The sequence below is a fragment of the Rhodococcus sp. IEGM 1370 genome (assembly GCF_033142325.1).
Lineage (GTDB): Bacteria > Actinomycetota > Actinomycetes > Mycobacteriales > Mycobacteriaceae > Rhodococcoides.
Map to the genome: position 1 here is coordinate 1 of NZ_JAWLRY010000013.1, position 54,839 is coordinate 54,839.

General features: G+C 65.3%; 61 protein-coding genes and 1 pseudogene (1 of these 62 running past the window's edge). 40 read left to right on the forward strand and 22 right to left on the reverse strand.

What is annotated here, in order from left to right:
* The first annotated feature begins 151 nt into the window (after positions 1-151).
* A complete protein-coding gene (locus R4P47_RS16245; protein ID WP_317785196.1) occupies positions 152-769 on the forward strand; it encodes a LysE family translocator in 618 nt (205 codons plus the stop codon).
* Positions 770-782: 13 nt separating this feature from the next.
* Here R4P47_RS16245 and R4P47_RS16250 read toward each other — a convergent pair whose 3' ends face one another.
* On the reverse strand, positions 783-1,208 hold the full coding sequence (locus tag R4P47_RS16250; RefSeq protein WP_149407913.1) for a hypothetical protein: 426 nt from the start codon (positions 1,206-1,208) through the stop codon (positions 783-785).
* Positions 1,209-1,210: 2 nt separating this feature from the next.
* Here R4P47_RS16250 and R4P47_RS16255 point away from each other — a divergent pair, with 2 nt between their 5' ends.
* The 6 genes from R4P47_RS16255 (at position 1,211) to R4P47_RS16280 (ending at position 6,949) form a co-directional block, all read left to right on the forward strand.
* Positions 1,211-2,626 (forward strand): acyl-CoA synthetase, encoded by a 1,416-nt coding sequence (locus tag R4P47_RS16255; protein ID WP_317548487.1) that lies wholly within the window; start codon positions 1,211-1,213, stop codon positions 2,624-2,626.
* Between the two features lie 45 nt (positions 2,627-2,671).
* Positions 2,672-3,730: an ABC transporter substrate-binding protein gene (locus R4P47_RS16260; protein ID WP_300518143.1), complete on the forward strand. Its 1,059-nt coding sequence runs from the start codon at positions 2,672-2,674 to the stop codon at positions 3,728-3,730.
* Between the two features lie 71 nt (positions 3,731-3,801).
* Entirely contained in the window at positions 3,802-4,461 is a 660-nt protein-coding gene (locus tag R4P47_RS16265; RefSeq protein WP_094641253.1) for an SDR family NAD(P)-dependent oxidoreductase, read from the forward strand.
* 190 nt (positions 4,462-4,651) lie between these two features.
* Positions 4,652-5,164: an OsmC family protein gene (locus R4P47_RS16270; RefSeq protein ID WP_317785197.1), complete on the forward strand. Its 513-nt coding sequence runs from the start codon at positions 4,652-4,654 to the stop codon at positions 5,162-5,164.
* 4 nt (positions 5,165-5,168) lie between these two features.
* Positions 5,169-6,467, forward strand: coding sequence for an O-acetylhomoserine aminocarboxypropyltransferase/cysteine synthase family protein (locus R4P47_RS16275; RefSeq protein ID WP_149407916.1), 1,299 nt, complete (start codon positions 5,169-5,171; stop codon positions 6,465-6,467).
* Positions 6,464-6,949 carry a CoA-binding protein gene (locus R4P47_RS16280; RefSeq protein WP_317785198.1) on the forward strand — a complete coding sequence of 162 codons (486 nt, stop codon included), beginning with the start codon at positions 6,464-6,466 and terminating at the stop codon, positions 6,947-6,949. The genes R4P47_RS16275 and R4P47_RS16280 overlap by 4 nt, the downstream gene beginning before the upstream one ends.
* A 4-nt stretch (positions 6,950-6,953) precedes the next feature.
* Here the strand turns inward: R4P47_RS16280 and R4P47_RS16285 are convergent, their stop codons facing one another.
* Complete coding sequence (locus tag R4P47_RS16285) at positions 6,954-7,715, reverse strand: SDR family NAD(P)-dependent oxidoreductase (protein WP_262498613.1); 762 nt, start codon at positions 7,713-7,715, stop codon at positions 6,954-6,956.
* A 61-nt stretch (positions 7,716-7,776) separates the two neighbouring features.
* On the opposite strand from R4P47_RS16285, the gene R4P47_RS16290 reads away from it, so the two are divergent.
* The 4 genes and pseudogenes from R4P47_RS16290 to R4P47_RS16305 all read left to right on the forward strand — a co-directional run.
* Complete coding sequence (locus R4P47_RS16290; protein ID WP_094641261.1) at positions 7,777-8,361, forward strand: TetR/AcrR family transcriptional regulator; 585 nt, start codon at positions 7,777-7,779, stop codon at positions 8,359-8,361.
* Positions 8,362-8,371: 10 nt separating this feature from the next.
* Positions 8,372-8,803, forward strand: coding sequence for a DUF1810 domain-containing protein (locus tag R4P47_RS16295; RefSeq protein ID WP_317785199.1), 432 nt, complete (start codon positions 8,372-8,374; stop codon positions 8,801-8,803).
* Positions 8,804-8,813: 10 nt separating this feature from the next.
* On the forward strand, positions 8,814-9,269 hold the full coding sequence (locus R4P47_RS16300; protein ID WP_317785200.1) for a 6,7-dimethyl-8-ribityllumazine synthase: 456 nt from the start codon (positions 8,814-8,816) through the stop codon (positions 9,267-9,269).
* A gap of 401 nt (positions 9,270-9,670) precedes the next feature.
* A pseudogene (locus R4P47_RS16305) lies at positions 9,671-10,480 on the forward strand (DUF222 domain-containing protein); the annotation flags it as partial.
* Positions 10,481-10,565: 85 nt separating this feature from the next.
* Here the strand turns inward: R4P47_RS16305 and dapD are convergent.
* Complete coding sequence (dapD, locus tag R4P47_RS16310) at positions 10,566-11,519, reverse strand: 2,3,4,5-tetrahydropyridine-2,6-dicarboxylate N-succinyltransferase (RefSeq protein WP_149407923.1); 954 nt, start codon at positions 11,517-11,519, stop codon at positions 10,566-10,568.
* 211 nt (positions 11,520-11,730) lie between these two features.
* On the opposite strand from dapD, the gene R4P47_RS16315 reads away from it, so the two are divergent.
* The 12 genes from R4P47_RS16315 to R4P47_RS16370 all read left to right on the forward strand — a co-directional run bounded on the left by R4P47_RS16315 (position 11,731) and on the right by R4P47_RS16370 (position 21,214).
* The gene (locus R4P47_RS16315; protein ID WP_156516329.1) at positions 11,731-11,874 is read left to right on the forward strand and encodes a hypothetical protein; all 144 of its coding nucleotides are present in this window, start codon (positions 11,731-11,733) and stop codon (positions 11,872-11,874) included.
* Between the two features lie 46 nt (positions 11,875-11,920).
* Positions 11,921-12,865, forward strand: coding sequence for a hypothetical protein (locus R4P47_RS16320; RefSeq protein WP_317785201.1), 945 nt, complete (start codon positions 11,921-11,923; stop codon positions 12,863-12,865).
* 11 nt (positions 12,866-12,876) lie between these two features.
* Complete coding sequence (gene dapE, locus R4P47_RS16325; protein WP_317785202.1) at positions 12,877-13,962, forward strand: succinyl-diaminopimelate desuccinylase; 1,086 nt, start codon at positions 12,877-12,879, stop codon at positions 13,960-13,962.
* 10 nt (positions 13,963-13,972) lie between these two features.
* Complete coding sequence (locus R4P47_RS16330) at positions 13,973-14,779, forward strand: TIGR00730 family Rossman fold protein (RefSeq protein WP_149407926.1); 807 nt, start codon at positions 13,973-13,975, stop codon at positions 14,777-14,779.
* Positions 14,776-15,339 (forward strand): TIGR00730 family Rossman fold protein, encoded by a 564-nt coding sequence (locus R4P47_RS16335; RefSeq protein ID WP_094641277.1) that lies wholly within the window; start codon positions 14,776-14,778, stop codon positions 15,337-15,339. Before R4P47_RS16330 ends, R4P47_RS16335 begins: the two co-directional genes overlap by 4 nt.
* Before the next feature lie 92 nt (positions 15,340-15,431).
* A complete protein-coding gene (locus R4P47_RS16340; RefSeq protein WP_068053074.1) occupies positions 15,432-17,207 on the forward strand; it encodes a long-chain-acyl-CoA synthetase in 1,776 nt (591 codons plus the stop codon).
* Positions 17,208-17,243: 36 nt separating this feature from the next.
* Positions 17,244-18,104: a dihydropteroate synthase gene (gene folP, locus R4P47_RS16345; RefSeq protein WP_094641281.1), complete on the forward strand. Its 861-nt coding sequence runs from the start codon at positions 17,244-17,246 to the stop codon at positions 18,102-18,104.
* Positions 18,101-19,030, forward strand: coding sequence for a glucosyl-3-phosphoglycerate synthase (locus R4P47_RS16350; RefSeq protein WP_068053080.1), 930 nt, complete (start codon positions 18,101-18,103; stop codon positions 19,028-19,030). Before folP ends, R4P47_RS16350 begins: the two co-directional genes overlap by 4 nt.
* A gap of 31 nt (positions 19,031-19,061) precedes the next feature.
* Positions 19,062-19,388: a DivIVA domain-containing protein gene (locus R4P47_RS16355; protein ID WP_317785203.1), complete on the forward strand. Its 327-nt coding sequence runs from the start codon at positions 19,062-19,064 to the stop codon at positions 19,386-19,388.
* A complete protein-coding gene (locus tag R4P47_RS16360; protein WP_317785204.1) occupies positions 19,385-19,993 on the forward strand; it encodes a DNA-3-methyladenine glycosylase I in 609 nt (202 codons plus the stop codon). Before R4P47_RS16355 ends, R4P47_RS16360 begins: the two co-directional genes overlap by 4 nt.
* Before the next feature lie 95 nt (positions 19,994-20,088).
* Complete coding sequence (locus R4P47_RS16365) at positions 20,089-20,256, forward strand: DUF3117 domain-containing protein (protein WP_008714277.1); 168 nt, start codon at positions 20,089-20,091, stop codon at positions 20,254-20,256.
* 103 nt (positions 20,257-20,359) lie between these two features.
* The gene (locus R4P47_RS16370) at positions 20,360-21,214 is read left to right on the forward strand and encodes a methyltransferase domain-containing protein (protein ID WP_317785205.1); all 855 of its coding nucleotides are present in this window, start codon (positions 20,360-20,362) and stop codon (positions 21,212-21,214) included.
* A 10-nt stretch (positions 21,215-21,224) separates the two neighbouring features.
* Here the strand turns inward: R4P47_RS16370 and glgA are convergent, their stop codons facing one another.
* Positions 21,225-22,388 carry a glycogen synthase gene (gene glgA / locus R4P47_RS16375; RefSeq protein ID WP_317785206.1) on the reverse strand — a complete coding sequence of 388 codons (1,164 nt, stop codon included), beginning with the start codon at positions 22,386-22,388 and terminating at the stop codon, positions 21,225-21,227.
* A gap of 76 nt (positions 22,389-22,464) precedes the next feature.
* On the opposite strand from glgA, the gene glgC reads away from it, so the two are divergent.
* Positions 22,465-23,679, forward strand: coding sequence for a glucose-1-phosphate adenylyltransferase (gene glgC / locus R4P47_RS16380; RefSeq protein ID WP_037191552.1), 1,215 nt, complete (start codon positions 22,465-22,467; stop codon positions 23,677-23,679).
* Positions 23,680-23,779: 100 nt separating this feature from the next.
* Here glgC and R4P47_RS16385 read toward each other — a convergent pair whose 3' ends face one another.
* Complete coding sequence (locus tag R4P47_RS16385) at positions 23,780-24,391, reverse strand: O-methyltransferase (RefSeq protein ID WP_068053115.1); 612 nt, start codon at positions 24,389-24,391, stop codon at positions 23,780-23,782.
* Positions 24,392-24,630: 239 nt separating this feature from the next.
* Here R4P47_RS16385 and sigE point away from each other — a divergent pair, with 239 nt between their 5' ends.
* The 4 genes from sigE (at position 24,631) to tatB (ending at position 27,674) form a co-directional block, all read left to right on the forward strand.
* Positions 24,631-25,257 carry an RNA polymerase sigma factor SigE gene (sigE, locus tag R4P47_RS16390; protein WP_052047749.1) on the forward strand — a complete coding sequence of 209 codons (627 nt, stop codon included), beginning with the start codon at positions 24,631-24,633 and terminating at the stop codon, positions 25,255-25,257.
* A gap of 16 nt (positions 25,258-25,273) precedes the next feature.
* On the forward strand, positions 25,274-25,600 hold the full coding sequence (locus R4P47_RS16395) for an anti-sigma factor family protein (RefSeq protein ID WP_068053118.1): 327 nt from the start codon (positions 25,274-25,276) through the stop codon (positions 25,598-25,600).
* Between the two features lie 73 nt (positions 25,601-25,673).
* On the forward strand, positions 25,674-27,206 hold the full coding sequence (locus tag R4P47_RS16400; protein WP_411567344.1) for a S1C family serine protease: 1,533 nt from the start codon (positions 25,674-25,676) through the stop codon (positions 27,204-27,206).
* 18 nt (positions 27,207-27,224) lie between these two features.
* Positions 27,225-27,674: a Sec-independent protein translocase protein TatB gene (gene tatB, locus R4P47_RS16405; protein ID WP_300518834.1), complete on the forward strand. Its 450-nt coding sequence runs from the start codon at positions 27,225-27,227 to the stop codon at positions 27,672-27,674.
* A 190-nt stretch (positions 27,675-27,864) separates the two neighbouring features.
* Here the strand turns inward: tatB and R4P47_RS16410 are convergent, their stop codons facing one another.
* The 4 genes from R4P47_RS16410 to R4P47_RS16425 form a co-directional block, all read right to left on the reverse strand.
* The gene (locus R4P47_RS16410) at positions 27,865-29,001 is read right to left on the reverse strand and encodes an Mrp/NBP35 family ATP-binding protein (RefSeq protein ID WP_068053099.1); all 1,137 of its coding nucleotides are present in this window, start codon (positions 28,999-29,001) and stop codon (positions 27,865-27,867) included.
* A gap of 61 nt (positions 29,002-29,062) precedes the next feature.
* Complete coding sequence (locus R4P47_RS16415) at positions 29,063-29,935, reverse strand: lytic transglycosylase domain-containing protein (RefSeq protein ID WP_188078850.1); 873 nt, start codon at positions 29,933-29,935, stop codon at positions 29,063-29,065.
* 113 nt (positions 29,936-30,048) lie between these two features.
* Positions 30,049-30,588, reverse strand: a complete 540-nt coding sequence (locus tag R4P47_RS16420; protein WP_300518879.1) for a DUF1003 domain-containing protein — start codon at positions 30,586-30,588, stop codon at positions 30,049-30,051.
* A 20-nt stretch (positions 30,589-30,608) separates the two neighbouring features.
* Positions 30,609-31,883 (reverse strand): magnesium transporter MgtE N-terminal domain-containing protein, encoded by a 1,275-nt coding sequence (locus R4P47_RS16425; protein ID WP_068053108.1) that lies wholly within the window; start codon positions 31,881-31,883, stop codon positions 30,609-30,611.
* Positions 31,884-31,942: 59 nt separating this feature from the next.
* Between R4P47_RS16425 and R4P47_RS16430 the strand changes: the two genes are divergently transcribed.
* The 6 genes from R4P47_RS16430 to R4P47_RS16455 all read left to right on the forward strand — a co-directional run bounded on the left by R4P47_RS16430 (position 31,943) and on the right by R4P47_RS16455 (position 37,931).
* Positions 31,943-32,899 carry an HpcH/HpaI aldolase/citrate lyase family protein gene (locus R4P47_RS16430; protein WP_300518839.1) on the forward strand — a complete coding sequence of 319 codons (957 nt, stop codon included), beginning with the start codon at positions 31,943-31,945 and terminating at the stop codon, positions 32,897-32,899.
* Positions 32,900-32,969: 70 nt separating this feature from the next.
* Positions 32,970-33,458: a general stress protein gene (locus tag R4P47_RS16435; RefSeq protein WP_057475533.1), complete on the forward strand. Its 489-nt coding sequence runs from the start codon at positions 32,970-32,972 to the stop codon at positions 33,456-33,458.
* Between the two features lie 195 nt (positions 33,459-33,653).
* Positions 33,654-34,976: an ABC transporter substrate-binding protein gene (locus tag R4P47_RS16440; protein ID WP_094688034.1), complete on the forward strand. Its 1,323-nt coding sequence runs from the start codon at positions 33,654-33,656 to the stop codon at positions 34,974-34,976.
* Complete coding sequence (locus tag R4P47_RS16445) at positions 34,973-35,923, forward strand: carbohydrate ABC transporter permease (protein WP_094670643.1); 951 nt, start codon at positions 34,973-34,975, stop codon at positions 35,921-35,923. Before R4P47_RS16440 ends, R4P47_RS16445 begins: the two co-directional genes overlap by 4 nt.
* A complete protein-coding gene (locus tag R4P47_RS16450) occupies positions 35,923-36,756 on the forward strand; it encodes a carbohydrate ABC transporter permease (RefSeq protein ID WP_032375916.1) in 834 nt (277 codons plus the stop codon). Before R4P47_RS16445 ends, R4P47_RS16450 begins: the two co-directional genes overlap by 1 nt.
* Before the next feature lie 5 nt (positions 36,757-36,761).
* On the forward strand, positions 36,762-37,931 hold the full coding sequence (locus R4P47_RS16455; RefSeq protein ID WP_094641297.1) for an ABC transporter ATP-binding protein: 1,170 nt from the start codon (positions 36,762-36,764) through the stop codon (positions 37,929-37,931).
* A 63-nt stretch (positions 37,932-37,994) separates the two neighbouring features.
* Here R4P47_RS16455 and R4P47_RS16460 read toward each other — a convergent pair whose 3' ends face one another.
* The 4 genes from R4P47_RS16460 to R4P47_RS16475 all read right to left on the reverse strand — a co-directional run bounded on the left by R4P47_RS16460 (position 37,995) and on the right by R4P47_RS16475 (position 41,587).
* Positions 37,995-38,279, reverse strand: coding sequence for a hypothetical protein (locus tag R4P47_RS16460; RefSeq protein WP_149407936.1), 285 nt, complete (start codon positions 38,277-38,279; stop codon positions 37,995-37,997).
* A 159-nt stretch (positions 38,280-38,438) separates the two neighbouring features.
* Positions 38,439-39,893 (reverse strand): MFS transporter, encoded by a 1,455-nt coding sequence (locus tag R4P47_RS16465; RefSeq protein WP_317785208.1) that lies wholly within the window; start codon positions 39,891-39,893, stop codon positions 38,439-38,441.
* Between the two features lie 124 nt (positions 39,894-40,017).
* A complete protein-coding gene (locus R4P47_RS16470) occupies positions 40,018-40,881 on the reverse strand; it encodes a chromosome partitioning protein ParB (RefSeq protein WP_094641301.1) in 864 nt (287 codons plus the stop codon).
* Positions 40,871-41,587 carry a metallophosphoesterase gene (locus R4P47_RS16475; RefSeq protein ID WP_149407938.1) on the reverse strand — a complete coding sequence of 239 codons (717 nt, stop codon included), beginning with the start codon at positions 41,585-41,587 and terminating at the stop codon, positions 40,871-40,873. The genes R4P47_RS16470 and R4P47_RS16475 overlap by 11 nt, the downstream gene beginning before the upstream one ends.
* Positions 41,588-41,657: 70 nt before the next feature.
* On the opposite strand from R4P47_RS16475, the gene R4P47_RS16480 reads away from it, so the two are divergent.
* Positions 41,658-42,251: a suppressor of fused domain protein gene (locus R4P47_RS16480; protein ID WP_094641303.1), complete on the forward strand. Its 594-nt coding sequence runs from the start codon at positions 41,658-41,660 to the stop codon at positions 42,249-42,251.
* A 7-nt stretch (positions 42,252-42,258) separates the two neighbouring features.
* On the opposite strand, the gene R4P47_RS16485 is transcribed toward R4P47_RS16480, so the two are convergent.
* Both R4P47_RS16485 and R4P47_RS16490 read right to left on the reverse strand, forming a co-directional pair.
* A complete protein-coding gene (locus R4P47_RS16485; protein ID WP_317785209.1) occupies positions 42,259-43,215 on the reverse strand; it encodes a lipase in 957 nt (318 codons plus the stop codon).
* A gap of 139 nt (positions 43,216-43,354) precedes the next feature.
* Entirely contained in the window at positions 43,355-44,443 is a 1,089-nt protein-coding gene (locus tag R4P47_RS16490) for a magnesium and cobalt transport protein CorA (RefSeq protein ID WP_317785210.1), read from the reverse strand.
* Positions 44,444-44,500: 57 nt separating this feature from the next.
* Here R4P47_RS16490 and R4P47_RS16495 point away from each other — a divergent pair, with 57 nt between their 5' ends.
* The 4 genes from R4P47_RS16495 to R4P47_RS16510 all read left to right on the forward strand — a co-directional run bounded on the left by R4P47_RS16495 (position 44,501) and on the right by R4P47_RS16510 (position 47,709).
* Positions 44,501-45,337 (forward strand): PHP domain-containing protein, encoded by an 837-nt coding sequence (locus R4P47_RS16495; RefSeq protein WP_317534033.1) that lies wholly within the window; start codon positions 44,501-44,503, stop codon positions 45,335-45,337.
* A complete protein-coding gene (locus R4P47_RS16500) occupies positions 45,334-45,948 on the forward strand; it encodes a MarC family protein (protein WP_149407942.1) in 615 nt (204 codons plus the stop codon). The genes R4P47_RS16495 and R4P47_RS16500 overlap by 4 nt, the downstream gene beginning before the upstream one ends.
* Complete coding sequence (locus R4P47_RS16505) at positions 45,945-46,232, forward strand: hypothetical protein (RefSeq protein ID WP_149407943.1); 288 nt, start codon at positions 45,945-45,947, stop codon at positions 46,230-46,232. Before R4P47_RS16500 ends, R4P47_RS16505 begins: the two co-directional genes overlap by 4 nt.
* 271 nt (positions 46,233-46,503) lie before the next feature.
* Positions 46,504-47,709 carry an NADP-dependent malic enzyme gene (locus R4P47_RS16510; RefSeq protein WP_317785211.1) on the forward strand — a complete coding sequence of 402 codons (1,206 nt, stop codon included), beginning with the start codon at positions 46,504-46,506 and terminating at the stop codon, positions 47,707-47,709.
* A 79-nt stretch (positions 47,710-47,788) separates the two neighbouring features.
* Here R4P47_RS16510 and R4P47_RS16515 read toward each other — a convergent pair whose 3' ends face one another.
* Genes R4P47_RS16515 through R4P47_RS16530 form a run of 4 tightly spaced genes read right to left on the reverse strand, consistent with a single transcriptional unit; the run spans position 47,789 to position 51,265 of the window.
* Positions 47,789-48,481, reverse strand: a complete 693-nt coding sequence (locus tag R4P47_RS16515) for an ABC transporter permease (RefSeq protein WP_149407944.1) — start codon at positions 48,479-48,481, stop codon at positions 47,789-47,791.
* Positions 48,478-49,143 (reverse strand): ABC transporter permease, encoded by a 666-nt coding sequence (locus R4P47_RS16520; RefSeq protein WP_317785212.1) that lies wholly within the window; start codon positions 49,141-49,143, stop codon positions 48,478-48,480. Before R4P47_RS16520 ends, R4P47_RS16515 begins: the two co-directional genes overlap by 4 nt.
* Complete coding sequence (locus R4P47_RS16525; protein ID WP_317785213.1) at positions 49,140-50,291, reverse strand: ABC transporter ATP-binding protein; 1,152 nt, start codon at positions 50,289-50,291, stop codon at positions 49,140-49,142. The genes R4P47_RS16520 and R4P47_RS16525 overlap by 4 nt, the downstream gene beginning before the upstream one ends.
* Entirely contained in the window at positions 50,291-51,265 is a 975-nt protein-coding gene (locus tag R4P47_RS16530) for an ABC transporter substrate-binding protein (RefSeq protein ID WP_149407946.1), read from the reverse strand. Before R4P47_RS16530 ends, R4P47_RS16525 begins: the two co-directional genes overlap by 1 nt.
* Before the next feature lie 207 nt (positions 51,266-51,472).
* Between R4P47_RS16530 and R4P47_RS16535 the strand changes: the two genes are divergently transcribed.
* Positions 51,473-52,363, forward strand: coding sequence for a glycine betaine ABC transporter substrate-binding protein (locus R4P47_RS16535; protein ID WP_317785214.1), 891 nt, complete (start codon positions 51,473-51,475; stop codon positions 52,361-52,363).
* Here the strand turns inward: R4P47_RS16535 and R4P47_RS16540 are convergent.
* The 3 genes in view from R4P47_RS16540 to R4P47_RS16550 are tightly spaced (at most 8 nt apart) and all read right to left on the reverse strand, a layout consistent with a single transcriptional unit that may run on beyond the window.
* Complete coding sequence (locus R4P47_RS16540) at positions 52,319-53,275, reverse strand: alpha/beta hydrolase (protein WP_317785215.1); 957 nt, start codon at positions 53,273-53,275, stop codon at positions 52,319-52,321. The genes R4P47_RS16535 and R4P47_RS16540 overlap by 45 nt on opposite strands.
* A gap of 8 nt (positions 53,276-53,283) precedes the next feature.
* Entirely contained in the window at positions 53,284-54,117 is an 834-nt protein-coding gene (locus tag R4P47_RS16545) for an SDR family NAD(P)-dependent oxidoreductase (protein ID WP_068053168.1), read from the reverse strand.
* Positions 54,114-54,839: the 3' end of an NAD(P)/FAD-dependent oxidoreductase gene (locus R4P47_RS16550; protein WP_317785216.1), read on the reverse strand. The gene runs 846 nt beyond the window's last position; only the last 726 of its 1,572 coding nucleotides appear in the window; the start codon falls outside the window, past its right edge; its stop codon occupies positions 54,114-54,116. The genes R4P47_RS16545 and R4P47_RS16550 overlap by 4 nt, the downstream gene beginning before the upstream one ends.

Below are 54,839 nucleotides of genomic sequence, written 5' to 3' on the forward strand. Positions count from 1 at the left end.
ATTCTCCCAGCCGACCACACCCCACTACAGACCAACACGCAGCAACATCAACCAGGCCCAATTCGCAACAGCCCGGATTCCGTCGCTTGACGTGAATTGTGGACACTCACGTCAGTTGGACCCAACTCGAGCCGGGTGTTCTCATGTACCCATGACCCTCAGCCTGCTGCTCAGCTTCGCCGGTGTGTGCTTTCTGCTGGCGATTCTGCCCGGGCCCGATTCGTTTCTGGTGCTGCGCTACAGCATCGGGGGACTGCGACCGGGGATCGCGGCGGCGATGGGCGTCGCGATCGGTGGACTGTTCTGGGCCGTGCTGGTGGCCGTCGGGCTGGCGGCGATCGTCGAGCAATCCGCGACGGCGTATCGCGTCGTCAAGATCCTCGGTGGGCTGTATCTGCTGTACCTGGGCGTGAAGGCCTTCCGGGCGCGACGCAAGAACAAGGTGGCCGGTGAGCCGCTGGTGCCTGTCGCTGCGTCTGCGTGGTCGGCGTTCGGTGCGGGTGTTCTTTCGTGCGCTCTCAATCCCAAGGTCGGACTGTTCTACCTTGCGGTGGTGCCGCAGTTCCTGACCGTGGTCACCTTCGCCGGTGCCATGACGCTCGGGCTGGTCGAGGTGGTTGTCGCCGCGCTGGTGATGGGAGTGTTCTCCGTTCTCGCCTCACGTGCGGTGGCCCTGCTGAGCAGGCCCGCGGTGACCGACTGGCTGGACCGAATCAGCGCCGGATTCCTGGTTGCCCTCGGCATCGGAACTGTCGGGTCCGCCGCCTAGCAGAGCGCGCCGATCACGGCTCGAGTACCGGCTCGATCCCATCCCAGCCGCCGCGTCGGATGCGGAGGATGTAGACCAGTTCGTTGCTGCCGAACGCCTCGACGGTGGTGAAGCGTTTGGGCTCCGTGTTGACCTCGGGATTGCGTGCGTGCGCTTCCTCGTAGAGCTGAGTGGCTCGAAGATCGGCCAACTCCACCCGGGTCCAGAAGTCGTCGGACTGCACCGAGTAGACCAGCCTGGGTGCGCCGTCGGTGACGTGCGCGATGTCGATGTCGTCATCGTCGGAATCGGAGTCCTCGAGGTCCAGGTCGAGGTCGTCCTCGGAATCGGTGTCCTGCTCGGCGTCGGTTCCGATCAGATAGACACCCGCCTGCAGGTCACCGGCGGCGACCGTCATGTACTCGGCGTAGTCGCCGGTGTCGATTCCGTCCACGTCCATGTATGTACGGTAGCCATGTGCTGCTTCGTTCACTGAACCCACTCGCCGTTGCGCGGGGAGACGATATTCCCGACGCCATCACGATCGACGGAGTCTCGCTCTCTCGTGCCGACATCCTGGGCGCGGCGACGTCCGTGGCCGAACGCATCTCGCGTGCCGACCGACTTGCGGTCTACGCGACGCCGTCGGTGAAGACGGTGCTCGCTGTTGTGGGTGCACTCATCGCCGGTGTCACCGTGGTGCCGGTTCCGCCCGATGCCGGGGTGGCCGAACGTGAGCACATCCTCCGCGACTCGGGCGCGCAGGCGTGGCTCGGTGAAGCGCCGCCGGACACCTCCGGGCTCGAGGTCCTGCCGGTGCGTCAGCATGCACGGTCGTGGCACAGCTACCCCGAACCGCAACCGTCCTCGGTCGCGTTCGTGCTCTACACCTCCGGTACCACCGGCCCGCCGAAAGGTGTGTTGATTTCTCGCAGTGCCATCGCGGCCGGGCTCGACGCGTTGGCGCAGGCCTGGGCATGGACGTCGAGAGACACTGTGGTGCAAGGACTTCCGTTGTTCCACGTGCACGGTCTCATCCTCGGCGTCCTCGGCCCCCTGCGAGTGGGCAGCCCGCTGATCCACACCGGGAAGCCGACGCCGGAGCTCTACGCGGCCGCGCGCGGATCCCTGTACTTCGGGGTACCGACCGTATGGTCGCGTGTCGCCGCGGACGAGGCGTCGGCCCGCGCCCTTGCCGGTGCCCGACTTCTGGTTTCCGGCAGTGCGCCGCTCCCGGTTCCGGTGTTCGAGAGGCTACGTGAACTCACCGGCCAGGCCCCGATCGAGCGATACGGCATGAGTGAAACCCTCATCACCATCAGCACCCGCGCCGACGGGGAGCGTCGAGCAGGCTCGGTGGGACTGCCGGTCGCAGGCGTCGAGACTCGGCTGCGCGGTGAGAAGGGCGAAATCCTGCCGCACGACGGCGAATCCATCGGAGCGTTGCAGGTCCGCTGCCCCATGCTGTTCGACGGCTACCTCAACAACCCGGACGCGACGGCGAAGACCTTCACCGAGGACGGGTGGTTCGACACCGGAGACGTCGCCCTCATCGAGCCCGACGGCTTCCACCGAATCGTGGGACGAGCCTCGACCGATCTGATCAAGTCCGGCGGCTATCGCGTCGGCGCAGGGGAGATCGAGACGGTGTTGCTGGGGCATCCGAGCGTAGACGAGGTGGCCGTGGTCGGTGTGCCCGACGACGACCTCGGGCAGCGCATCGTGGCGTACGTCGTCGGCACCGATGTGGAGGATCGGGTGCTGATAGATCTGGTGGCCACCGAGCTCTCGATTCACAAGCGGCCCCGCGAGATTCGAGTGGTCGACTCTCTCCCACGCAACGCGATGGGCAAGGTCCAGAAGAAGTTGCTCGGCTGATGACCCCTTGACGGCATAGGTTAGGCATGCCTATTGTTTCCGGTCATGACCGCACCTGCGCCCGAATTGGCCGCCGCTTTCGCTATCGGAGCACACCGATCGGAGGCAAACAGTATCGAGGCGGCGACGCGTCGTGAGTTCCTCATCGGCAGCGTTGCCCTCGCTGCGCTGATCGCCGGCTGCGGTAGCGGTGAGGGGCAGGCCACGGGCGATGGGACGGCAGGGGACGGCTATCCCCGCACGATCGTCGACGATGCGGGTGAGTCCGTCGTGATCGACCGTCGACCACAGCGGGTTGCCTGTGTGGCCAACCTGTGGGATCTCGATACGGTGCTCGCGCTCGGGGTCGTCCCCGTGCAGTTCGGGGTGCGCGAGGGCTTCGCCGAGATGATCGGCGCACCGAACAGATCATGGGAGTGGCACGAGAACGCCCTCGCCGAACTCGGTGGGACGAGTGAGCGGATCTCCCTCGGTGAGTCGATCGACACCGAGCGCATCGCAGCCGCCGAACCCGATCTCATCATCGGCGACGACGGGGTGGCCGATTCCCGTTCTCAGCTCGAATCGCTTGCCCCCGTGGTGCAGATCGCGTCGTTCGATTGGCGGGCCAACCTCGAGATGATCGGCGACGCACTCGACCGGCGAGATCGCGCCGACGAGCTCATCGCGGACACCGACGCGAGGATGTCCGCCGCGCTCGAAGGGCTCGACGTCGGCGGTGCCACGGTCGGCTTGATCGCCGCCTACGACACGTCCATGTTCTACGGGCTCGGTCACGAATCGATTCCCGCTGTGGATCTGTTCCGGCGAGCCGGGTTCACGACGGTCGCCGCACTGTCCGACGGAGCGACCGCCGACGCTCCGCGTCCCGAGTTCTCCGCCGAGAACGCCGACGTCCTCGCCGACGCCGATGTGCTCGTCGTGTTCGACTTCGGCTCGGCCGGAATCGTCGAGACCGGACTGTTCACGTCGTTGCCGAGCGTCGCAGCGGGCCGGGTGGTGGTGCTCGAACAAGGTGAAGTGGCTCAGGGCTTCTCGACGTTGAGCCCGCTCAATCTCGACCTCTGCATCGACGTGGTTCGCCGTGCGGCCGAACTGCTGTGAGTACACGCCCCGGGCTACGTCGTTCGGCCGGTCGTCAGCGAGCGTTCGAGTAGGCGGTTAGCCTCGAAATCATGACCACTCTCGACGGCGCACGCATTCTCGTATTCGGTGCCAGCGGCGGTCTCGGCGGACCGATCGTCGAGCAGCTCGCGAAGGCCGGGGCTCGGTTGACTCTGAGCGGCCGGAGCATCGAGTCGGACCATCACACGGTGAACGCCGATCTGACGCTGCCCGATTCGGCCCGATCGGTGGTCGCGGAGGCCGTCGAACACCACGGCGGATTGGACGGAATCGTCATCGCCGCAGGTGTTGTGGCGTTCGGGCCGGTGACCGAGGTGGACGACGACACCGTCGACGAATTGCTGCTGCTGAACTATCTGGCACCGCTGCGTGTGCTTCGAGAAGCACTGACCACGCTGGATCAGGGCGGGTTCGTGCTCAACATCAGTGCCGTCGTGGCCGACAAGCCGATGCCGAACATGGGTGCCTATTCGGCGAGCAAGGCAGCGGTGAGCGCGCTGCTGAAAAGTGTTCGTACAGAAGCGCGGAAGTCGAAGATCAGGATCGTCGACGTGCGTCCGCCGCACACCGAGACGGGGCTTGCGACGCGGCCGATCGCCGGGCAAGCACCGAAACTACCGCAGGGTCTGACGCCGGATGCGGTGGCAGCACGCATCGTCGCGGCGATCACCGACGACGAGACCGATGTCGGCGCGGATCAGTTCTCGTAAGCTATTGTCGGCATCGTGACCGAGACACACGTGACCGACGCAGCCAGAAGGCTCGTGCGTCGTCGCACCATCGACTTCGGTCTCGTCTGCACTTCTTCCTGTTCGTAGCTGTCGATCGAACCCATCCCCGACGAGCATTTCGCGCTCCTCGGGTAGTTCCGGCAACCCTCGAATCGAACAGGAATCTTCCATGACCACTTCTGTGTCCCACATCGGCGGCGTCATCGCTGCCACCGACGATGCCGTGCAGGCCGACGCCAAGAACGGCCACGCGGTGTTCCGTGCCTCCGCCACCGCGCACGATGCCGTCGCCAGCACCGTCACCCTGGGCAAGTTCAGCGTCGAGGTCGACGAGCCGCCCGCCCTCGGCGGTGAGAACAAGGCCGCCAACCCGGTCGAGTACTACCTGGCTTCGCTGCTGTCCTGCCAGGTGGTCACCTACCGCGTCTGGGCCGAGAAGCTCGGTATCGTCGTCGACGACATCAAGGCCAAGGCCGAGGGTGACCTCGACGTTCGTGGATTCTTCGGTTTCGACGACAGCGTTCGTCCCGGATTCGGTGAGGTGCGCGTCGTCGTGACCGTCACCGGTCCGGAGAGCCGGGAGCGGTACGAGGAGCTGCAGGAGGCCGTCGACGATCACTGCCCCGTGCTGGATCTGACGCGCAATCCCACCCCGATTCACACCGTTCTCGAAACGGCCTGATGTCATGAGCGAACGGACATTCGGCCTGCGTACCAGAGCAATTCACGCCGGAGCGAGACCAGATCCTTCCACCGGTTCGCGTGCTGTGCCCATCTATCAGACGGCCAGCTACGTGTTCGAGAATTCCGCGGACGCAGGCGATCTGTTCGCTCTGCAGAAGTACGGCAACGTCTACAGCCGCATCGGCAACCCCACGGTCGCCGCCTTCGAGGAGCGCATCGCGAGCCTCGAAGGCGGCATCGGGGCGGTGGCGTTCGCCAGTGGGTTGGCGGCCGAGTTCGCAGTGTTCGCTGCGCTTGCCGGCACCGGCGACCACATCGTTGCCGCGGCCGGGCTCTACGGCGGCACGGTGACCCAGCTCGACGTCACGCTGCGTCGCTTCGGCGTCGAGACCACATTCGTTCCCGGTACCGATCCTGCGGATTACGCAGCAGCGGTGACGGATTCGACCAAGCTGATCTACGCGGAGATCATCGGCAATCCGTCGGGGGAGATCGCCGACCTCGAGGGTCTCGCCGCCGTAGCGCACGAGCACGGAATTCCGTTGGTGATCGACGCGACGATGGCGACGCCTTGGCTGAGCAGGCCCATCGAATTCGGCGCCGACATCGTGATCCACTCGGCTACCAAGTTCCTCGGCGGTCACGGATCGACGCTCGGGGGAGTGGTGGTCGAATCCGGGCGATTCGATTGGGGCTCGGGCAAATTCCCGCAGATGACGGCCCCGGTGGATTCGTACGGCGGTCTGTCGTGGTGGGGAAATTTCGGCGAGTACGGATTTCTGACCAAGCTGCGCAGCGAGCAGTTGCGCGACATCGGCGGCGCACTGGCACCGCAATCGGCATTCACGTTGATCCAGGGAGTGGAGACGCTGCCGCAACGCATGGACGCGCACGTCGCCAATGCTCGGGTGGTCGCCGAGTGGCTCGAGGGCGATTCCCGCATCGACTATGTGAGATGGGCTGGGCTGCACAGCCACCCGCATCACGAACGTTCCGAGAAATATCTGCCCGCCGGACCTGGAGCGGTGTTCGCCTTCGGAATCGACGGAGGCCGGGCCGCCGGACAGGCGTTCGTCGAGAGCGTTCAGGTCGCCAGCCACGTCGCCAACATCGGTGACGTGCGCACGCTCGTTATCCACCCGGGAAGCACCACGCACCGACAACTGACCGACGAGCAACTCCGCGGAGCAGGTGTCGGTCCCGAGCTGATTCGTATCAGCGTCGGCCTCGAAGACACCGAGGACATTCTGTGGGACCTGGATCAGGCCCTGACACTGGCAACCGGAAAGGAGCGGTCATGAGCGAACGCACCTGGCAGGGCCCGTCCGCCCAGGAACGGCAGCGCATCCTGCGGGAGACCAAGACGGTGGCGATCGTCGGAGCGTCCAAGAATCCCTCGCGGGCAAGCTACTTCGTCAACCGCTACCTCTCGTCGACGAGCAACTACGAGATCTTTCTGGTGAACCCGACGGTCACCGACATCGAAGGAACGACGGTCTACCCCACACTCGCGGACCTACCGAAGCCGCCGGATCTGGTCGACGTGTTCCGCAAGTACGACGACCTTGCTGCAGTGCTTTCGGAAACCATTGCAGCGCATGCGAAGACGATCTGGCTGCAGTTGGGGCTGTGGCACGAGCAGGTGGCCAATGACGGCGAGGTAGCGGGATTGAACGTCGTCATGGATCGGTGCCTGAAGATCGAACACGCCCGATTCCACGGGGGTTTGCACCTGGCCGGATTCGATACGGGAGTGATCGATTCGCGTCGTACCCGCGGTTAGAGGTTCACGCCTTCAGCAGACGGCCGCTGATGACGGTGGCCAGTGCACGTGGAGCCAAACGGACACTGCCGGCGCTGATCTTGTTGGACAGGCCGGACACGATGCTGGCGGGGGTGCGGCGAGAGTCCAACGCGCGCAGAGCCGTCGCGACCACCTGCTCGGAGGTCTGAAAGTTGCCCACCGCGGCGTCCTCGGATCCGACGACGTCGAAGAACTCGGTGCGGGTAGGGCCGGGGGAGAGCGCGAGAATCTTCAGCGGCGAGGCGCGGTGCTCGAAGGCAAGCGCTTCGGTGAAGTTCAGGACGAATGCCTTCGTCGCGCCGTAGACGGCCATATTGGGTGTGGGTTGGTACGCGGCGGTACTCGCCACGTTGATCAGTGCGCCGGTCAGGTTCGGCAGGAATGCGTGAGTGAGGTCCACCAGCGCACTGATGTTGAGGGCGATCTCGGCGGCGACGCGTGTGGGGTCCTCGTCGGCGAACTTCCCGTGCGTGCCGAAACCTGCGTTGTTGATCAGGGTGGTGGGGGTGATTCCCCTGTCCGTCAATGTGGTTCGCAGGGTTTCGCCGATGCCGGGGACGCCCAGATCCATGGCTACGACGGTGGCCGTCACGCCGTGATCGGTTTCGATGCGCCGCGCCAGGGCGTTCAGTCGATCGGCGCGTCGTGCCACGAGGACGACGTTCTCGCCGCGTGCGGCGAAGCGGGTGGCGAATTCCTCGCCGAGGCCCGAACTTGCTCCGGTGATGAGCGCTGTGGAAGTCATGGTTGCCAATGTAGGCAGTGTCAGCATTGTTGTCAACGCCAACATCGCCTAGGGTGAGGTCATGGCAACGCAGCGCTACCACCATGGCGACCTGCGTGCGGTGTTGCTCGACGAGGCCGAACGGAGCATCGCGCACGGCGGGGTCGACGCGTTGTCGCTTCGGCAGCTGGCCAGAGACGTCGGAGTCAGTCACGGTGCCCCGGCGCGCCACTTCCGTGACAAGCAAGCGTTGCTGGATGCATTGGCGCTGCACGGTTTCGAGGAATTGAACCGCCGGATGGTCGCAGCGGCAACGGGACCCGGTGAGCTGATGGCCAGGTTCCGTGGCGTGGCCCGTGCCTACCTCGGATTCGCCGTCGAACACCCGGAGTTGCTGGATGTCATGTACAGCACCAAGCATCACCCCGACGCCAGTGAGAAGCTGAAAAGCGTTGCGCACGAGAGTATGACCGCCACCGAGGCTTTGCTGAAGGAAGCGATGGCGGCCGGTGTGATCACCGAGGCTCCACCCGAGATACTCGCGCGCGTCGCTTTCGCGAGCGTGCACGGACTCGCGATGCTGGCCACCGGCGACCTGCTCGACGGCGTCCCGACCGAGGATCTGCTCGACGCCACCGTGGACACTCTGCTGCGCGGGTTCACCTAAGTTGAACGGCATGACCGAATACGACCTGCAACGCTTCGTCGATGCTCAGGACCCCGTCTGGACCGCGGTGACGAAGGAACTGAAAGCAGGGCGAAAGCAGACGCACTGGATGTGGTTCGTGTTCCCGCAGTTGGCGGGGTTGGGGCGCAGTGCGACTGCCCAACACTTCGGCATCGCCGATCTGACCGAGGCGAAGCTGTACCTGTCCCACGAAGCACTGGGTCCTCGCCTGAAGAAGGCGGCACGGCTTGTGGTCGCTGCCGAGGGGCGGACGGTCGACGAGATCTTCGGTTATCCCGACAACCTGAAGCTGCATTCGTCCATGACGCTTTTCGCCGAAGCTACCAAGGGGCAGTCCGTATTCGGCGAAGTGTTGCAGAAGTATTTCGCCGGTGAATTCGATGGCCCGACACTCGACTTGCTCGACGAGCGATACCGCTAGCATCGCACCCATGACCACTCCACTCGCCGGATCCATTGCTTTCGTCCACGCCAGCTGGCACCTGGACATCGTCGATCGCGCGCGAGTGGGATTCGCCGCCGAACTGGAGAAGCTCGGACAGGCCGAGACGCCGCTCGACGTGTTCGAGGTGCCAGGGGCCTTCGAGATCCCACTGCATGCACAGCGGTTGGCCAAGACGGGCAAGTACGCCGCGATCGTCGCCGCTGCGCTGGTGGTCGACGGCGGAATCTACCGACACGATTTCGTCGAAACAGCGGTCATCGACGGCCTGATGCGAGTGCAGCTGGACACCGACGTGCCGGTGTTCTCGGTGGTGCTGACGCCTCACCACTTCCACGAACACGCCGACCACATGGCCTTCTTCACCGCGCACCTGGAGAAGAAGGGTGCCGAGGCTGCACGCGCAGTGGTGAAGACTCTGGCGTCGCTGGGGACCATCGGCTGACCCTGGTCCGAGCCTCCGATATCGATCGCGCCGGAAGACCGGTTCGACGCAGACTGGGAGGCGGGCGGGTTCGAGCTACGGGAAGTTGCACCCGAGACCTTCTTGCTGACGTACACCCTGCTGCTCGACGACCGGCTCACCCGCAGGGTCACGGTGTGGCAGCGAAGTACCGATGCTTGGAAGATTCTCTACCACCAAGGAACTGTGGTGGTCGACCGCGAATCGTGAAGAATGAGTCGGCTCCTATCACACGCCACCGACAAGTTCCGATTCACGAATAGTTTAGCAGGACAACAGTTTTCGATTCAACTATGGTTGCCAGTCGAACGCGCGTTCGATACACTTGCTCCATGACCACGGAGATCTGGCAACTGAGCGAGAGCGAACTGCTCGCCGACGCCGACGGAACCCAAGACGATCGCAGCCCCGCCAAGCGCAGAGCCGACGCCTTCGGACACATCCTCGACCAATACCTCGCCTCCAGCGATCGCCCCATCGAAGGCGGTGAACGCCCGCACCTGAACCTGCACATCAGCCTGCGCGATCTCACCGACCTCCAGAACTGCGGCGGCGACGACGACATCACCGACGACGAAACCTCACGCGCAGCAGCCGAATCCGACACCGACACAGCCGATCCCGTCGACATCAACACCGGCGTACCGATGCACCCCGACACCGCAGAACCGCATGCGGCGGAAGAACCCGAGGCCGACAGCGCTGCGGGAGCTGCCGCCGATCGTGGCGCGTATCGCGACTTGTTCGGCGACGGCGCTTCGGTCGGGTGGCTGCCGTGGATGGGACCGCTCTCCCGCAACACCTCCCGCCAACTGGCCTGCGACTGTGTTCTCACTGCGATCGTGATGGACGAGAACGGCAACCCACTCAACCTCGCCCGCACCGCCCGCACCGTCACCGCGAAACAGCGCAGAGCTCTCACCGCCCGCGATCACGGCTGCGCGTTCCCCGGCTGCGGAAAACCCGCCGCCTGGACCGAAGGACACCACATCTGACACTGGGGCGACGGCGGACCCACCGACATGAACAACCTGGTTCTGCTCTGCGGATTCCACCACCGCCTCATGCACCATTCGGATTGGGAAGTGTTCATCGGCACCGACAACCACCCCTGGTTCGTACCGCCGGCAACCGTCGACCCCTACCGGCAACCCAGGCCATCCCACGCCCGAGCAGGCCCCCACATCGCGTGAGCGTCAGGAAAGACTCCAGCCCCGCACCGAGAACACGGTGCGGGGCTGGATGAGATTGTTCGACAGGCCGATTCGAGTGGAGCGGCTAGTCGTTGGCGTGCAATGCCGCGTTCAGTTCGACACCGGTGCCCTTCCACGGCACCACCTCGACAGCACCCGACAGTGAGTTGCGACGGAACAGCAGGTTCGACTTGCCGGACAACGTGGCAGCCTTCACCACTGTCCCATCCGGACCGCTCACCTTCGTGCCGGCGGTGATGTAGAGCCCGGCCTCGACGACGCAGTCGTCACCGAGCGAAATGCCGAGCCCGGAGTTCGCGCCCAACAGGCAGCTCTTACCGACGGAGATGACGTTCTTGCCGCCACCGGAGAGCGTGCCCATGATCGACGCACCGCCACCCACGTCGGAACCGTCGCCCACCACGACACCCGCGGAGATACGTCCCTCGACCATCGAGTTGCCGAGCGTGCCGGCATTGAAGTTGACGAAGCCCTCGTGCATGACCGTCGTCCCGCTGGCCAGGTGCGCGCCGAGACGAACGCGGTCGGCGTCGGCGATACGAACTCCGGTGGGAACGACGTAATCGACCAGGCGCGGGAACTTGTCGACTCCGTACACGGTCACCGGACCGCGGGCGCGCAGCTTTGCGCGCACCGTCTCGAAACCGTCCACGGCAGCAGGCCCGAAGTTGGTCCACACCACGTTGGCCAGCAGACCGAACACTCCGTCGAGGTTCTGCCCGTGCGGCTGAATCAACCGGTGCGAGAGCAGATGCAGTCGCAGATACGCATCGTGGGCGTCGATCGGGGCGTCGTCGAGCGAGGCGATGCTGGTGCGCACTGCGACTACCTCGACGCCGCGCGCCTCGTCCGGTCCGACGAGAGCGGCCAGCTCCTCGGGGACGTCCGAACCCTCGAGCCGGGTGGTGCCGGTCTCGAAGCCCGACCCGAGCTCCGGGCTCGGAAACCAGGTGTCGAGAACAACGCCCGATGTCGTGATGTTGGCGATTCCTACTGCTGATGCTCCATGTGCGCTCACGGGACGAAGAATACGCGGTTGGCCGAATGCGGTGGGCTCGGCAACCGGCTCCGGTCGGCGACTGTTCTGCACACGGTCTCGGGCGTGCGGATTGCGGGAACACCTCGATTCGGGTGCTGCGTCGGTTCGTTATCGGTTCGACTGCCGAGCGTGATCGCATCGGGATGCATGCCGACGAATCGGCCGCGGGGGAGCTGACAGAGTGTGTCCGGTGATCACTCGTACCGCCTCCCGTAGCCGTGGCGCGACCTCGGTGATGGCGGGCAGTGTGTCCTTCACCGGGTTGGTGACAACCCTGGCGACGACGATCGTGCTCGGAGTCGCACTGGGTTTGGTTGTCACAGGCGCGTGGTAGACATCGTCATCGGCTGACAGGGGGTCGCCGAGGCTGGGGGAGAGTCATGAATTCGAGCAAGTCCGCGCGCGTACGTTCGATCGTCACGGCTATTGCTGCCGCTGTGGTGGTGTCGGGCGGCGTCGCCCTAGGCTCCGGCACCGCAGCCGCAGATCCCGATTGCGCCGGAGCAGGCGGGCCGTCGGCAGTGGTCGCACGAATCCCGGGGTCAGCTCTGGAAGGACTGGCAGTCGACGCGTCGGGCCGCGCCTACGTCACCGACATCGTCTCCGGCCGGGTGTACCGCATCGACGCGCCAGGACAGGCCGCGTATCCCATCGCGACGGTCCCCAGCGGTGGCGGCGGCGCTCTGGCCTGGATGCCCGACGGCACCCTGCTGGTCGGCTACGGAGCCGATCCTCGCGTCTTCGTCGGAGACATCGTCAGGGCCGCGGGGATCGTTCGACTCGACGTCGACACTCTCACCGTCACTCCGTTCGCGACCGGTCTGAGCGCGGCCAACGGCCTTGCCGTTGCCGCCGACGGAACGGTGTACGCCACCAACGACTTCGGCTCGCTGATCGGCCGGATCGGCCCCGACGGTTCGGTCGACCCGGCGTGGGCGAGCTTCCCCAGTGCCAACGGCGCGGTACTCGACGCCGCCGATCGGTACCTGTACGTCTCGCGGACTTTCGTGAACCCGGGCGTCAGCAGGATCCCGATCGCCGACCCCTCGGCACCGGAAAGTGTTCTCGACCTGTCGGGGCTCGACAGTTTCGCGGCTCCGGACGGGCTCACCCTCGACGATGCCGGACGCCCGGTGGTGCCGCTCAACGCAGGCGGCTCCGTCGTCCGCATCGATGCGCCGGGGGCGACATGTGTCATCGGCACCGGTACGCGGTTGACGAGCGTCGTGGCCTACGGGCGTTCCGACCAGGGCTTCTCGAGCGGAAGATTGTTCGGTGCCGGCTTCGACGGCGTGGTCCGCGAGATTCCGGGATCCACGGCCTAGAGTTTTCTCCCGTGACGCTCGAACTGCATGCCGACCCGATAGACCTCACCGCGGCGCTGGTGGACATCCCCAGTGTCAGTGAGGACGAATCGCGCATCGCAGACGAGGTGGAGCAAGCGCTTCGCGAGCAGACGACGGGCTTCGAGATCATCCGCAGCGGCAACGCCGTGCTCGCCCGAACCAACCGCGGACTGGCATCGAGGGTGATGCTCGCGGGTCATCTCGACACGGTTCCCATCGCGGACAACGTGCCGTCGCGACGCGAGCTCGACAGCGCCGAGGGCGACATTCTGCACGGGTGCGGAACCGTCGACATGAAGTCGGGTGACGCGGTGTTCCTGCACCTCGCCGCCACGATCGACAACCCTGCGCACGATCTGACCCTGGTTTTCTACGACTGCGAGGAGATCGCGGCCGCGCGGAACGGACTGGGCCGGATCGAGCGCGAACTCCCCGAATGGCTCGCTGCCGACGTCGCCATCCTCGGCGAACCGTCCGGCGGATTCATCGAGGCCGGTTGTCAAGGGACACTGCGGGTTCGGCTGACGGCGTCGGGAACGCGGGCCCACAGTGCCCGGTCCTGGTTGGGCGACAACGCAATTCACAAGTTCGGTGCGGTTCTCAACCGTCTCGCCGCGTATCGCGCACGCACCGTCGATATCGACGGCTGTGTGTATCGCGAAGGGCTGCAAGCAGTCCGGATCTCCGGTGGGGTCGCGGGCAATGTCGTTCCCGACGCAGCCGAACTCGACGTCAACTTTCGCTTCGCACCGGATCGCAACCTCGACGACGCCGTCGAACACGTTCGTGAGGTGGTCGAGGGACTGGATCTCGGCTTCGAGGTCACCGACTCGTCGCCCGGAGCGCTTCCCGGTTTGAACCGACCCGCAGCGGCCGCTCTCATCGAGGCCGCGGGCGGACAGTTCCGGGCCAAGTACGGCTGGACGGACGTCTCGCGCTTCTCGGCGCTCGGGATCCCGGCGGTCAACTACGGACCCGGCGACCCCAACCTGGCCCACAAGCGTGACGAACGCGTACCCGTCGAGCAGATCACCCATGTCACACAGGTGCTCCGGAGCTACCTCTCTGCCGGATAGCCTGAACGCCATGAACAGCGACCAGGGCCCAAGCGGTTTCGAGGAACACGGCGGTTTCGAGGACCACGACAGTTCCGAGGGGCACAGCAGCGAGAAGCTCGCCAAGCACAAGGGATCCGTCGTACTTCGGCGTGGCCGGAACACCGAGACGTCCACCTCGGATCAACGCCTGCTCGACGAGCGAGGGCCAGGAAACTGGATTCACTCCGACACCTGGCGAGTGCTGCGCATTCAGAGCGAATTCGTCGAGGGATTCGGTGCCCTGGCCGAGGTCCCCAAGGCCGTGACCGTGTTCGGTTCGGCGCGCACCCCCGTCGACCATCCCGAGTACGAGCGCGCCCGGCAACTCGGAGCCGCTCTTGCGAAGGAGGGCTTCGCCGTCATCACCGGCGGCGGTCCCGGGGCGATGGAAGGGGCCAACCGCGGTGCGAGTGAGGCCGACGGCTACTCGATCGGGCTCGGCATCGAGCTGCCGTTCGAGCAGGGGCTCAACGAGTGGGTCGATCTGGGCGTCAATTTTCGCTACTTCTTCGTGCGCAAGACCATGTTCGTGAAGTACTCCCAGGCGTTCGTGTGCCTCCCCGGCGGTTTCGGTACTCTCGACGAACTCTTCGAGGCGCTGACCCTGGTGCAGACCGCCAAGGTCACGAAATTCCCGATCGTGTTGCTGGGCAAGGACTTCTGGTCGGGACTGCTCGATTGGCTCGAGACGACGCTCGTGAAAGAAGGCAAGGTGTCCGAGAAGGACCTCGACCTCATCCACTGCACCGACAGCGTCGACGAGGCTGTCCGGATCGTCCGCGAGGCCCAGCAGTGAGCGAGCGAGCATCGACCGAACGCGCGCTCAGCGTCTGCGTCTACTGCGCGTCGGGTCCCGTCGACTCTTCGTTCATCGACCTGGCCGGTGAGGTCGGCACCGAGATCGGTCGACGAGGCTGGCAGCTCGTCTCGGGCGGCGGCAACGTCTCGATGATGGGCGCGGTCGCCGCGGCGACGCGAGCAGCGGGCGGCAACACGGTCGGCGTGATTCCGAAAGCGCTCGTGCACCGCGAGGTCGCAGATGTCGACGCCGACGAGCTGATCGTCACCGACACGATGCGTGAGCGTAAGAAGATCATGGAGGACCGCGCCGACGCGTTCATCACCTTGCCCGGTGGGATCGGGACGTTGGAGGAGCTGTTCGAGACATGGACGGCGGGCTACCTGGGCATGCACAGCAAGCCGATGGTGATGCTCGATCCATTCGGACATTTCGACGGCATGATGCAGTGGATAGAAGGTTTGCGAGAGACCGGATTCGTCCAGCAACGCGCCCTGGACGCCCTGGTCAGAACGTCGACTGTCGATGCAGCACTGGATGCCTGCGCAACGTTGTGACAGGTCACCAAGCGCGGCCACGAAGTGAGATGCTCAAAGTTGTTACTCTCAAGTAGGGTAAGAAATCTCACATCGTCTTCAAAGGGGAGTTCATGGCTGTCGATGCCCGTCAGAAAATTGGAGTGACCGACCTCGCGGTCGCGTTGCCGAAAATGGTGACGGAGGTGCCTAGTCTGCTCAAGGGTCTGGCGGGATTCACCCGCAAGCCCGACCACAAAGCGTCGATCGGTCAGGTCTTTCAGGACGCCGCCGCGAAGAACAGCGACCGTCCGTTCGTGCGGTTCGAGGGCGAATCGATCACCTACCGAGACGCGAACGAACTCGTCAATCAGTACGCCGCGGTGTTCGCGGACCACGGGGTGAAGCGCGGCGACGTCGTCGGCATTCTCAGCAAGAACAGGCCGGAGGCACTGTTCGCCGCGCTCGCTACCGTCAAGCTCGGTGCCACGGCGGGAATGCTGAACTACAACCAGCGCGGTGACGTGCTCGAGCACAGCCTCGGCATTCTCGACGCGAAGGTCCTCGTGCTGGACGAGAGCGCGCAGGAAGCCCTCGATTCGCTCGACGGGGAGCCGAAGGTCGGAGCAGTGCTGCCGCTGAAGAAGCTGGCCGAGCTCGCGGCGACGGCGTCGACGGCCAATCCGAAGGTCACCGCCGAGATCCAGGCCAAGGAGAAGGCGTTCTACATCTTCACCTCGGGCACCACCGGCATGCCGAAGGCCAGCCTGATGAGCCACTTCCGCTGGCTCAAGTCGATGTCCGGTCTGGGCAACATGGGTGTGCGGCTGCGCAGCAACGACGTCATCTACTGCTGCCTGCCGCTCTATCACAACAACGCACTGACGGTGACGCTGTCCTCGGTGCTCGCAGGCGGCGCGACCATGGCCATCGGCAAGCAGTTCTCGGTGAGCAACTTCTGGGACGACATCCGGCTCAACAAGGCCACCGCGTTCACCTACATCGGTGAGCTGTGCCGCTACCTGCTGACACAGCCGGAGAAGCCGTCCGATCGAGACAACTCGGTCAAGCTGATCGTCGGCAACGGACTGCGCCCGGAGATCTGGGAAGAGTTCACCCAGCGATTCGGCATCTCCCGCGTTGCCGAGTTCTACGGTGCCAGCGAGTGCAACATCGCGTTCATCAACGCCCTGAACATGAAGAAGACCGCAGGCGTCTGCCCGTTGCCGTACGCCGTCGTCCAGTACGACGAGGAGTCCGGCAAGGCCAAGCGCGGCCAGGACGGCAAGCTCCGCAAGGTCGGCAACGGCGAGGTCGGACTGCTGCTGTCCAAGGTCACCGACCGAGCTCCGTTCGACGGCTACTCCGACGACAAGGCCACCGAGAAGAAGCTGGTGCGCGACGGATTCAAGGACGGCGACGCATGGTTCGACACCGGCGACCTGGTCCGCAAGCAGGGCTTCATGCACGTCGCGTTCGTCGATCGCCTCGGTGACACCTTCCGCTGGAAGGGCGAGAACGTCGCGACCACACAGGTCGAGGGAGCCCTGGGTGGCCACTCGTCGATCGACGGTGCCGTCGTGTACGGCGTCGACATCGAGGGAACCGACGGCAAAGCAGGCATGGCTGCGGTGACGCTGCGCGAAGGCGAGACCTTCGACGGCAAGACGATGGCCGAGCACCTCTACGACAAGCTCCCGACGTACGCGGTGCCGCTGTTCGTCAGGGTCGTCGAGAGCCTCGAGCAGACGTCGACGTTCAAGAGTCAGAAGGTGGCCCTGCGCAAGCTCGGCTACGAGGAGGACAGCGACAGCGACCTGTACGTGCTGCGTGGCAAGTCCGGTGGCTACGAGAAGGCGTACGACGGGTACGTGGCCGAGGTCGCCGCAGGCAAGGCACCCAAGGGCTGAGCACTCGAAACATGCTCACGTGCCACTATTGATTTCATGAGCACTCTCTGCGGCAAACCGGTCGCCGACGATCGCGCATTGGTCATGGCGATCGTCAATCGCACCCCCGATTCGTTCTACGACGGGGGTGCGAACTTTTCCGACGACGCCGCGATGGCGTCGGTGCACCGGGCCGTCGCGGAGGGTGCCGACATGATCGACATCGGCGGTGTGAAGGCCGGCCCCGGCGCCATCGTCGACGCCGAGGAGGAGATTCGCCGTGTCGTTCCGTTCGTCGAGGCCATCCGGGACGCGTATCCGGAGCTGCTGATCAGTGTGGACACCTGGCGCAGTGAGGTCGCTCGACTGGCCTGTGGCGTCGGCGCGGATCTGATCAACGACACGTGGGCCGGGGCCGACCCGGAGCTGGTGCGCGTCGCTGCCGCCGAAGGCGTCGGCATCGTCTGCTCGCACACCGGCGGGGCGGTGCCCCGTACGCGCCCGCATCGTGTTCGGTACACCGATGTGGTGGCCGACGTGATCGCCGAAGTCACCGCTGCCGCGGAGAACGCCGTCGCGGAGGGGGTGAAAAAGGATTCGATTCTCATCGATCCGACGCACGATTTCGGGAAAAACACCTATCACGGGCTCGAGTTGTTGCGTCGCGTGGACGATCTTGTAAACACCGGGTGGCCTGTGCTCATGGCGCTGAGCAACAAGGACTTCGTAGGCGAGACTCTAGGGGTAGAGCTCGCCGACCGGTTGGAGGGAACATTGGCAGCGACAGCATTGGCCGCAGCAGGCGGAGCCCGAATGTTCCGGGTTCACGAAGTTGCGTCGACCAGAAGAGTCGTCGACATGGTGGCAGCGATCCAGGGTCTGAGAACCCCGGCGCGGACGGTCAGGGGTCTGGCATGACACTCGCAGATCGAACGGACGTCACCAGGGCGTGGTCCGAGACCAACAGCTGGGACACCCCGCAATGGACCGTCGCCGAACTCGAGGCCGCCAAAGCGGGCCGAACGGTGTCGGTGGTACTCCCGGCGCTCAACGAGGAACAGACGGTCGCCGCCGTCATCGACACGATCCACCCGTTGCTCGGCGGTCTCGTCGACGAGCTGATCGTGTTGGACTCCGGTTCCACCGACGAAACGGCTGTGCGCGCGACGGCGGCCGGTGCACGTGTCATCAGCAGAGAAGAAGCGGTACCCGGGGTCGACCCGGTACCCGGCAAGGGCGAGGTGCTGTGGCGATCGGTGGCTGCGTCGACCGGTGACCTCATCGCGTTCGTCGACTCCGACCTGATCAACCCCGATCCGGCGTTCGTACCCAAGTTGCTCGGCCCCCTACTGATGGGCGACGGCATCCATCTCGTCAAGGGCTACTACCGCCGTCCGTTGCGGACCAGCGGAACCGAGGACGCCAACGGCGGTGGACGCGTCACCGAGCTGGTCGCACGGCCGCTGCTCGCTGCGTTGCGGCCCGAGCTGACCGGGGTCATTCAGCCCCTCGGGGGCGAGTACGCCGGTACGCGCGAGCTTCTGTCCGCGGTGCCGTTCGCGCCCGGCTACGGAGTGGAGATCGGGCTGTTGCTCGATACCTACGACAGGCTCGGGTTGGGGGCGATCGGCCAGGTGAATCTGGGAGTGCGCAAGCACCGCAACCGCCCGCTGGTCGAACTCGGCGCGATGAGCCGACAGATCGTCGGGACGATGCTCAACCGCTGTGGAATGGTCGATTCCGGTGCCGGTCTTCTGCAGTTCCGCGTCGACGGTGACTCGTTCGAGCCGTTCTCGACCGAGGTGTCGTTGTTGGATCGACCGGCGATGAACTCGCTGAAATAGTCGTGTCGGGCGGTCGTGACAAGATCGAGGCATGTTGACGCTGCTGATCTACGTCGTCGTCATTGCCGTCGTCGCTGCTGCATTGTTCTTCGTGGCGTCGGCGGTGTTCGGTCGCGGTGAGGAACTGGGCCCGTTGCCCGAGGGAACCACCGCGACCGTTCTGCCCGCGGAGGGCGTGACCGGTGCCGACGTGCACGCGCTGAAGTTCCAGCAGAGCCTGCGGGGTTACAAGCCCAGTGAAGTCGACTGGGCACTGGAGAGACTCGGCGGCGAGATCGACATGCTTCGTTCGCGATTGTCGGCCGCGCAGTCCTCGGGTACCCCACAGTCGGCCGCATCCGAGCCGGACGGGCAATGAGTGCTGTCGCCGGACCGGACGGCAAGCTCCGCTGTCCGTGGGGTGCCACCGACAACTCTGTGTATCGGGATTACCACGATACCGAGTGGGGTCAGCCGCTCCACGGACGCAACGAGCTCTACGAGCGACTGTGTCTCGAAGCGTTCCAATCGGGTCTGGCGTGGATCACGATCCTGCGCAAGCGCGAGAGTTTCCGCACCGCATTCGCCGGTTTCGATCCGGAGCCGGTGGCCCGCTTCGACGAGGCCGATGTCGATCGGTTGATGAACGACGCGTCCATCGTGCGCAATCGGCTCAAGATCGAGGCAGCGGTGAACAACGCGCGCGCCGTCGTCGATCTCCACGACACCGACCTCGACACCCTGCTGTGGTCCTTCGCACCGGAACCCAGGCCGGCGCGCCTGACCGAGTTCTCCGAGGTGCCCGCCTCGACCGAAGAGTCCACAGCCATGGCCAAGGAGCTCAAGCGGCGTGGTCTGCGGTTCGTCGGTCCGACAACCGCCTACGCCCTGATGCAGGCCACCGGAATGGTCGACGATCACCTGTCGGAGTGCTGGGTGCAGGTCACGAATACCGACTCCGTTTCCCGGTATCGAGGTCGATAGGGAAGAATAGGAGTCAACACCCGTCGCCCCGCGACGAATTTATCTTTTAGGCCGAGGCGCCGAGTTGGTGGGCGCAGATCTGGAGGGAGCAGAGGATGGCGGCGATGAAGCCCCGGACCGGGGACGGTCCCCTCGAAGCAACCAAAGAGGGACGAGGAATCGTCATGCGTGTCCCGCTCGAGGGGGGCGGCCGCCTGGTCGTCGAATTGACCCCCGACGAGGCCGCGGCACTCGGTGACGAACTGAAGGGTGTCACCGGCTGACCGCCCTGTCGATCGATCATCGCTCAGCCCCGCTGGCCGTACCGGCAAGCGGGGCTTTGTGTTGTTTCCAAGGGTGTGCGCGCTGGTGTGAAAGAGGTGCTCGATGCTGACCGACGTCGTGGACGTGCTGTTGTGTCCGCAGTGCCGAGTGCGCGAGGTCGACTCCGGTCTCGGTGTAGGTGACACGGATCGGACTTTGTGGTGCGATCGAGGGCATTCGTTCGACGTGGCCCGGCAGGGTTACGTCAGTCTGCTCACCGGTGACGGCGGCAAGTTCGCCGGCGATTCGGCCGAGATGATCGCGGCACGCGACGTGTTCCTGGAGAAGGGGCATTTCGATCCGATCGCCGAAGCGGTCTCGGCGGGTGTCCCGGTGGACAGCGAGGTGGTGCTCGACGTCGGAGTCGGGACCGGTCACTACCTCGCGGCTGTTCTGGACGCCCGCCCCGACGCCCGGGGGATAGGCGTCGACGTGTCGAAGTTCGCGGCCAGGCGCGCCGCACGATCCCACCCCAGGCTGGGGTCCGTGGTCGCGGACATCTGGAGTGGACTTCCGGTGCGGTCGGGTGCCCTGTCCGCGGTGACGTGCGTGTTCGCCCCACGCAACGCTGGTGAGCTGAACCGAGTCCTCGTCGACGACGGAGTGTTGGTCGTCGTCACGCCCACGATGCGACATCAGCGTGAACTGCGGGGGCCACTGGGACTCATCGGCGTCGCCGAGGACAAGACCCGCCGGCTCGGCGAATCGTTGTCCGGCCTGTTCGAGCCGGTGGCGGAGTCTGCGCTCGACTATTCGATGATGCTCTCGCACAACGACATCGATGCGCTGATCGGCATGGGTCCGTCGTCGCGACACGGTGACCCCGACGCTCGGTCCGCTGCCCTGGAGGAGCTACCGGATGTCACCGAGGTCACCGCGTCGGTGACGGTGTCGACCTATCGCAGGGCGAATCGCTGAGTCGTCCCGATCAGCGGCGCCGCGCCAGCGCGTCGTTGTAGACGGCGATAGTCTGCTTCGCGATAGAGGCCCAGGAGAACTCGGCGACAGCGCGCTCGCGGCCCGCCTTGCCCATCGCCGTTGCGAGCGTGGGGTCGAGGGCGACCTCGTTGACGGTGTCGGCGAGGGTTCGCTCGAAAGCGTCGGGTTCGTAGGAGTTGTAGTGCACCAGGCGTCCGGTGCGGCCCTCGTCGACGACCTCGGGAATGCCGCCGACATCCGAAGCCACCACAGCAGTTTCGCACGCCATCGCCTCGAGGTTGACGATGCCGAGTGGCTCGTACACCGAGGGGCAGACGAACACTGCTGCTGCCGTGAGAATCTCGCGAATCTTGTCGGTGGGCAGCATGTCCTTGACCCAGAACACGCCGCTGCGCTGCTCGGCGAGCAACGCCACCGCGCGCTCGGTCTCCGCGGCGATCTCCGGTGTATCGGGCGCGCCTGCACACAGGACGAGCTGGATCGACGGGTCGAAGTGGTGGGCTGCTGCGATGAGGTGCCCGACGCCCTTCTGCCGGGTGATGCGTCCGACGAACGCGACGATCGGCTTGCTTCGATCGACGCCGATCTCGTCCAGGGTCGAGGTGCCGTGGTCGGCGAACCACCGCTGGGTGTCGATCCCGTTGCGCACCACATGAACCCGGCTCGGATCGAGGCGCGGATAGGCGTCGAGCACATCTTTTGCCATGCCCTCGCTGACGGCGATGACCGCGTCGGCGTACTCCACGGCATTGCGCTCCGACCACGACGAGATGCGGTAGCCGCCGCCGAGTTGCTCGGCCTTCCACGGCCGGCGCGGCTCGAGGGAGTGCGCGGTGAGGATGTGGGGTACGTCGTACAACTCTGCTGCCAGATGACCGGCGAGGCCGGTGTACCAGGTGTGCGAATGCACTACGTCCGCGCCTGCGGCGGCGTTCGCCATCCGCAGCTCGGCCGACAACGTCGTCAACGCAGCGTTGGCTCCGGCGAGCGCGGGATCCGGGTCGTGCACCTGCGCAGTGTCGCGGGGCGCGCCCATACAGTGGATGTCCACGTCGCACAGCGACTTCAGCTGAGCGGATAGCTCGGTGACATGAACTCCTGCGCCACCGTAGATCTCCGGGGGATATTCCTTGGTCATCATTGCTACGCGCACGTGAACGAACCTACATTCCCCAGCAGTTGTGCGTGTACTGCTCGCAAGGTTCTCTCGGTGCGGATAGGTTGAGTGGGTGAGGACACAACCGCACGTACTAGGGATCGTGCTTGCCGGCGGCGAGGGTAAGCGTCTTTACCCGATGACCGCGGACCGAGCCAAGCCGGCAGTTCCCTTCGGGGGCGCCTACCGACTCATCGACTTCGTGCTGAGCAATCTCGTCAACGCCGGTTACCTCCGGCTCTGCGTGCTCACCCAGTACAAGTCCCATTCACTGGACCGCCACATCTCGCAGACGTGGCGGCTGTCCGGATTCGCCGGGGAGTACATCACTCCGGTTCCGGCTCAGCAGCGTCTCGGGCCCCGGTGGTACACCGGCAGCGCCGACGCCATCTTCCAGTCACTGAACCTGGTCTACGACGAGGACCCCGAATACATCATGGTGTTCGGTGCCGACCACATTTATCGGATGGACCCGGAGCAGATGGTGCAGCAGCACATCGACTCCGGTGCAGGCGTCACCGTTGCCGGCATCCGGGTTCCGCGCAGCGAGGCATTCGCCTTCGGGTGCATCGACTCCGACGAGAACGGCAAGATCACCCAGTTCCTGGAGAAGCCGGCGCAGCCGCCCGGCACCCCCGACGACCCCGACGTCACCTACGCCTCGATGGGCAACTACGTCTTCACCACCAAGGTGCTCGTGGACGCCATCAAGGCCGACTCCGAGAACGTCGACTCCGACCACGACATGGGCGGCGACATCATTCCGGCACTCGTCGAAGCGGGCGTCGCCTCGGTGTACGACTTCAACGACAACGTCGTTCCCGGTGCCACCGAACGCGATCGCGGCTACTGGCGAGACGTGGGCACCATCGACGCCTTCTACGACGCCCACATGGACCTCGTGTCGGTGCATCCCATCTTCAATCTGTACAACCGCCGCTGGCCCATCCGCGGATCGGCCGAGAACCTGCCGCCCGCCAAGTTCGTCCAGGGCGGTTTGGCTCAGGAGTCGGTCGTCGGTGCCGGGTGCATCCTGTCCGCGGCCACGGTCCGCAACTCGGTGCTCAGCTCCAACGTCATGATCGACAGCGGCGCGACGGTCGAGGGCAGCGTCCTGATGCCCGGCGTCAAGATCGGTAAGGGTGCCGTCGTGCGGCACGCGATCCTGGACAAGAACGTCGTGGTGGGCGACGGCGAGATCATCGGCGTCGACCACGAACGTGATCGCGAACGCTTCAACGTCAGTGCCGGGGGAGTCGTCTCCGTCGGCAAGGGCGTCTGGATCTAAAGCCTGCGGCAGTGGTGCGGCTCCGATCTCTGGTCGCTCCGCAGGCTCCGCTCCTGTGTGCCGCAGAGGGCACCTGATCGCACCACTGCGCGGAGCGCACTCACGCCCTCGACGCGCAGATCAGCCCGTCGCCCAGGGGCAGCAGCACCGTCGTCAGACGGTCGTCCTCGGCGATGGCCCTGGCGGCGGATCGGACGGCCACTGCGGTTGCGTCGCGCTGAGTCGGGTCGGCCACTCGCCCACCCAGTAACGCGTTGTGCAGCACCAGAACTCCACCGGGGCGCAGAAGCCGGACGCTCTCGGCAACGAAGTGCGGATGGTCGGCCGGACTGGCATCGATGAACACCAGATCGTAGGTGTCGTCGGCCAACCGGGGGAGCACGTCCAGCGCCCAACCGTTGATCAGCCGGGTGCGTGAGGGTGCGATTCCCCCCGCGCGGAACGCTTCTCGGGCCGCGCGCTGGTGCTCCGGTTCGGTGTCGATCGTGGTGAGAACGCCGTCCGCGCGCATCCCGTCGAGCAGCCACAGTCCGCTGATGCCTGCGCCGGTTCCGATTTCGACGACGGTCTTCGCGCCGAGCATCTGGGTGAAGATGGACAGAATCGCTCCGACCGACGGCGGCACCGGGGCGGCACCCAAGTCGACGGCTCGCTCTCTGGCTGCGATCAGAACCTCGTCCTCCTGAGCGGAGTCTTCGGCGTAGGCGAGCATCTTCTCGGCGTTGGTCGGCACGCCCCGAGGCTATCGTGCCCAGGGCACATTCTCACGCACACATTCTCAGGTGCGCCTCAGCTGATTCATACCGGACCCACACGCGGGTCCGTCAGGCTATGGAGGAATCGAAGGTCCATCTCGATTGCGAAGTGTGAGCTGGAACATCCGAGGGTAGTCGTCGGTTGAATCAGAAGGACGTACGCAGTCCTGAGCAGGAGGATCCAACTATTTACAAGATCAACGGCGATCGCGACACCGCGCGTCTACCCGAGTCCGTACCCGCGCCCGACGACCTCAGCGGCACCGCAGTGTTCGATGCGACCGGCGAGGACTCCACCATGCCGTCCTGGGACGAACTGGTTCGTGAACACGGCGACCGCGTCTACCGACTGGCCTACCGTCTGTCCGGCAACGCTCAGGACGCCGAGGACCTGACGCAGGACACCTTCATTCGAGTGTTCCGCTCCCTGTCGAACTACCAGCCGGGCACCTTCGAGGGGTGGCTGCACCGCATCACCACCAACCTGTTCCTGGACATGGTTCGTCGTCGCAGCCGCATCCGTATGGAAGCGCTTCCCGAGGATTACGACCGCGTTCCCTCCGACCGACCCAACCCCGAGCAGATCTACCACGATGCCCGCCTCGATCCCGATCTGCAGTCCGCGCTCGACTCGCTGGCACCCGAGTTCCGCGCCGCAATCGTGCTGTGCGACATCGAAGGACTGTCCTACGAAGAGATCGGTGCGACACTGGGCGTCAAGCTAGGAACGGTTCGCAGTCGCATTCACCGTGGACGCCAAGCGCTACGCGAGTACCTTCGAGTGCACGGGAAGGTCGACTCCGGTCACGCAAGTGTCCACTAGCTACGAGGAGGGTTGGATGACGCAGGCGCGCAAGCCGAAGCAATTCAGCTCCACCGAACATCTGGCCAGTGAGGCCGTCGCGGCGTACGTCGACGGCGAGTTGCGAATGCCCGCTTATCTCCGTGCAGCCGACCATCTGTCCGAATGCCCCGAGTGCGCCGCCGAGGTCGAGGCCCAGCAGCAGGCGCGCAAGGCTCTGCGCGGAGCAGGGGAGATGTCGATGCCGCATTCTCTGCTCGGTCTGCTCAGCCAGATACCGTCCTGCGCGGGCGAGGATCGACCGTCCCACACCAAGCGAACCTTCATGTCCGCCGTAGCCGACGTCCGCCGTCGACGACGCTGACGGTGCCCGACTCTTCTCACCTGCATCGAGCCGCGCCGACCGCTCGAGTGATACTGAACTCTCACACCGACGTATGCGAGGGGTAACCGGACGCGTGACATCGAATTCGACCAGCACCGAGACCGCGGGCACCGATCCGGCAGATTCCGAGGCCGCAGGGACCGGTCCGGAAGGTCCTCGGTTGCCACCGCGTCCGCTCTATCGGCCCTCCGTCGATCCGGTGTCGGCCTCGGTGTTCGGACGTCCCGACGACGTGGACGGTTCGTTCTCTCCTCGTAGGCCCGGCGACGAACTTCCCTCGCGCGTATCGGTGCGCCCACCCGATCCTGTCCTCGCCGAGGCGTTCGGTCGCCCGAACGATTCCCATGAATCACTGCAACGAGACCCGAACGCCGAGGACGAGAGCGACACCGCCCCGTCGGCTCCGGCCGATCCGTGGCGCGACCCCACCTCTCGGGTCTCCCTCGGCAGCGCGGCGCTCGATTCCCCGCCCCCTCCCGTTCTTCCACCGGGCACCAAACTCGGTGTGCGAGACGTGTTGTTCGGTCGGTCGGTGTCCGTCCGGGCTCTCGTCGTACTCGGTGTTCTCGCACTCGTCATCGGATTGGTAGGCGGGCTGTTCGGTCGCCTCACCGCCGAGGTGACGGGCGCGTTGACCAGCAAGAAAGTGACGCTGACCCAGTCCAGCGGAGACGACATCCCGCGCGGCCAGATCAGCAACGTCGCCGACGCCGTCCTGCCGTCCGTCGTCTCGATCCAGGTGACGCTCGGCGAGACCGGCGGCACCGGCTCCGGCGTCGTCATCGACGGTGCCGGCTACATCGTGACGAACAACCACGTGATCTCCCTGGCGGCATCCGACCCGGAGAACTCGACACTCGAAGTGACCTTCTCCGACGGCACCAAGGTGCCCGCCGACATCGTCGGCCGCGACACCAAGACCGACCTCGCCGTCCTCAAGACCGACGTCGGCAACCTCACCGTCGCCGAACTCGGTCGTTCCGACGACGTTCGCGTCGGGCAGGACGTGATCGCGGTCGGCTCGCCGCTGGGATTGAACAAGACCGTCACCTCCGGCATCGTCAGCGCGCTCGATCGGCCCGTGGCGCTGTCGGGTGAAGGCACCGATACCAACGCCGTCATCGATGCCGTGCAGACCGACGCCGCCATCAACCCCGGCAACTCCGGCGGTCCGCTCATCGACTTCGAGGGCCGCGTGATCGGCATCAACTCGGCCATCCGCAGCGAGAGCGGCGGATCGGTCGGCCTCGGCTTCGCGATTCCCGTCGACGAGGTCACCGAGGTGACGCAGAGTCTCATCCGGGACGGCGTCATGCGTCATCCCGACTTCGGCGTCAACGCCCGATCGGTCATCAACGACACCTCCGCCGGGGCGGAAGTGGCCAACGTGCGCTCGGGCGGGCCTGCTCAGGAAGCGGGCATCGTCGAGGGAGATGTCATCACGAAGGTCGGCGACCGCACCGTGGGTAACGCCGACGAACTGGTCGTCGCCGTGCAGGCCACGACGATCGGGGAGTCGGTTCCGGTGCAACTCGTCCGGTCGGGACGGCTGGTGGACCTCTCCGTCACGCCGGTTTCGGACTGACGACGTAGGCTGGCAGGCGTGTTCGGCAACATCGGTTGGGGAGAGCTCGTCATTCTCCTCGTAGCAGCTCTCGTGATCCTCGGCCCCGATCGCCTCCCCGGCGCCATCAGCTGGGTGTCCAAGTCGATCCGGCAGGTCAAGGACTACGCCAACGGCGCGAGCCAGCAGCTCAAGGACGAGCTCGGCACCGACTTCGAGGACCTTCGCAAGCCGCTCGCCGATCTCAACCAGCTCCGGGGCATGACCCCGCGCGCGGTGATCACCAAACACCTGCTCGACGGTGACGACTCGGTCTTCAAGAACCCACTCGACGACACCTTCAAGGGCAAGCCCTTCGAGACCAAGCCGAAGAACGTCGGCGGACCGACTCCACAGACCGGATCCGCTCGCAGTGGGGTGTCGATGAGCAAGAACGAGCCGAAACTGTCTGCAGGCGATACCCCGCCGATCGACGCCGACGCCACGTAAGCCTGAATCCTTCGTCGTACCGTCTCACCCGTCTGCGTCAATGGACCACTGCACACGTCTGAGCGCGGCAATGGTTCATTCACGCAGAACCCGCTGCTGCGTCAATGTTCCATTACAGGCGTCCCGGCCGTGCAAGGGTCCATTGACGCGGCGGGGAACCAGACGCGGCGGGGAGAGCAGGTTCGGTCCGCTAGAGCTTGCGGGCCGAGTCGATTCCGAGTGACATGCCGACCAGTCCGCGTTCTCGGACTGCCAATTTCGCTGCCACGGCTTCGAGTGCCTGGGCCGCAGGCGATTCCGGGTTGCTCAGCACGATCGGCGTTCCGGCGTCTCCGCCCTCCCGGACGGCGGTGTCGAGGGGAATCTGGCCCAGTAGCGGAACGCTGGCACCGACGGCTTTGGTCAGTCTGTCGGATACGTCCTGTCCGCCACCGGATCCGAAGATGTCCATCCGGGTACCGTCGGGCAGCTCGAGCCACGACATGTTCTCCACGACGCCTGCCACGCGCTGACGCGTCTGCAATGCAATTGCGCCCGCTCGTTCGGCCACCTCGGCCGCGGCCTGCTGCGGGGTCGTCACGACGAGGATCTCGGCACTCGGAATGAGTTGGGCGACAGAGATCGCCACGTCACCGGTGCCGGGCGGGAGGTCGAGCAGCAGTACGTCCAGATCGCCCCAGAAGACATCGGCGAGGAACTGCTGCAGTGCGCGGTGCAGCATCGGCCCGCGCCAGACGACGGGGGTGTTGCCCTGAGTGAACTGCGCGATCGAGATGAACTTCACTCCGTGCGCCTGCGGCGGCATGATCATCTTCTCGACCTGCGTCGGCCGCGCGTCGTTTCCGAGCATCCGGGGCACGGAGTGACCGTAGATGTCGGCGTCGAGCACGCCGACCGAGAGCCCACGGGCGGTCAGTGATGCGGCGAGATTGACCGTCACGCTGGACTTGCCCACGCCGCCCTTGCCCGACGCCACCGCGTACACGCGGGTCAGGGATCCGGGTTGCGCGAAGGGAATGATCGGCTCCGCGGAATCGCCGCGCAGAGACTTGCGTAGTTCGGTGCGCTGCTCGTCGTTCATGACGTCGAGTTCGACCGTCACGGTGCCCACGCCGGCGACGTCGGCGACGGCGTTCTTCACGCGATCGCTGATTTCGGTCTTCATCGGGCAGCCGGAGGTGGTCAGATAGATGCCGACGCCGACCGCGCCGTCGTCGGAGATGTCGATGCTCTTGACCATCCCGAGGTCGGTGATGGGTTTGCGGATCTCGGGGTCGATCACCTTCGTGAGCGCGGTCCGAACGTCGGATTCGGTCAGTACAGCCATTGCCTCATGCTAGGCGGTGGGTTGTGCGCCGATGGACAGCAGGGCAGGCGCGGACGCAATGTCAGTGAATGCGGGGCAGCTGGTCCGAGGACGGGACGATGCCGGTGGCGTAACCCGCCGACCACGCGAGCACGTTCGCTACGTAGGCCATCGAATTGTTGTAGCGCAGGATCGCTTTGGTGGTCGATCCCAGATCGCGCATGTCGGTGCCGTTGTCGCACAGGTACATACCGGTGGCCAGGGCTGCGTCGAACAGGTTCTGTGGGTCGGAGACACCGTCGCCGTTGCCGTCGGCGTGATAGAGGTTCCACGTCGAGGGCAGGAACTGCATGGGTCCCACTGCGCGGTCGTATTCGGCATCGCCGTCGAGCGCCCCGCCGTCGGTGTCACGAATCACCTGGTTGCCGGCGAGGGTTCCGTTCAGCCGGGGGCCGAGGATGGGTTCGTGCAGCTCGCCCGAGTCGTCGACCTTGCCGTTGTTGGCGTGGGTGGATTCGACGCGGCCGATGCCGGCGATGACGGTCCAGCTGATACCGCAACCGGGTTGCTGCTGGGCCAGGATCCGCTCGGCGTTCTTGTACGCCGAGACGTTGACGACCGGGATGGCGATGGGGCTGACGGCGAGGTTGGTGGGTAGCTCGGGTGTGGGCGGGATCTCGGGAACCGGCGCGGGTGCGGGGACCGCGGCGGGCACCGGCTGCTCGGCCTGAGCCACCGGCTGCGCCTGCTGGTCCTGGGCAATCGGCTGCGGAGTCTCCACCACGGAGTTCGATTCCTGGGCGGCCGGGGTGGTCTTGGCCGAGACGAACGGAATGTATTCCGTGGCTCCGGCGCTGGTGGCGGCGGTGACGAGTCCTGCGGGGACGAGACCTGCCAGAGCAATCACCGAATTCCGTCGGACCTTGGAAGTCGATGCTTTTCTGTGACGACCCACGCGTGCTGTACCTCCTGATTTCCCCGGATGACAACCGGGGCCCGACCGATGACCGGGATCGAGGGTACCTGATTCGAGACTGTTCCGTTATCGGGCCGTTACAGAGCGGGCCGCTACGTATCGAGGTCCGGGACCTCCGGGGTGCTCGCGTCGTCCTGCACCCTGGCGGCGGCCTTCTTCCGTGCTTTCTTCGGAGTCGCTGTGGGCTGGCCCGTCGCCTGCTCGAGGAGCGCCTTGATCTCGTCGAGTTCGCGGCGCAGGTAGTCGCGGGTGGCGACCTCGCCGACCGCGATCCGCAGCGATGCCAACTCGCGAGCGAGGAACTCGGTGTCGGCCTTCGTCTGTTGTGCGCGAGAACGGTCCTCCTCGAGCGAGACGCGGTCTCGGTCGTCCTGCCGATTCTGGGCCAGCAGAATCAGCGGAGCCGCGTACGCGGCCTGGGTCGAGAACGCGAGGTTGAGAAGAATGAAGGGATACGGGTCCCACCTGAGATTGACCGCCACGACGTTGAGGAAGATCCAGACGATCACGATGCCCGTCTGGATCGCCAGGTAGCGGCCGGTACCGAGGAACCTCGCGGCCTTCTCGCCCGACCTGCCGAGGTCGAAATCGACGTTGACGTTGAACATCCGCGATCCGCGCGGAGTGTCCATTCTCTGGCGTGCTGTTTCTTTCACTGTCCCGCCACTTCCTGATCTCGCCAGTCCTCGGGCAGCAGGTGATCGAGGACGTCGTCCACGGTCACGGCCCCGACCAGGTGGTCCTCGTCGTCGACCACCGGGCCGCAGACGAGGTTGTACGTCGCGAAGTATCGCGTGACGGCGGTGAGGCTGTCCTCGGGCGACAAGCGCGGCAGCGCGCTGTCCACCACGCCGCCGACCAGACTCGCCGGGGGTTCTCGAAGTAACTGCTGCAGATGTACGCAGCCCAGGTACGGCCCGGTGGGAGTGGCGGTGGGCGGCCGCACCACGAACACCAGTGAGGCGAGCGCGGGCGTCAGGTCGGGGTTGCGTACCCGGGCGAGCGCTTCGGCCACCGTCGTCGACGCGGTGAGTACGACGGGTTCGGGGGTCATCAGACCTCCGGCGGTGTCGGGGGAGTGCTCGAGCAGCCGTCGGACGGGTGCGGAGTCCTCCGGATCCATCAGTCGCAGAAGCGATTCCGCTTCGGTCTCGGGCAGCTCTCCGAGGAGGTCGGCGGCGTCGTCGGGGTCCATGGCCTCGAGCACGTCGGCACCGCGGTCGACGCCGAGGTAGTGCATCAGCTCCACCTGATCGTCGTCGGGCAGTTCCTGGACGACGTCGGCGAGCCGCTCGTCGTCGAGGGCCCGCGCCACCTCCATGCGCCGCTTGACGGGGAGCTCACGCATCGCGTTGGCGACGTCGGCCGCTCGCAGGTCCTCGAACTGCATGAGCAGCTGTGCCACACCCTGATCGGGCATCGACAGTTCGTTCTGCGTGAGTCCCTGCACGTGCAGCCAGTCCACGACATGGATGGCACCGCGGCGCGCCAGGCGCTGACGTTGCTTGCGTACCGCTACTCGCGCGACGACCCAGTCCCGCGTTCGGGTGAGCTCGATACCCAGATCGACGACGATGGAATCGGCGTCGTGCAGCTCGTCGAGCTCGGGGTCGTCGACGCGCACCTTGGAGTCGAGGATCTGGGCGAACACCAGGATCTCGTTCGCGCGCTGGGTGAATCGCCGCAGACTGACGTTGCCGGTCGTGAGTTGAACCGAGTTGGGCTCGATACTGGTGACTCTGAGCATCGGTACGAAAATTCTTCGGCGCGTTGCCAATTCGACCACGAGGCCGAGGACTCTGGGTTGCGCTCTGCCGACCCGCATCGAGATGACCACGTCGCGAACTCGGCCGATGGATTCGCCGTCGGGGCCCAGGACACCCAGGCCGGCGAGCCTGGCCGCGAATACCTTGCTCAGTGCTGCCATGATGGCAAGGTTAGAGGTTGGGCGATACAGACGATGAATCAGACAGGGGTTGTGCTGCGGTGAATGCGTCGGGCCTACGGAGATCGGTACTGGCCGTTCCGGGCAGTTCGGACAAGATGATCGCCAAGGCCAAGGGACTGCCTGCCGACGCGATCTTCCTCGATCTCGAAGACGCCGTCGCGCCCATCGCGAAAGTCGAGGCCCGCGCACGCATCGTCGATGCTCTGAACTCCGATGGCTGGGGCGATCAGATCAAGGTGGTACGCGTCAACGACTGGACGACGCAGTGGACGTACGGGGACGTCATCGACGTCGTGTCCGGTGCCGGACGCAATCTCGACGCCATCCTGCTGCCGAAGGTGGAGTGCGCCGCGCACGTGCAGGCGTTGGATCTGCTGCTCACCCAGCTCGAGAAAGAGCACGGACTCGACGTCGGAGCCATCGGAATCGAGCCGCAGATCGAGAGCGCCCGCAGTCTGCGCAACATCGACGAGATCGCGACCGCGAGCCCGCGGGTGCAAACCCTGGTGTTCGGTCCCGCAGACCTGATGGCCAGCGTCAACATGCGCACCCTGGTCGTCGGCGAGCAGCCGGTCGGTTACGACACGGGCGACGCCTACCACCACATTCTGATGACCATCCTGCTCGCCGCCCGAACACACGGTTTGCAGGCGATCGACGGTCCGTATCTGCAGATTCGCGATCTCGACGCCTTTCGCCGTGCGGCGGGCCGGACGGCAGGCCTCGGTTTCGACGGCAAGTGGGTGCTGCACCCGACGCAGATCGAGGCCGCCAACGAGATCTTCGCGCCGCGTCAGGCCGACTACGACAAGGCCGAGATGATTCTCGACGCGTACGAGTTCCACACCTCCGCGGCGGGCGGCGGCCGCGGCGCAGTGATGCTGGGCGACGAGATGATCGACGAGGCGAGCCGCAAGATGGCGCTCGTCGTCTCGGCGAAGGGTCGCGCGGCAGGAATGACGCGTACGACCGCCTTCGTGCCGCCCACGTCCTGACCGACCGTCAACCTGCTGTGAACCGCTACAACGGGTGTGCCGGTTGTCCGTTTCGGGGCACAATGGAGCCATGACCAATCCCCTCTCGCAGCCCGGTCGCCCAGGGCAGGGCCTGCCGACTCCGCCCTCCGGCTGGCCTATCGGTTCCTACCCCACCTACGCCGAGGCGCAGCGCGCCGTCGACTACCTCTCCGACGAAGAGTTCTCGGTGCAGGACGTGACGATCGTCGGTGTCGACCTGATGCAGGTCGAACGCGTGCTCGGCCGCCTCACCTGGCCCAAAGTCATTGGTGGAGGCATTGTTTCGGGTGCCTGGCTGGGAGTCTTCCTCGGCCTGGTCCTCGGCATCTTCAGTGAGAACATCTTCGGAGCGCTGCTCATCGGCGTCGGCGGCGGCATCATCTTCGGCCTGATCTCGGCGTCCATTCCGTACGCGGCCACCAAGGGACAGCGAGATTTCGCGTCGAGCATGCAGTTGGTCGCGGGCCGATACGACGTCATCTGCGAGCCGCGAACCGCGGAGAAAGCACGCGACCTGCTCGCCAAACTGTCGATCTGATCACACCTGGTGGACGACCAGGCAACCGACAGGTAACGGAATAGCCCCAAATCGCCCTCTATGCCAGTGAGTTCGGTTACGTTTCTTTCGTGCACGGCAGTCCCACACAATGTGCTGCGCGAGTAACTGAACGTACGGAGGCGGAAAGTGCCGAGACATCGTGGTCGTAGGCGTGGAAAAGCAACGAGGATAGGGGTGTTGGCGGCAGCGGCTCTGGTCACGAGTCCGTTGCTCGCAGCGTGTGGTTCGTCCGACAGTTCGGTTCCGGTTCTGAGTTTCTACACTGCCGCAGACGGCGCAGAGCAGTACGCCGCTGCGGCACAGGTGTGTTCCGACGCCTCCAACGGCCGCTACCGAGTGGAGCAACGGACTCTGCCCAAGAGCGCCAACGATCAGCGGCTCCAGCTCGCGCGGCGCCTCGCCGGCAACGACAGGACGCTGGATCTGATGACACTCGACGTCGTCTGGACGGCCGAGTTCGCCGAGGCCGGATGGGCATTGCCCGTCCCGGAGGACCTGTCCGAGAAGCTGCGCGACGGTGCCACGCTCGAGGGCCCACTCGCCACGGCAGAGTGGCAGGATCAGCTGTACGCGGTGCCGCTCAACTCCAACACCCAGTTGCTCTGGTACCGCCCGGACGAGGTACCCGACGGAGTGCCGCCGCAGACGTGGGATCAGCTGATCGACGTGGCCGAGGCCAATGCGGCGGCGGGCAAGCCCGCACAGATCGGCGTTCAGGCAAAGCAGTACGAGGGCTTCATGGTCTGGTTCAACTCGCTGCTCGAGAGCGCTGGTGGTTCGGTCGTCGCCGAGGACGGAACGACGGTGACGCTGAACGACACTCCCGAGCATCGCGCCGCCACCGAGAAAGCTCTCGAGATCATCAAGCGAGTGGCCACGGCCGACGGCCGCGATCCCTCGGTCTCGCAGAGCGACGAGGCAACTGCCCGCCTCGGCATGGAATCGGGACGGATGGCCTTCCAGGTCAACTACCCGTTCGTGCTGCCCGGGTTGAAGGAGAACGCCGTTGCCGGTGCCGTCTCGTTCCTCGACCTGTCGACGGTGCCCGAGGATCAGCAGGACGCACGCATCGCCGAGGTCTTCCGTAGCGCGCCGTATCCGGAGGTGAACCCGGGCGAGCCCGCGAAGGTCACCATCGGTGGCTTCAACATCGGCGTCGCGAAGACCACTCAGCACGAGGATCTCGCGTGGGAGGCCGTCGAGTGCCTCACCAACGAGGAGAACCAGCGCAACAACGCCGTCAACGGTGGTGTGCCGCCGGTGCTGAAGTCGCTGTACTCCGATCCCGAGTTCCAGGCCGTCTATCCCGCGTGGGAAGGGGTTCTCGGTTCCATCGAATCTGCGGCTGTGCGACCCGTTTCGCCTGCCTACCAGAGCATTTCGATTCTGCTGACCGATGCGCTCAATCCGCCGCAGAACATCGATCCGGTGGCCGACGTGGACAAGCTCGCAGATCTGGTCTCCAAGGCCGTCAATTCCGAAGGGTTGATTCCATGAGCGCCACCACCGAGTCACAGCCCGCATCGCAGCCTGTCGACAAGCAGGCGGCTCTGAAGAACGTCTCCGACGGCAAGAAGGCCGAACGTCGCCTGGGGCTGATGCTCATTGCACCCGCCGCCCTGCTGATGATCGCGGTCACCGGGTATCCGATCATCTACGCGTTCTGGCTCAGTCTGCAGAAGTACAACCTCGCATTCCCCGAGGATCGTGAATTCGTCGGTATCTCCAACTACGTGACCGTGCTGTCCGACGGCTACTGGTGGACGGCGTTCAGTGTGACGGCAGGCATCACGATCATCTCGGTGATCATCGAGTTCATCCTCGGCCTGGCCGTGGCTCTGGTCATGCACCGCACCATCTTCGGTCGCGGACTCGTACGCACCGTGGTGCTCATCCCGTACGGCATCGTGACCGTCGCCGCCGCGTACAGCTGGTACTACGCGTGGACCCCCGGCACGGGCTATCTCGCCAATCTGCTGCCCGACGGTAGTGCTCCGCTCACCGAGCAGTTCCCGTCACTGGCGATCGTCGTACTGGCCGAGGTCTGGAAGACGACGCCGTTCATGGCGCTGCTTCTTCTGGCAGGCCTGGCGCTGGTGCCCGACGATCTGCTCAAGGCGGCCGAGGTCGACGGAGCGGGTGCGTGGACCAGGCTGATGCGCATCACGATTCCGTTGATGAAGCCGGCGATTCTCGTCGCGGTGCTCTTCCGCACCCTCGACGCGTTCCGCATCTTCGACAACATCTACGTCCTCACCCGCGGTAGCAACGAAACCGGATCGGTCTCGATTCTCGGTTACAACAACCTGTTCGGTGCGTTCAACCTCGGGCTCGGATCGGCGATCAGCATTCTGATCTTCTTCTGCGTCGCGATCATCGCGTTCGTGTTCATCAAGTTGTTCGGTGCATCGGCACCGGGATCCGACGACGGAGGCCGCAAGTAATGACCACTGTTACGCCTCGCAAGAAGGTCGGTTGGACGGTCGTCAACGTCCTCGTCCTGCTCTACGCACTCGTTCCACTGCTGTGGATCATCAGCCTCTCGTTCAAGTCGACGGCCACCATCGCCGACGGCAACTTCATTCCTCGTTCGATCACTTTCGACAACTACAAGGGCATCTTCTCGACCAATCAGTTCACCTCGGCGTTGGTCAACTCGATCGGTATCGGACTGATCACCACGGTGATCGCCGTGGTGATCGGCACGATGGCCGCGTATGCCGTTGCGCGTCTGGACTTTCCGGGAAAGAAGGCTCTGGTCGGTGCAGCGCTGCTCATTGCGATGTTCCCCCAGATCTCCCTGGTGACACCGCTGTTCGACATCTCCCGCTCGCTGGGACTGTTCGACACCTGGCCGGGGCTGATCATTCCGTACATCACCTTCGCGTTGCCGTTGGCGATCTACACCCTGTCGGCGTTCTTCCGCGAGATTCCGTGGGAGCTGGAGAAGGCAGCGAAGATGGACGGCGCGACGCCGGCACAGGCGTTCCGCAAGGTCATCGCCCCGCTGGCCGCACCCGGCATCGTCACCGCCGCCATTCTGGTGTTCATCTTCGCCTGGAACGACCTCCTGCTCGCCATCTCGTTGACGGCGACGGAACGTTCGGTCACCGTCCCGGCGGCCATCTCGCAGTTCACCGGTAGCTCTCAGTTCGAGGAGCCAACGGGATCGATCGCGGCGGCAGCAGTCGTCATCACGATCCCGATCATCATTTTCGTGCTCTTCTTCCAACGACGTATCGTGGCGGGCTTGACGTCCGGCGCAGTGAAGGGATAACCGTCATGGCCGAAATCGTTCTCGACAAAGTCACCAAGCTCTACCCCGACGGCGCGGCTGCCGTCAGCGACGTCGACATCACCATCGCCGACGGCGAATTCATCATCCTCGTCGGCCCGTCCGGTTGCGGAAAATCCACGACGCTCAACATGATCGCCGGTCTGGAGGACATCTCGTCCGGCGAGCTGCGCATCGCGGGGGAGCGCGTCAACGAGAAGGCACCGAAGGATCGCGACATCGCGATGGTGTTCCAGTCGTACGCGCTGTATCCGCACATGACGGTGCGGCAGAACATCGCCTTCCCTCTCACGCTCGCGAAGCTCTCGAAGTCGGAGATCAACAGCAAGGTCGAAGAGGCAGCCAAGATCCTCGACCTCAGTCAGCACCTCGACCGCAAGCCGGCGAACCTCTCCGGCGGTCAGCGTCAGCGAGTTGCCATGGGCCGCGCCATCGTTCGTACCCCCAGTGCGTTCCTGATGGACGAGCCGCTGTCCAACCTCGACGCGAAGCTGCGCGTGCAGACTCGCGCCGAGATCTCACGTCTGCAGAAGCGGCTCGGCACCACCACCGTGTACGTCACGCACGACCAGACCGAGGCCATGACCCTCGGCGATCGCGTCGTGGTGCTGCGCGGCGGATTGGTGCAGCAGATCGGTTCTCCACAGGAGCTCTACGACAAGCCGCGAAACCTGTTCGTGGGCGGCTTCATCGGATCGCCCTCGATGAACTTCGTTCCCGGACAGCTCACCGCGAACGGTGTCTCGACCGCGCTCGGTGAGATCGACATCCCGCTCGAGCGGATGGACGCGATCAAGGCCAAGAACCCGGGTCGCGAGGTGGTCGTCGGCATCCGCCCCGAGCACTTCGAGGACGCAGCCCTGATCGACGGCTACCAGAAGATGAGCGGTGCCACCTTCACCGCCACCGTCGACGTGCTCGAGTCGATGGGTAGCGACAAGTACGTCTACTTCACGCTCAAGGGTGCCCGGGTCGAATCCAGCGAGCTGCAGGAGCTCGCAGCCGACGCTGGTATCGCCGATCTCGGTGGCGCACAGGTGGTTGCCCGCCTCGCCGCCGAGTCCAAGGCCGCCGAGGGTGGTCAGGTGGAACTGTGGTTCGACCCGGCGAAGATCTCGGTGTTCGACCAGGCCTCGGGGGCGAACCTGACGCTGTAAGTGCCTACGGCAGTGGTGCGGTTGAGTACCCGCTGGGGCACATAACCGCACCACTGCGCAGGCTCAGAACGCAGAGCCGGTGCTCGGCAGCTGGTAGCCCTGGAAGAAGTTGTACGGCACCACGTTCGGTGCCGGATTCTGCAGCTGCGGTGCCGGTGCCTGGGGGAACAGCTCGGGGAGCTCGAACTGGTTCGGCCCGTCGTTTCGGTTGTCGTCGTATCGGGTGTGATTGTCGCCCCGATCCGTCCACAGTGGATCGGCCGACGCGGTGCCTGCCATCGCCACCAGAGGAATGGCCACCAGAGCCCCGGTCACTGCTGCGCGGGTGAGGATCTTTCGGGTGTTCATGTGTTCCCTTTCGTCGGTGTTCGTACTTCTCCGACGTTAGGTCGACACGGTGGGCCCGCGACAGGGAAAACTGCTACCTCCCAGCATATTACGAGCTTTCTGCCAAGGAGCGTCGCGCGTGATTTCGTTCGTCTTCCCTGGTCGCGGCACGGGCAGTGGTCAGGTCGTCGGCGCAGACCTGGCAGTACTGCCAGCCGGAACGGCCGGTTCGCTGCGGCCGCCGACCACCGATTCGCCGGTGGTCGGAGTGCTCTTGATGGCCAGGGCCGCCAGTCCGACGACGAGACAGGCCACCGCACCGGCGGCGAAGGCCGCGGTGTAGACGATTTCACGGGCGACCCCGGTCCCGTCGATGGCGAACATGGCCAGTGCGGTGGACAGTGTTGCGCTTGCGATCGACGTGCCGACGGTTCTGACGATCGAGTTGACGCTGTTGGCCACTCCGGTGTCCGCCGCATCGACCTCGGCCATGAGCAGGTTGGGCAGGGCAGCGAACGCGAGACTGACGAACACGTTGATGATCACACCGGCAGTGATCAGTTGCCAGGTGTGATCGTGAGCCAGCGCGACGAACACGAAGCCGACCAGGCCGATCACCGCACCTGCGATCAGAACTCGGCGCGGCCCGAAGGACCGGATGAGACGACCGCTGAGGACGGCGGCAACCACACCGACCGCCGCACCGGGTAGCAGGTACACGACGCTGGCCTCGAGAACGTTGGCGGTGAAGCCGTAGCCCGCCACAGCTCGTGGTGTCTGTACGAAGTACGAGCAGGCGAGGAAGTTGACGAACATCCCGATACCGACGAACACGGTGGCGACGTTGGTGGCGAGCAGCGGACCGTGGGTGAGCATTCGGGGCGCGACCAACGGTTCGGCGGTGCGCTTCTCGAGCAGCCACCAGAGCGTTCCCGTCAGTACACCGGCAAGGGCGCAGCCGATGGTGGCCACCGAACCCCAGCCCCAGGTGCGGCCTTGTGTCAACGCGAGGAACAGGAGCAGGAGGGTCACGGCGAGTCCTGCGGCACCCCACCAGTCGACGGTGCCACCGCTGGTCTTCGGTCGCGCGGGCACGCCGAACCAGGCGATCGCGAGGGCCAGCACGACGAACACGACAGTGAGCCAGAACACGCGGTGGTAGTCGGCTCCGTTGGCGGTGAGCAACCCGGTCAGTACCAGTCCGAAGCCGCCGCCGACGCCCAGTGTCCCGGACAGGACGGCCATCGAGCCGACGAGCTTTCGTGGGGGCATCTCGTCGCGCAGTACGGCCAGCGCAATGGGGAACAGGGCATAGGACACTCCCTGCAGGACGCGACCGACGATCAACCAGAGCAGCGAGTGCGTCAGGGCTGCGAGCAAGGACCCGGCGAGGACGACGGTGAGTACACCGATGAGAACCGGCCGCTTGCCGTGCAGGTCGGCGAGTCGTCCGATGACGGGGGTGGCAATGACCGCTGCGAGGAGGTTGCCCGTCAGTACCCAACCGGCGGCCGTGGTGCTGACGCCGAGTTGGGTGCCGATGGTTCCGACGATGGGGACGACCATCGTCTGCAGAACGGCGAGAGTCATGACGATGAAACAGAGTCCGGGCAGCAGTATGCGGCGGGTGGACATGGAAGAACTACCTCGTTACCTGTCGAAAATGCACTAGAACCGACGCAAATAAATTGTTGAATGCATCTAAGTGATTATCAGATATTGCCGAACGAGGGAAGCGGGCCCCGACGACGGCACCGTGTCACTGCGGGCGAGTGGGCTTGCCCAGCGCCTTCTGTCGCAGTTCGCTGACGATCTCGTCGTTCCACACGTGTTCGCGCACCAGGCGGTAACGCTCCCGGCTCATCCAGAGGTAAGCCTCGGCGTCGGTGCGGTCCTCGAGGATCTCTGCTGCGCGCACCATGCGCACCACCGGGAGGTATTCCTCACCGAACCAACGCCGTGCGACGGTACCGCGGTCGACGAATTCACCGACCTCCTGCATCAACCGGAAGCCCCATGCCTCCACCGATTCGCTCAGCTGGGCGTAATCGAACGGATCGGTCACCTGAACGGCCTCGCGTGCCTTGCCCACCAACGGGACACGACTGAGGAAGATGCGCCGGTGATCCTTGATGAGCAGATCGCCACGTCGGGTGATGCCTTCGGGGGAGATGCGCGTGATGATCTCGGTGACCACGGCGTCGATCGACGTCCGGTGCATCGCGAAGGCGATGGAGACTCGATGGTGCCCGTCGACGACGAAGTGCATGCCACCGATGCGGTACACCTGGATGGGCGGCATCGCCTCGCCGCGGCGCTGAGCAGCCGCGAGTCGCTGCCAGCGTTCGCGGATGCGCGCCGACGTCGGCCGAAAGAATCGATCGAAATCGCGCGTGCGATCGACACTGCCGACGATGGTCTCGACGCGGATGACCTGCAGGCCGAGGTGACGCTCGCCCACCTTGCCGAGGGCGGCGACCACCTCGTCGAACGGCAGGATGGTGTTGACGTCGTCGGGTTGACGACGCAGCCACCCGACCAGACGTGCGACGTCGGCGCGGCGGCGTTGGCGGGTGAAGTCGTTCTCCGCATCGGCGGCCGGAAATCCGGTGTCACGTGCCATGTCTGCGCCTCACGATCTTGGGTGTCTCGAAATCCGGTCTCTCGCCGCCCGGTTCGATCTCGAGGAGGGTGTATCCGACGGTGTTGATCACCGCCGCGCCGTGCAGGGTCAGATCGTCCGGGGTGTGACCGTGCGGATGAATGTGGCCGTGCAACAACAACTGTGGGGAGAGTCGACGCGTCACCTCGTCCAGACAGTCGAAACCGATGTGCGCCGGGTCGGTGTCGTCGCCGACGCCGAGCGGAGGACTGTGGGTGAGCAGAATGTCGACGGGCCGAAGGTCCTTGCGCACGTTGCGATGCCACGCGAACGTCCGGGTCAGGGTTCGTGATCGACGTCGCTGCTGCCGTTGGGTCCACTGATTGGGCCCACCGTTGTAGCGGATGGACCCGCCGAGACCGGCGATCCGCAGGCCTGCCGCCGACACGATGCGACGATCGACGTTGACGGCACCGACCGGTCCGGGCCAGGTGGCGGGCAGCCCGGCACGCATCCACCCTGCGCGCCCGGCCGAGTATCCGGTGAGGTCCGCGTCGTGATTGCCCGGCACGAACACACACGGTGCGTTCAGCGCGTCGGTGAGGTACTCGAGGTAATCGAACGGGAGGTCGCCCGCGCCGAGAATCAGGTCGACTCCGAGCGACTTCACCTGCGGACTCCACAGGGATTCGATCGTTTCGTCGGCAACTGCGAGAACGGAGACCACGGGTACGACGGTACCCACCTCCGGTGCGGTGGTACCTCCGAACGGACTTCTCGGGCATCGGTGGTGTTGGATGGGTCAGGTGAGCGACAGTGTCATCGAAGCGGTACGCGCACATCTGGTGACCGAGATCGGCGACGAGAATCCGTCGTCGGCGTCGGTGACGTTCCTCGGCCTCGAGTCACTGGACGTGCTGAGATTCGGCGCGGACTCCGACGTGGTCCGGTACGTCAGTCTCGGCTGTTCTCGTCACCCCATGGCCGACCCCAACGAACTCGTCGCCGATCCCTCGCGCGGCCCCCGAGCCGAACTGGTGCTGACTCTGCGCGGTGGGGCAGGCGTGGCGTCGGGCGTGCACAAGTCCCTGGCCGTGCTCGCTGCCTCTCCCGCGGTGGAGGGCGTCGTGCTCGTCGAGGACGCGCTGCTCGACCTGGGCGAGCCGCTGTGGACCAACGCGCCGTTCACCGCGGTGCTGCTGGGCGAGAGCGATATCGCCGATCTGACGCTGCCCGAGCCCTACGACCCGGTTCGCTTTCTGGCCGCCGTACCGTTGACCGGCACCGAGGCCGCGTGGGTGCGGCTGCGCGGTGCAGCGGCCCTGCGGGAGGCCTGGACCGAGGCAGGGATCGACGTGCGCGATCCGAATCGATCTGCGGCCAGTCTCTGACGAGAAGTCATCGCGCGTAGGACGCCAATTCCGGTTCGGCAGTGACGGAATCGAAGATGAGGTGCAGAGGCACCTCGGCCAGGTACTTCAGTCCGGTGATCGCGGCATCTGCGTCGTAACGCAGGTTCGGCATCGTGGTGGTGAAACACAGGTCGTCCGAGATGCGTTCGCGCACAGCAGGTCCGTCGTGTTCGAGCGCGTCGAGGACGAGGTGAAAGGCGACGTTGTCGCCGATGATGTTGAAGTGTTCGACGGGCCGGAGCGGGCAGACGTCCTGGACGGCGATGTTCGCGGCCCCGGCGAGGGTGCTGGCGTGCGGTTGTGGACAGATCAATTGGTCGAATGTCGTGTAGATCGAGGTGTAACTGGGCCCCGCGGGCAACGGACGCGCCGCCAGCGCGGTGAGGAACTTCGATCCGGTGGCGATCTGCCAGTTCGCCGGCGGGCACTCCTGCGAGTCGTCGCATCCCGAGCGCGCCGAGTCGGTGCCGTTGTACGGGGTGGCGAGCGAGATGAAATCCGATACCAGCGCGGGCAGATCCGGCCAGAATTTCAACGCCCACAGCTCGTCGAGTGGACCGTGCTGGTGACCCATCAGGACGACCTGGCGACCGCTGTCGGCTGCCATGGTGCGGACCGCATGCACCACGTACTGGGCGGCGACCTGAAGGTCTCCGTAGCCCTCGTCGGGAAGCGAGAGGCTGCACACCGGTATCCCAGCGGCGGGCAGTGACTGCAGATAGTTCCAACCGAACGATTGCTGATCGGTGGCGAAGGCCGGGGTGAGCAGGACCGGATCGCGGGTGGCGTCGGGCAGATCGGGGGTGCACGTGAGGGCGTGGTCGAGGGCGGCCGGAGCGACGGTGAGCACGGGACCGAGATCGGGGTTCGACCTGGCATGCGCTGTACCCGGCGCGCAGACGGTCATGATCGCGACGGCCAGTACCAGTGAGCGGATTCTCATCGATCCCTTCCGGACGAGGATGCAGGGCTTCTGCAGTCTCATCCGGTCAGGACCGACGGGATCGTGACCCGGAAGGGGTCGGGGTAATCACCAACGACCGTCGGACTCTGTTGGACGTTGTCCAATCTCCGAAAGGTCGCTAGAGCCAGTCGTTCTTGTGGAACGTCCGCCACAGTCCGATACACACGCACAACACGACCGCGACCATCAGGTGATAGCCGTACGTCCAGTGCAACTCGGGCATGTTGTCGAAATTCATCCCGTAGATGCCCGCGACCATCGTCGGCACAGCGGCGATCGCCACCCACGACGAGATCTTGCGCATGTCCAGGTTCTGCTGCATCGTCACTCGCGCCAGCGCGGCGTCGACCAACGAGCTGAGCACCTCGTCGTACTCGGAGATACGTTCGGCGACGGTTGTGTGATGGTCCTGCACGTCGCGCAGGTAGCGTCGCACCGCCTTGGGGACGCTCGGCTCCTGCACCAGACGCGCCAACGGCGTGGACAGCGGTGTCACCGACCGGCGCAGCTCGACGACCTCCCGCTTGAGGAGGTAGATGTTCTCGATGGGCACGTGGTGGTGCGGCGAGAAGACTTCCCCTTCCATGCCGTCGACGTCTCGCTCGATCGAGTCGGTCACCGCGAGGTACTCGTCGACGACGTGGTCGGCCACCGCGTGCAGCACCGCCGAGGGGCCGAGTGCGAGCTGTTCCGGGTTCGCTTCGAGGCGCTGACGCACGCCGGCCAACCCCGAATGCTCCCCGTGCCGAACGGTGATGACGAAGTCGCGGCCGACCATCACCATGATCTCGCCGCTCTCGACGATCTCGTTGGCGGTCGTCACCGACTCGTGCTCGACGTACTTCACCGTGCGCAGCACCAGAAATGCGACGTCGTCGTAGCGCTCGAGCTTGGGCCGCTGATGGGCGTGCACGGTGTCCTCGACCATCAGCTCGTGCAGGCCGTAACACTGGGCGATCGCGCTCATCTGGTGTTCGTCGGGTGCATGCAGACCGACCCACACGAATCCCTCGCCGCGGGCACGGACCTCCGCGATGGCCGAGGTGTGCGTGAATCTCCCGGGCAGTCGAGTCCCGTCGACGTAGACCGCGCAGTCGACGATCGCCCGGGCCGTGGGCACCGGAATGCGCGGTATCGGCTCGGGACCGGCCTTGGCCGAACGTCGATGCAGCGACGGCAGCGACGGGCGTGGTGGAAGGGACGGCATGGCGGGCAATCGTACGCCAGCAAAACGACGACGGAGTGGGCCTGGAACACTGTGCAGGTGCTCATCGATCTCCACACCCACTCGACGGCGTCCGACGGCACCGACAGCCCGGCCGAGCTGGTCCGCGCCGCAGCCGAGGCGGGACTGTCGGTGGTGGCTCTGACCGATCACGACACCACCTCGGGGTGGGACGAAGCGGCCGCCGCACTGCCGTCCGGCCTCACGCTCGTGCGCGGCATGGAACTCTCCTGCACCGGGCGAGGCGAGGACGGCGAGCCGGTTCCTGTGCATCTGCTCGCGTATCTGTTCGACCCCGCGAACGAGGCGTTCGCGGGAGAGCGCGCACGGTTGCGCGGCGAGCGGGTCACTCGATTGCGTGCCATCGCCGAGAAGATGGCGGCGGACGGTCTGCCCATCGATCCCGACGCGGTGCTGGCCTCGGCCGGAGCGGCAGCCGGACGACCGCACCTGGGCCGCGCGCTGATCGATGCCGGTTACGTTCCGAACATGGACGCCGCGTTCGCCGGTCCGTTGGCGACGAGCGGCAAGTACTACGTCGAGAAGGTCGACACTCCCCTCGAGGTCGCGGTGGACATGATCGCCGCGGCAGGCGGTGTCAGTGTGCTCGCGCACGCCAGAGCTCGTGCCCGCGGTCGCATCCTCGACCTCGATCACATTCGCGAACTCGCAGCGCGCGGTCTCGGGGGAGTGGAAGTGCATCACATGGACCACTCGCCGCAGGACACCGCGGTGATGGCCGATCTCGCTGCCGAACTGGACCTGATCGTCACCGGATCCTCGGACTACCACGGCACCAACAAGACGGTGAAATTGGGCGAATACACTACGGCCCCAGAGCAATACGACCGTCTCGTAGCGGCGGCACGCCCATGACATTCGACGTGACGCTCTACCTGACGGTGCTCATCACCCTGTTCGTCATCATGGACCCACCGGGCGCGATCCCGGTGTTCCTGTCGCTGGTGGGCCGCAAGAGCAAAGAAGAACGCAACAAGGCCGCGTGGCAGGCACCCGCCGTCTCACTGACCGTCATCTCGGTGTTCGCGATCGGCGGCCAGGCGATCCTGAGCTACCTGCACATCGGCATTCCGGCACTGCAGGGCGCAGGTGGGTTGTTGCTGCTGCTCATCGCGTTGTCACTGCTCACCGGAAAGGGCGCGGGCGGAGACACCGCCGCGGAGGACGTCAACGTCGCGCTCGTGCCGCTCGGGACTCCGCTCATGGCCGGCCCCGGTGCCATTGCCGCGGTAATCGTCTACGTCAGCCAGGCCGACGGTGACGTCGGTTCGTTCCTGGCAATTGCGTTGGGCATCATCACCATTCACGTGCTGTTCTTCCTGGTGCTGCGATTCTCGACGGCGCTGATCCGGCTCCTCGGAGAAGGCGGCATCTCGCTGTTGGCCCGCATCGCCGGCCTGTTGCTCGCCGCCATCGCGGTGCAGCTGATCGCGGATTCTGTTCGCGGATTCGTGGCCGGCGGATGACCGGGGGATCGTTCGGGCTCCGATTCCTGCGCGGGCTCAGCGGCGTCGTCACCGCAGGACTGGTGGTGCTCGCCATCGGCGTCGCCGTCACGCAGTATCTGGGGCACTCCCGCGGATTCCCCGGTCCTGGTGGTCTCTCGGTCGCCGCACACATCGTCGCCGCGATCGTTGCCGTGTTCGCGCAGCGCGTCACCGATCACCGTCGCGGATTCTCGGCCGTTCTCGGGGCGATCGTGGTCTTCGTCGCCACCGGCCTCGTCCTGTGGACACAGTGGTGGCAGTAGAACAGTGGTGGCAGTAGAAGCAGTGCTGGCACCGAGATCTGCTCCGTTCTGACTCTGTGGTCAGGTGGGGTGGCGATGTGGCACACTGGGGCACCGACAGGGCTACAGCCCATCGCTGATCGTGCAGGCGCACCCGCCTCACATGCGAGATACGCTCTCGGCAGTTTGCAGCCAGCACTGGCGCACTCCGACGGCCCTCATTTCCACTACTCACTTCGTTGACATTTCGTCGCCTCGCCGGTCGAGGTCGACAGTGCGAGGAGCTTTCACCGTGACGGCAGTCGAAGACACCGCAGCAACACCCACAACGCCCGCCCTTCCCGCCGGAATCACCGACGAGGAGATCTTCGCCGGGCACCTCGGCGGGAAGCTGTCGGTCGAGTTGGCAGCGCCGCTCGAGACCCAGCGCGATCTCTCGATCGCCTACACTCCCGGAGTGGCCCAGGTCAGCCGCGCCATCGCCGCCGAACCCGCGCTGGCCAAGCGATACACCTGGACCGATCGCCTCGTCGCCGTCATCTCCGACGGTTCCGCAGTGCTCGGCCTGGGCGATATCGGTCCCCGCGCGTCGTTGCCGGTGATGGAAGGCAAGGCCGCACTGTTCAAGAAGTTCGCGGGTCTCGACTCCATCCCGATCGTGCTCGACACCAACGACGTCGACGAGATCGTCGAGACCATCGTGCGGACGCGGCACAGCTTCGGTGCCGTCAACCTCGAAGACATCTCGGCACCGCGCTGCTTCGAGATCGAACGCCGCGTCATCGAGGCGCTCGAATGCCCGGTGATGCACGACGACCAACACGGCACCGCCATCGTCGTCCTCGCCGCGCTCAACGGGGCTGCGAAGGTGCAGGGCCGGAGCACCTCCGAACTGAAGGTCGTCATCTCCGGAGCCGGGGCAGCAGGTGTGGCGTGCGCCAACATGCACCTCCTGGCCGGCATCCGGGACGTGGTGGTGCTGGACTCGCGGGGGATCGTCTCTTCCGATCGCCAGGATCTCACCAGCGTCAAGGCCGACCTCGCCGCGCGCACCAACCCCCGTGCACTGGCCGGCGGAGCGGTCGACGCCCTGGCCGGAGCCGACGTGTTCCTCGGTCTGTCCGCGGGCAAGGTCGACGAGAGCTACATAGCCTCGATGGCCCCGGACTCCATCGTGTTCGCGCTGTCCAACCCGGATCCGGAGATCCATCCGGAGGTGGCGAGGAAGTACGCCGCCATCGTGGCAACCGGACGCAGCGACTTCCCGAACCAGATCAACAATGTTCTCGCCTTCCCCGGTGTGTTCAAGGGCGCGCTCGACGCAGGTGCCCGCCGCATCACCGAAGGCATGAAGCTCGCCGCTGCCGAGGCAATCCTCTCGGTTCTCGGCGACGAGTTGGCTGCGGACAAAATCGTGCCCAGCCCACTCGATCCTCGTGTCGCCCCGGCCGTTGCGGACGCAGTTGCGGCAGCAGCGCGAGCCGAGGGCGTCGCGTAGGAAAACGGAAAGAAAACACCGGCGAACCCGGCCCCCACCCGGGCCTGCGGTTCGCCGGTGTCTTTCGTCGTGGGACGAGTCAGACCTTCGCGAGTCCGGTCGGCATCCGCCGTAGGCGACCGGTTCCCGGGACGGACGTCCACACCGCGAGGGCGAGCAGACCGTCGACGATCAGGGTCAGCAGCGCCACCAGGATCGCGCCGACCAGAACGCGGCCGTAGTCGTAGAGCGCGAGCCCGTCGAAGATGTAGCGGCCGAGCCCGCCGAGGTTGACGTAGGCCGCGATGGTCGCGGTGGCGATGATCTGCAGTGTGGTGTTGCGCAACCCGCCGAGGATCAGGGGCAGAGCGTTGGGGATCTCGACGCGAAACAGCACTTGGGTTTCGGTCATCCCCATCGCGCGGGCGGCGTCGACGACGTTGGCGTCGACGTTCGCGATGCCGGAGTACGTGCCGGCCAACAGCGGAGGAATGCCCAGCAGTACCAGCGCGATGATCGGCGGGATCAGGCCCAACCCGATCACCAGAACCAGAAAGACGAGAATGCCGAGGGTCGGCAGCGACCGCAATGCGTTGACGAGCCCGACGATGACGGCTTCACCGCGGCGCAGGTGACCGATGAGCAGTCCGACCGGAACCGCGACGGCAGCCGAGAGCAACACTGCCAACAGGCTGTACCACATGTGTTCGATCAGCCGTGCGCCGATTCCCGTGGGACCGGCCCAATTTCCGCCGTCGAGAATGTACGAGAACGCCTCGGAGAAGAGATTCATGCGCGTGCCTTCTTCTTCGACGAGCCTGTGCTCAGCCGCGTCCATGGGGTGAGTCGACGCCCCAGCAGGTACAGGGCCGCGTCGAAGATCAACGCCAGGAACACGATCGAGATGATGCCCGCGAAAATTTGATCGGGATAGTCACGCTGGTAGCCCTGGGTGAACAGCTGGCCGAGGCCGCCGATGCCGATCACCGAGCCCACCGAGACCAACGAGATGTTCGTGACCGCGACGACCCTGATGTTGGCGATGAGTACCGGAAGTGCCAGTGGCAGTTCGACGGTCACTGCTCTCCGCAGTGTCGAGTAGCCCATCGCCTCGGCGGAATCGACCACGGCGACCGGCACCGAATCGAGTGCCTCGGGTACTGCGCGCACGAGCAGCGCGGTCGAGTACACCGCCAGCGCGATCACCACGTTCAACGGATCGAGAACGGGAAGACCGACGATCGCGGGGATGGTGACGAACAAGGCCAGCGACGGAAGCGTGAACGCAATACTGGCCACCGTCAGCGTGATTCGGCGAACCCAACGGGTGTTGCGAATGACGGTACCCAACGGGATGGCGATCAACAGTCCGATGAGCAGCGGGACGAGCGAGAGATACAGGTGCGTCTTCGTGTAGCCGAGAACCACATCAAAGTTGTCCAGCAGCCAGGTCACTGTTCGTTGTCCCCGGTAGCGAGGAAGTGGTGCCGGTTGCGTTCGGAGTCCTCCGACTTGCGTTGTGCGGCAAGGTTTTCGAGTATCTCCGCCCCGTCGACGCTACCCACGGCCGCCCCGGATGCATCGACCGCGACACCGATTCCCGACGGCGAGGAGATCGCCGAGTCGAGTGCCTGACGCAGATCGCCGCCCTCGAGGAACAGGGAGCCGCCCGCCGCCGTGCTCTCGTCGATGCTCCGGCCTTCGCGCACCTTCTCGACTCCGGTCGCGTCGATCCATCCGAGTGGACGGCGCTGCCCATCGACGACGAGGACCCACTGCCCCTGGTCCAGCCTCAGACCGTGGATCTCGTCCTGCGTCGCCGTATGGATGGGGTGCATGGTCACCGACTGTGCCGACCGAAACGACAGGCCGCGGTAGCCACGATCGCGACCGACGAACGACGCCACGAAAGACGTTGCCGGTGAGGCGAGTACGGTCTCCGGCTTGTCGTACTGCTGCAATCGGCCATAGGGTCCGAACACGGCGATGCGATCACCGAGCCGTACGGCCTCGTCGATGTCGTGGGTGACGAACACGATTGTCTTCTTCAGATCGGCCTGCAGTCGCAGCATCTCGATCTGCAGTTCTTCCCGAACCACCGGGTCGACCGCGCTGAAGGGCTCGTCCATCAGCAGGATCGGCGGGTCTGCGGCAAGCGCCCGGGCGACGCCCACACGCTGTTGCTGCCCGCCGGACAGTTGCGCCGGGTAGCGCGAGGCGAATGCCGGGTCCAGGCCGACGCGCTCGAGAACGTCGAGCGCGGCTGTGCGTGCTGCGCGACGCGATTCGCCGTTGAGTACCGGCACCGTGGCGACGTTGTCGACGACGGTGCGGTGCGGCAGCAACCCGGCACTCTGGATGACGTAGCCGATGCCGCGGCGCAGCTTCACCGCGTCGATGTCGGCGATGTTGCGCCCGTCGACGGTGATGACGCCCGAGGTGGGCGTGATCATGCGATTGATCATCCGCATCGAGGTGGTCTTGCCGCAGCCGGACGGCCCCACGAACACGGTGAACGAGTGTGGCTCGATCACCAGGTCCAGCGAGTCGACGGCCGTGGTGCCGTCCGGATACGTCTTGTTGATGCTCTCGAAGGTGATCATCAGCTGACCGGCTGATCCAGACCCTTGTCCTGGACCCAATCCGCTGCCGCTGCCGCGGGCTCGACCTTCTCGTCACCGGACACTCGCGTGTTCAGCGCAATGAGCTCCTCGGTGGTGATCTGCGCCGACACGGCGTCGAGCACCTGAGTGAGCTTGTCGGACTGCTTGGCCGTACGCAGCACCGGAATGATGTTCTGGGCAGCGAAGTTGTTCTCCGGATCCTCGAGGACGACCAGATCGTTCTGTGCGATCGAGGGCGCGGTGGTGAAGATGTCCGCTGCGACGACCTGTCCGGAGACGAGGGCCTCGACCGTCGCCGGGCCGCCGCCGTCGGAGATCGGGATGTAGTTGCCGGGCGAGATGTCCAGACCGTACTTGTCTCGCAGACCGGGCAGGCCGCCGACGCGTTCCTGGAATTCCGGGGTACCGGCGAAGGTCACCTCGGAGGAGAACGGGGCGAGGTCGCCGATGGTGGTGAGGTTGCGCTCGGTGGCGGTCTGGCGCGTGACGACGACGGCGTCCTTGTCCTCGCCCGGTGCCTGCGCCGTCACGGTGAGGTCGTCGCCCAGAGCCGCGGGCAGTGCGGCCAGGACGTCCTCGGAGGACGTGGCGGTCGCGGATTCGTCCAAGTACTGCAGCAGGTTGCCGGTGTAGTCGGGGATCAGGTCGATCGACCCGTCTCGCACTGCCGGAATGTAGGCCTCACGGCTGCCGATGTTGAGCTTGGTGCTCACCTCGAAACCGTTGGCGCGCAGAGCCTCGGCGTAGATGTTCGCCACGGTCTCCGACTCGGGGAAGTTGGCCGAGCCGATGATGATCGAGTTGGTGTCGCTGTTGCTCTCGCCGCCGCCACTGGACAGTGGATCCGAATTTCCGCCGCAGGCGGTCAGAGCGGTGACCGAGAGGGCGAGTGCGGCAACGGCGGCCACTGCCCTCGGAGCGGAGAACGCGCGCGTGATTCGGGAGGTGGTCATGGTGTCCTTCCATCGGTTCGGGCACAGTCCTACCCATCTCCGATCGCCGCCACCGGGCTGCGGGGGCATCGTCGAAACCAGGACTCGGGCTGCTCGGGATGGTAGTCGAATTCAGCGTGCCCATAAGGTTGGTTCGACTACCGTCTCGTTCGCACTAGTGCCCCGCGGCCGAGATCGGTAAACCACCCGGGCAGTGAACAGGAGAAAATGACAGTGCGATCGTCGGTTCTGGCAGCAGCCCTGGTGATGTCGATCGCCGGACTGGTCGGCGGTTGCAGTGCGGGCGAGTCGACCGACCCTGCCGGCGAGCCCGTCGTCGTCGGAGCAGGCAGCTCGGATCTGTCGCGTCTGCTCGCGCAGATCTACGCCGGTGGACTGCGGTCGACGGGAGCGGACGTCGAGGTGAAGGAAGACCTGGGAGACCGGGCCGACTACCTCGCGGCGCTGGACCGCGGGGAGGTGACGATGGTTCCCGATCTCACCGGAGAACTGCTTCGCACCTTCGACACACTGTCGGCGGCATCCGAGGCCGAGGACGTGTACACCGAACTGAACCGATCACTGCCGGCCGGGTTGTCGGTGGGGGATTACGCCACCGCCGAGGATCGACTTGCCATTGCGGTGGCGTCGGACAGTGAATCGGGCGACGAGACGGTGACCGACTTCCTGGGGCGTGGGGAAAAGACCGTGGGAATCGTGGACGATCAGGTCGATCCGATGGACGTCCTTGCGCAAGGCACGAAGAGCCCCACGTTCACGGGGGCGTCGTTCACCGATTTCACTCCGTATGCCGATGGGCAGTCCGCCGTGGACGGGTTGAACGCCGGGGAGGTCGATGCACTGGCGATTCGCACCGCCTCGTTCGGCCCGTTGGCGAAGGATCTGACCACGCTGCCCGACGACGATCATGTGTATCCCGCGCAGAACGTGGTTCCGCTCTACGTCGACGGAGTGCTCAGCGAGAGTGCTCTGAGGTCGTTCTCGGTGGTGGCGGGGGAGCTGACGACTGCGGACCTCGCCGACATGATCGGCGAGGTCCGCAACGGCGTTCCGTCAGGCGAGGTCGCCGGCCGCTGGCTCGGTGAGCGCAACCTGTGACACTGTGCCGGTCTGCGTTGCCCTGACCTTGCGGCCCAGGTACGAGCCCATGTGATGGACGGCCTGAGCCGCCTCCCGCAGGATCGACGCCTGTAGATGGGCCACGTGCCAGAGCTTCTTGTACTCCACGTGCTCGAGCTCCACGCCCGACAGACGCAGCTTGTCCGCGAAGGCGGTGATCTGCGGGTACAGCACCTCGTCGGTGCCGACGTGCATGACGATCGGAGGCAGCCCGTCGAGGTTGCCCAGCAGCGGTGCGAAGCCTTGGTCCAGTGGATCGCCCGCGCCCAGATAAGCGTCGGCCGAGCTGTACGACCAGCCGGTGTTGACCACGAGATCGCGGTCCTTGGCGGCGTCGCGTGCACCGGGATCGACCCAGGGCGAGATCAGGCCGAGGGCGGCCGGGCTGGTGCCGTCGTCCACCAGACGCCTGGCGGTGGCAACCGTCAGACCTCCACCGGCGGAATCGCCTGCGATGGCGATGCGGTCCGCGGTGAATCCGTGAACACGGACCAGCTCGCGGAACGCCGCGACAGCGTCGTCCAGACCGGCCGGGTACGGGTTCTCCGGGGCCAACCGGTAATCGAGCACGTAGACGGCGCTGGCCGATTCCCGCGCCAGATGCGCTGCCAACGACCGGTGCGTGTTGATCGAACCGATCGTGTACGCGCCGCCGTGCAGGTACAGAATCGCGGTGTCGCGTTCGGTTGCCCCGACGGTGATGCGCTCCGCTCGCCGTCCGGCGAGCGTCAACTTCTGCGCGACGGTTCCGTGCGGAAGAGTCTGCGCCGGAGCCGCCGCCTCGAGCAGGGCCCGCTGGGCTCGGAACGACAGACGCGGATTCAGCGCCAGGCGATAGAAAGGCTTGAGTGCTGCCGCGACGATCGGCAGGGGAACGTAGAAGGACTTCACGGGCTCGCCTACTTCTTCGTTCGGGGAAGCGCGCGCTTGGACACCGCGGCGATCAGGCCCTGGTAGCGCGAGCCGGTGATGCGCTGCAACAGATCGAGGGCGATGGCGTCGGATCCGATGAGCACCCTGCCCTTGCCCTTCTCGACGCCCTTGAGAATGGTCTTGGCAGCGTCGATCGGGGTGGTCTTGGCGAGCTTGCTGTCGAAGAACTTGGCCACGTCGGCCTGATCGAAGTTCTCGGCGACCGTGGCGTTGCGGGCGATGGCGGTCTTGATGCCACCGGGGTGCACCACGGTCACCTTCACCGGTGCCTTGGAGATCAACATCTCCATGCGCAGCGACTCGCTGAACCCGCGGACGGCGAACTTCGCGGCGTTGTACGCCGACTGCGACGGCATGGCGAGCAGGCCGAAGAGGCTGGAGATATTGATGATGTGGCCGTCGCCGGAGGCCTGAATGTGGGGCAGAAATGCCTTGGTGCCGTTGACGACTCCCCAGAAATCGACGTCGACGATGCGCTCGATGTCCTTGAACGAGGACTTGTCGACGTCACCGTGGTACGCGATGCCCGCGTTGTTGTAGATCTGGTTGACCTTGCCGAAATGCGCAACGACGGCCTCGGCGTAATCCAGCACGGTCTCCCGCTGGGACACATCCAAGAAATCCGACTTGACCTCGGCGCCCAACGCCTCGACTCGTCGAACCGTTTCGTCGAGTCCGGCGGTGTCGACGTCGGACAATGCCAACTTCGCTCCGCGGCCGGCCAGTTCGAGGGCCAGGGCGCGGCCGATTCCCGAGCCCGCGCCGGTGACGACGGCCACCTTGCCTGTGAATGTGCTCATCGTGCGGACACCTTGTCTGTGTTGTTGCCGGCGGAGTTGGTCGCCGACGGTCCGGAGGGCAGGTCTGCGGTAGCGACGCTACGGTACGCATCGAGATCGAAGTTCCTGGTGATTCTGCGGAACTCGAAGGTGAAGCCCGGCCACAGCGTCGTGTTGTTGCCGTGCTTGTCGAGGTACCAGCTGGCGCATCCGCCGTTCATCCAGACACTCTTGGAGAGTTGGTCCTGCAGCGTCACGTTGTACTCGTCCTGCACGTCCTTGCGCACCTCGATGGTGCCGATGTCGTGCTTGTCGATGGTGTTCAACGCGTCGACCAGGTAGTTGATCTGCGACTCGATCATGAACACCATCGACGTGTGGCCCAGACCGGTGTTGGGGCCCACCAGGAAGAACATGTTGGGGAAGTTCGCGACCGCCGCGCCCTTGTAGCCCTGCTGACCGCCGTCCTCGAAGGTTTCGGCCAGTGTGCGGCCGTCCTTGCCGGTGATGCCGTGGTAGGCGGGGGAGTCGGTGACGTGGAAGCCGGTGGCGACGACGAGCGCGTCGATGGGGCGTTCGGTGCCGTCCTTGGTGACGATGGAGCCCTCGCGGATCTCGGCGATACCGTCGGTGACGAGATCGACGTGGCTCTTGGCGAGCGCGGGGTAGTACGCGTTCGAGATCAGCATGCGCTTGCAGCCGATGCGGAAGTTCGGCGTGACCTTCGCGCGCAGGGCCTTGTC

Excerpts from the sequence above, each read along its gene's own strand:
- R4P47_RS16340 (WP_068053074.1), top strand. The coding sequence starts at position 15,432 with ATGGCTGTCGATGCCCGTCAGAAAATTGGAGTGACCGACCTCGCGGTC.
- R4P47_RS16465 (WP_317785208.1), bottom strand. The coding sequence starts at position 39,893 with ATGTCCACCCGCCGCATACTGCTGCCCGGACTCTGTTTCATCGTCATG.
- R4P47_RS16385 (WP_068053115.1), bottom strand. The coding sequence starts at position 24,391 with ATGCTCGCCTACGCCGAAGACTCCGCTCAGGAGGACGAGGTTCTGATC.
- R4P47_RS16410 (WP_068053099.1), bottom strand. The coding sequence starts at position 29,001 with ATGGCTGTACTGACCGAATCCGACGTTCGGACCGCGCTCACGAAGGTG.
- R4P47_RS16355 (WP_317785203.1), top strand. The coding sequence starts at position 19,062 with ATGTTGACGCTGCTGATCTACGTCGTCGTCATTGCCGTCGTCGCTGCT.
- R4P47_RS16290 (WP_094641261.1), top strand. The coding sequence starts at position 7,777 with ATGGCAACGCAGCGCTACCACCATGGCGACCTGCGTGCGGTGTTGCTC.
- R4P47_RS16330 (WP_149407926.1), top strand. The coding sequence starts at position 13,973 with ATGAACAGCGACCAGGGCCCAAGCGGTTTCGAGGAACACGGCGGTTTC.
- R4P47_RS16425 (WP_068053108.1), bottom strand. The coding sequence starts at position 31,883 with ATGGCAGCACTGAGCAAGGTATTCGCGGCCAGGCTCGCCGGCCTGGGT.
- R4P47_RS16515 (WP_149407944.1), bottom strand. The coding sequence starts at position 48,481 with ATGAATCTCTTCTCCGAGGCGTTCTCGTACATTCTCGACGGCGGAAAT.
- R4P47_RS16395 (WP_068053118.1), top strand. The coding sequence starts at position 25,274 with ATGACGCAGGCGCGCAAGCCGAAGCAATTCAGCTCCACCGAACATCTG.
- R4P47_RS16525 (WP_317785213.1), bottom strand. The coding sequence starts at position 50,291 with ATGATCACCTTCGAGAGCATCAACAAGACGTATCCGGACGGCACCACG.
- R4P47_RS16255 (WP_317548487.1), top strand. The coding sequence starts at position 1,211 with ATGTACGGTAGCCATGTGCTGCTTCGTTCACTGAACCCACTCGCCGTT.
- R4P47_RS16485 (WP_317785209.1), bottom strand. The coding sequence starts at position 43,215 with ATGAGAATCCGCTCACTGGTACTGGCCGTCGCGATCATGACCGTCTGC.
- R4P47_RS16470 (WP_094641301.1), bottom strand. The coding sequence starts at position 40,881 with ATGGCACGTGACACCGGATTTCCGGCCGCCGATGCGGAGAACGACTTC.
- R4P47_RS16265 (WP_094641253.1), top strand. The coding sequence starts at position 3,802 with ATGACCACTCTCGACGGCGCACGCATTCTCGTATTCGGTGCCAGCGGC.
- R4P47_RS16460 (WP_149407936.1), bottom strand. The coding sequence starts at position 38,279 with ATGAACACCCGAAAGATCCTCACCCGCGCAGCAGTGACCGGGGCTCTG.
- R4P47_RS16490 (WP_317785210.1), bottom strand. The coding sequence starts at position 44,443 with ATGCCGTCCCTTCCACCACGCCCGTCGCTGCCGTCGCTGCATCGACGT.
- R4P47_RS16480 (WP_094641303.1), top strand. The coding sequence starts at position 41,658 with ATGGGTCAGGTGAGCGACAGTGTCATCGAAGCGGTACGCGCACATCTG.
- R4P47_RS16260 (WP_300518143.1), top strand. The coding sequence starts at position 2,672 with ATGACCGCACCTGCGCCCGAATTGGCCGCCGCTTTCGCTATCGGAGCA.
- R4P47_RS16350 (WP_068053080.1), top strand. The coding sequence starts at position 18,101 with ATGACACTCGCAGATCGAACGGACGTCACCAGGGCGTGGTCCGAGACC.
- R4P47_RS16420 (WP_300518879.1), bottom strand. The coding sequence starts at position 30,588 with ATGGACACTCCGCGCGGATCGCGGATGTTCAACGTCAACGTCGATTTC.
- R4P47_RS16435 (WP_057475533.1), top strand. The coding sequence starts at position 32,970 with ATGACCAATCCCCTCTCGCAGCCCGGTCGCCCAGGGCAGGGCCTGCCG.
- R4P47_RS16250 (WP_149407913.1), bottom strand. The coding sequence starts at position 1,208 with ATGGACGTGGACGGAATCGACACCGGCGACTACGCCGAGTACATGACG.
- R4P47_RS16505 (WP_149407943.1), top strand. The coding sequence starts at position 45,945 with ATGACCGGGGGATCGTTCGGGCTCCGATTCCTGCGCGGGCTCAGCGGC.
- R4P47_RS16545 (WP_068053168.1), bottom strand. The coding sequence starts at position 54,117 with ATGAGCACATTCACAGGCAAGGTGGCCGTCGTCACCGGCGCGGGCTCG.
- R4P47_RS16445 (WP_094670643.1), top strand. The coding sequence starts at position 34,973 with ATGAGCGCCACCACCGAGTCACAGCCCGCATCGCAGCCTGTCGACAAG.
- R4P47_RS16530 (WP_149407946.1), bottom strand. The coding sequence starts at position 51,265 with ATGACCACCTCCCGAATCACGCGCGCGTTCTCCGCTCCGAGGGCAGTG.
- R4P47_RS16295 (WP_317785199.1), top strand. The coding sequence starts at position 8,372 with ATGACCGAATACGACCTGCAACGCTTCGTCGATGCTCAGGACCCCGTC.
- R4P47_RS16280 (WP_317785198.1), top strand. The coding sequence starts at position 6,464 with ATGAGCGAACGCACCTGGCAGGGCCCGTCCGCCCAGGAACGGCAGCGC.
- R4P47_RS16275 (WP_149407916.1), top strand. The coding sequence starts at position 5,169 with ATGAGCGAACGGACATTCGGCCTGCGTACCAGAGCAATTCACGCCGGA.
- R4P47_RS16300 (WP_317785200.1), top strand. The coding sequence starts at position 8,814 with ATGACCACTCCACTCGCCGGATCCATTGCTTTCGTCCACGCCAGCTGG.
- R4P47_RS16320 (WP_317785201.1), top strand. The coding sequence starts at position 11,921 with ATGAATTCGAGCAAGTCCGCGCGCGTACGTTCGATCGTCACGGCTATT.
- R4P47_RS16360 (WP_317785204.1), top strand. The coding sequence starts at position 19,385 with ATGAGTGCTGTCGCCGGACCGGACGGCAAGCTCCGCTGTCCGTGGGGT.
- R4P47_RS16370 (WP_317785205.1), top strand. The coding sequence starts at position 20,360 with ATGCTGACCGACGTCGTGGACGTGCTGTTGTGTCCGCAGTGCCGAGTG.
- R4P47_RS16270 (WP_317785197.1), top strand. The coding sequence starts at position 4,652 with ATGACCACTTCTGTGTCCCACATCGGCGGCGTCATCGCTGCCACCGAC.
- R4P47_RS16450 (WP_032375916.1), top strand. The coding sequence starts at position 35,923 with ATGACCACTGTTACGCCTCGCAAGAAGGTCGGTTGGACGGTCGTCAAC.
- R4P47_RS16500 (WP_149407942.1), top strand. The coding sequence starts at position 45,334 with ATGACATTCGACGTGACGCTCTACCTGACGGTGCTCATCACCCTGTTC.
- R4P47_RS16400 (WP_411567344.1), top strand. The coding sequence starts at position 25,674 with ATGCGAGGGGTAACCGGACGCGTGACATCGAATTCGACCAGCACCGAG.
- R4P47_RS16245 (WP_317785196.1), top strand. The coding sequence starts at position 152 with ATGACCCTCAGCCTGCTGCTCAGCTTCGCCGGTGTGTGCTTTCTGCTG.
- R4P47_RS16365 (WP_008714277.1), top strand. The coding sequence starts at position 20,089 with ATGGCGGCGATGAAGCCCCGGACCGGGGACGGTCCCCTCGAAGCAACC.
- R4P47_RS16535 (WP_317785214.1), top strand. The coding sequence starts at position 51,473 with ATGACAGTGCGATCGTCGGTTCTGGCAGCAGCCCTGGTGATGTCGATC.
- R4P47_RS16455 (WP_094641297.1), top strand. The coding sequence starts at position 36,762 with ATGGCCGAAATCGTTCTCGACAAAGTCACCAAGCTCTACCCCGACGGC.
- folP (WP_094641281.1), top strand. The coding sequence starts at position 17,244 with ATGAGCACTCTCTGCGGCAAACCGGTCGCCGACGATCGCGCATTGGTC.
- R4P47_RS16285 (WP_262498613.1), bottom strand. The coding sequence starts at position 7,715 with ATGACTTCCACAGCGCTCATCACCGGAGCAAGTTCGGGCCTCGGCGAG.